General features: G+C 45.1%; 58 protein-coding genes and 16 tRNA genes (2 of these 74 only partly in view). 40 read left to right on the top strand and 34 right to left on the bottom strand.

Features of this window, described 5'->3' with window-relative positions:
- The 13 genes from flgB to AACT42_RS08530 all read left to right on the top strand — a co-directional run.
- Positions 1-346 carry the 3' portion of a flagellar basal body rod protein FlgB gene (gene flgB / locus AACT42_RS08590; protein ID WP_013856251.1) on the top strand. It extends 50 nt beyond the left edge of the window, so 346 of the gene's 396 nt are visible here — the last part of the coding sequence; the start codon falls outside the window, past its left edge; its stop codon occupies positions 344-346.
- Positions 347-350: 4 nt separating this feature from the next.
- Complete coding sequence (gene flgC / locus AACT42_RS08585; protein WP_010319383.1) at positions 351-767, top strand: flagellar basal body rod protein FlgC; 417 nt, start codon at positions 351-353, stop codon at positions 765-767.
- Positions 768-783: 16 nt separating this feature from the next.
- The gene (flgD, locus tag AACT42_RS08580; protein WP_013856252.1) at positions 784-1491 is read left to right on the top strand and encodes a flagellar hook assembly protein FlgD; all 708 of its coding nucleotides are present in this window, start codon (positions 784-786) and stop codon (positions 1489-1491) included.
- Between the two features lie 43 nt (positions 1492-1534).
- Complete coding sequence (gene flgE / locus AACT42_RS08575) at positions 1535-2839, top strand: flagellar hook protein FlgE (protein WP_026027395.1); 1305 nt, start codon at positions 1535-1537, stop codon at positions 2837-2839.
- A gap of 197 nt (positions 2840-3036) precedes the next feature.
- Entirely contained in the window at positions 3037-3786 is a 750-nt protein-coding gene (gene flgF / locus AACT42_RS08570; protein ID WP_026027903.1) for a flagellar basal-body rod protein FlgF, read from the top strand.
- Positions 3787-3807: 21 nt separating this feature from the next.
- On the top strand, positions 3808-4596 hold the full coding sequence (flgG, locus tag AACT42_RS08565; RefSeq protein WP_010319379.1) for a flagellar basal-body rod protein FlgG: 789 nt from the start codon (positions 3808-3810) through the stop codon (positions 4594-4596).
- Positions 4597-4619: 23 nt separating this feature from the next.
- Positions 4620-5399 (top strand): flagellar basal body L-ring protein FlgH, encoded by a 780-nt coding sequence (gene flgH, locus AACT42_RS08560; RefSeq protein WP_013856255.1) that lies wholly within the window; start codon positions 4620-4622, stop codon positions 5397-5399.
- Positions 5400-5446: 47 nt separating this feature from the next.
- Positions 5447-6538 carry a flagellar basal body P-ring protein FlgI gene (locus tag AACT42_RS08555; protein WP_094132029.1) on the top strand — a complete coding sequence of 364 codons (1092 nt, stop codon included), beginning with the start codon at positions 5447-5449 and terminating at the stop codon, positions 6536-6538.
- Positions 6539-6547: 9 nt separating this feature from the next.
- Complete coding sequence (flgJ, locus tag AACT42_RS08550) at positions 6548-7471, top strand: flagellar assembly peptidoglycan hydrolase FlgJ (protein ID WP_013856257.1); 924 nt, start codon at positions 6548-6550, stop codon at positions 7469-7471.
- A 142-nt stretch (positions 7472-7613) separates the two neighbouring features.
- Positions 7614-9488 (top strand): flagellar hook-associated protein FlgK, encoded by a 1875-nt coding sequence (gene flgK / locus AACT42_RS08545; RefSeq protein ID WP_094132028.1) that lies wholly within the window; start codon positions 7614-7616, stop codon positions 9486-9488.
- Between the two features lie 10 nt (positions 9489-9498).
- Complete coding sequence (flgL, locus tag AACT42_RS08540) at positions 9499-10692, top strand: flagellar hook-associated protein FlgL (protein ID WP_013856259.1); 1194 nt, start codon at positions 9499-9501, stop codon at positions 10690-10692.
- 395 nt (positions 10693-11087) lie between these two features.
- Positions 11088-12227, top strand: a complete 1140-nt coding sequence (locus AACT42_RS08535; RefSeq protein WP_017045944.1) for a flagellin — start codon at positions 11088-11090, stop codon at positions 12225-12227.
- Between the two features lie 506 nt (positions 12228-12733).
- Positions 12734-13867: a flagellin gene (locus AACT42_RS08530; RefSeq protein ID WP_094123757.1), complete on the top strand. Its 1134-nt coding sequence runs from the start codon at positions 12734-12736 to the stop codon at positions 13865-13867.
- A 172-nt stretch (positions 13868-14039) separates the two neighbouring features.
- On the opposite strand, the gene AACT42_RS08525 is transcribed toward AACT42_RS08530, so the two are convergent.
- From AACT42_RS08525 to lolB, 21 genes are all read right to left on the bottom strand, one after another.
- Positions 14040-14124 (bottom strand) — tRNA-Leu (locus AACT42_RS08525).
- Positions 14125-14176: 52 nt separating this feature from the next.
- A tRNA-Met gene (locus tag AACT42_RS08520) sits at positions 14177-14253 on the bottom strand.
- A 19-nt stretch (positions 14254-14272) separates the two neighbouring features.
- A tRNA-Leu gene (locus AACT42_RS08515) sits at positions 14273-14357 on the bottom strand.
- Between the two features lie 80 nt (positions 14358-14437).
- Positions 14438-14512 (bottom strand) — tRNA-Gln (locus AACT42_RS08510).
- 25 nt (positions 14513-14537) lie between these two features.
- A tRNA-Leu gene (locus AACT42_RS08505) sits at positions 14538-14622 on the bottom strand.
- Between the two features lie 81 nt (positions 14623-14703).
- Positions 14704-14778: transfer RNA gene (locus tag AACT42_RS08500), tRNA-Gln, on the bottom strand.
- Positions 14779-14803: 25 nt separating this feature from the next.
- Positions 14804-14888: transfer RNA gene (locus tag AACT42_RS08495), tRNA-Leu, on the bottom strand.
- 63 nt (positions 14889-14951) lie between these two features.
- Positions 14952-15026: transfer RNA gene (locus tag AACT42_RS08490), tRNA-Gln, on the bottom strand.
- 24 nt (positions 15027-15050) lie between these two features.
- Positions 15051-15135: transfer RNA gene (locus AACT42_RS08485), tRNA-Leu, on the bottom strand.
- A gap of 19 nt (positions 15136-15154) precedes the next feature.
- Positions 15155-15239, bottom strand: a tRNA-Leu gene (locus AACT42_RS08480).
- Between the two features lie 45 nt (positions 15240-15284).
- A tRNA-Met gene (locus AACT42_RS08475) sits at positions 15285-15361 on the bottom strand.
- A gap of 78 nt (positions 15362-15439) precedes the next feature.
- Positions 15440-15514: transfer RNA gene (locus AACT42_RS08470), tRNA-Gln, on the bottom strand.
- A 25-nt stretch (positions 15515-15539) separates the two neighbouring features.
- Positions 15540-15624: transfer RNA gene (locus AACT42_RS08465), tRNA-Leu, on the bottom strand.
- Between the two features lie 81 nt (positions 15625-15705).
- Positions 15706-15780 (bottom strand) — tRNA-Gln (locus tag AACT42_RS08460).
- A gap of 25 nt (positions 15781-15805) precedes the next feature.
- Positions 15806-15890: transfer RNA gene (locus AACT42_RS08455), tRNA-Leu, on the bottom strand.
- A gap of 40 nt (positions 15891-15930) precedes the next feature.
- Positions 15931-16007, bottom strand: a tRNA-Met gene (locus AACT42_RS08450).
- A gap of 282 nt (positions 16008-16289) precedes the next feature.
- Positions 16290-17381 carry a redox-regulated ATPase YchF gene (ychF, locus tag AACT42_RS08445; protein WP_013857965.1) on the bottom strand — a complete coding sequence of 364 codons (1092 nt, stop codon included), beginning with the start codon at positions 17379-17381 and terminating at the stop codon, positions 16290-16292.
- 10 nt (positions 17382-17391) lie between these two features.
- Entirely contained in the window at positions 17392-17982 is a 591-nt protein-coding gene (pth, locus tag AACT42_RS08440) for an aminoacyl-tRNA hydrolase (RefSeq protein WP_094132096.1), read from the bottom strand.
- Between the two features lie 149 nt (positions 17983-18131).
- Positions 18132-19076, bottom strand: coding sequence for a ribose-phosphate pyrophosphokinase (locus AACT42_RS08435; protein WP_010320509.1), 945 nt, complete (start codon positions 19074-19076; stop codon positions 18132-18134).
- Between the two features lie 29 nt (positions 19077-19105).
- On the bottom strand, positions 19106-19978 hold the full coding sequence (gene ispE / locus AACT42_RS08430; protein ID WP_094132095.1) for a 4-(cytidine 5'-diphospho)-2-C-methyl-D-erythritol kinase: 873 nt from the start codon (positions 19976-19978) through the stop codon (positions 19106-19108).
- Positions 19975-20607, bottom strand: a complete 633-nt coding sequence (lolB, locus tag AACT42_RS08425; RefSeq protein WP_017045762.1) for a lipoprotein insertase outer membrane protein LolB — start codon at positions 20605-20607, stop codon at positions 19975-19977. The genes ispE and lolB overlap by 4 nt, the downstream gene beginning before the upstream one ends.
- Positions 20608-20768: 161 nt before the next feature.
- On the opposite strand from lolB, the gene hemA reads away from it, so the two are divergent.
- From hemA to ybaK, 8 genes are all read left to right on the top strand, one after another.
- Positions 20769-22028, top strand: coding sequence for a glutamyl-tRNA reductase (gene hemA / locus AACT42_RS08420; RefSeq protein ID WP_047687796.1), 1260 nt, complete (start codon positions 20769-20771; stop codon positions 22026-22028).
- A 30-nt stretch (positions 22029-22058) separates the two neighbouring features.
- On the top strand, positions 22059-23147 hold the full coding sequence (gene prfA / locus AACT42_RS08415) for a peptide chain release factor 1 (protein ID WP_013856266.1): 1089 nt from the start codon (positions 22059-22061) through the stop codon (positions 23145-23147).
- 4 nt (positions 23148-23151) lie between these two features.
- On the top strand, positions 23152-24033 hold the full coding sequence (gene prmC / locus AACT42_RS08410) for a peptide chain release factor N(5)-glutamine methyltransferase (protein ID WP_094132094.1): 882 nt from the start codon (positions 23152-23154) through the stop codon (positions 24031-24033).
- Positions 24018-24401, top strand: coding sequence for a SirB2 family protein (locus tag AACT42_RS08405; protein WP_013856268.1), 384 nt, complete (start codon positions 24018-24020; stop codon positions 24399-24401). The genes prmC and AACT42_RS08405 overlap by 16 nt, the downstream gene beginning before the upstream one ends.
- Positions 24402-24419: 18 nt before the next feature.
- Positions 24420-25229 (top strand): SirB1 family protein, encoded by an 810-nt coding sequence (locus tag AACT42_RS08400; protein WP_017047863.1) that lies wholly within the window; start codon positions 24420-24422, stop codon positions 25227-25229.
- A 22-nt stretch (positions 25230-25251) separates the two neighbouring features.
- The gene (gene kdsA / locus AACT42_RS08395) at positions 25252-26103 is read left to right on the top strand and encodes a 3-deoxy-8-phosphooctulonate synthase (RefSeq protein ID WP_094132093.1); all 852 of its coding nucleotides are present in this window, start codon (positions 25252-25254) and stop codon (positions 26101-26103) included.
- 360 nt (positions 26104-26463) lie between these two features.
- Complete coding sequence (gene ushA / locus AACT42_RS08390; RefSeq protein ID WP_094132092.1) at positions 26464-28125, top strand: bifunctional UDP-sugar hydrolase/5'-nucleotidase UshA; 1662 nt, start codon at positions 26464-26466, stop codon at positions 28123-28125.
- Positions 28126-28231: 106 nt separating this feature from the next.
- Positions 28232-28708: a Cys-tRNA(Pro) deacylase gene (gene ybaK / locus AACT42_RS08385; RefSeq protein WP_026027304.1), complete on the top strand. Its 477-nt coding sequence runs from the start codon at positions 28232-28234 to the stop codon at positions 28706-28708.
- Between the two features lie 45 nt (positions 28709-28753).
- On the opposite strand, the gene AACT42_RS08380 is transcribed toward ybaK, so the two are convergent.
- Entirely contained in the window at positions 28754-30013 is a 1260-nt protein-coding gene (locus tag AACT42_RS08380) for a uracil-xanthine permease family protein (RefSeq protein WP_010320498.1), read from the bottom strand.
- 189 nt (positions 30014-30202) lie between these two features.
- Between AACT42_RS08380 and AACT42_RS08375 the strand changes: the two genes are divergently transcribed.
- The gene (locus tag AACT42_RS08375; RefSeq protein ID WP_026029006.1) at positions 30203-31348 is read left to right on the top strand and encodes a DUF2066 domain-containing protein; all 1146 of its coding nucleotides are present in this window, start codon (positions 30203-30205) and stop codon (positions 31346-31348) included.
- 101 nt (positions 31349-31449) lie between these two features.
- On the opposite strand, the gene AACT42_RS08370 is transcribed toward AACT42_RS08375, so the two are convergent.
- Genes AACT42_RS08370 through AACT42_RS08355 form a run of 4 tightly spaced genes read right to left on the bottom strand, consistent with a single transcriptional unit; the run spans position 31450 to position 34284 of the window.
- Positions 31450-31875 (bottom strand): DUF2069 domain-containing protein, encoded by a 426-nt coding sequence (locus tag AACT42_RS08370; protein ID WP_026028353.1) that lies wholly within the window; start codon positions 31873-31875, stop codon positions 31450-31452.
- Positions 31876-31883: 8 nt separating this feature from the next.
- Positions 31884-32456 (bottom strand): NAD(P)H:quinone oxidoreductase, encoded by a 573-nt coding sequence (gene wrbA, locus AACT42_RS08365; protein ID WP_013856276.1) that lies wholly within the window; start codon positions 32454-32456, stop codon positions 31884-31886.
- A complete protein-coding gene (gene arsC, locus AACT42_RS08360) occupies positions 32453-32803 on the bottom strand; it encodes an arsenate reductase (glutaredoxin) (RefSeq protein ID WP_017042768.1) in 351 nt (116 codons plus the stop codon). The genes wrbA and arsC overlap by 4 nt, the downstream gene beginning before the upstream one ends.
- Before the next feature lie 23 nt (positions 32804-32826).
- Positions 32827-34284: a beta-barrel assembly-enhancing protease gene (locus tag AACT42_RS08355; protein ID WP_094127681.1), complete on the bottom strand. Its 1458-nt coding sequence runs from the start codon at positions 34282-34284 to the stop codon at positions 32827-32829.
- A gap of 194 nt (positions 34285-34478) precedes the next feature.
- Between AACT42_RS08355 and AACT42_RS08350 the strand changes: the two genes are divergently transcribed.
- From AACT42_RS08350 to tnpA, 4 genes are all read left to right on the top strand, one after another.
- Positions 34479-34706, top strand: a complete 228-nt coding sequence (locus AACT42_RS08350) for a sulfurtransferase TusA family protein (RefSeq protein WP_017042766.1) — start codon at positions 34479-34481, stop codon at positions 34704-34706.
- The gene (locus AACT42_RS08345) at positions 34707-35783 is read left to right on the top strand and encodes an AI-2E family transporter (RefSeq protein ID WP_017042765.1); all 1077 of its coding nucleotides are present in this window, start codon (positions 34707-34709) and stop codon (positions 35781-35783) included.
- 214 nt (positions 35784-35997) lie between these two features.
- A complete protein-coding gene (locus AACT42_RS08340) occupies positions 35998-37869 on the top strand; it encodes a methyl-accepting chemotaxis protein (protein ID WP_017048845.1) in 1872 nt (623 codons plus the stop codon).
- 184 nt (positions 37870-38053) lie between these two features.
- Positions 38054-38437: an IS200/IS605 family transposase gene (gene tnpA / locus AACT42_RS08335; protein WP_094183107.1), complete on the top strand. Its 384-nt coding sequence runs from the start codon at positions 38054-38056 to the stop codon at positions 38435-38437.
- 50 nt (positions 38438-38487) lie between these two features.
- On the opposite strand, the gene bcp is transcribed toward tnpA, so the two are convergent.
- Both bcp and AACT42_RS08325 read right to left on the bottom strand, forming a co-directional pair.
- A complete protein-coding gene (gene bcp, locus AACT42_RS08330) occupies positions 38488-38955 on the bottom strand; it encodes a thioredoxin-dependent thiol peroxidase (RefSeq protein ID WP_013856283.1) in 468 nt (155 codons plus the stop codon).
- Positions 38956-38968: 13 nt separating this feature from the next.
- Positions 38969-39511 (bottom strand): glycine cleavage system protein R, encoded by a 543-nt coding sequence (locus AACT42_RS08325; protein WP_017042763.1) that lies wholly within the window; start codon positions 39509-39511, stop codon positions 38969-38971.
- A gap of 282 nt (positions 39512-39793) precedes the next feature.
- Here AACT42_RS08325 and dapA point away from each other — a divergent pair, with 282 nt between their 5' ends.
- Together dapA and bamC are read left to right on the top strand one after the other, a co-directional pair.
- Positions 39794-40672: a 4-hydroxy-tetrahydrodipicolinate synthase gene (dapA, locus tag AACT42_RS08320; RefSeq protein ID WP_094131614.1), complete on the top strand. Its 879-nt coding sequence runs from the start codon at positions 39794-39796 to the stop codon at positions 40670-40672.
- Between the two features lie 51 nt (positions 40673-40723).
- Positions 40724-41743: an outer membrane protein assembly factor BamC gene (gene bamC / locus AACT42_RS08315; protein WP_094131613.1), complete on the top strand. Its 1020-nt coding sequence runs from the start codon at positions 40724-40726 to the stop codon at positions 41741-41743.
- A 43-nt stretch (positions 41744-41786) separates the two neighbouring features.
- Here bamC and AACT42_RS08310 read toward each other — a convergent pair whose 3' ends face one another.
- From AACT42_RS08310 to AACT42_RS08295, 4 genes are read right to left on the bottom strand one after another with little or no spacing between them, the layout of a single operon-like run.
- Positions 41787-41966 (bottom strand): DUF2897 family protein, encoded by a 180-nt coding sequence (locus AACT42_RS08310; RefSeq protein ID WP_170906945.1) that lies wholly within the window; start codon positions 41964-41966, stop codon positions 41787-41789.
- A gap of 1 nt (position 41967) precedes the next feature.
- Positions 41968-42651 (bottom strand): M15 family metallopeptidase, encoded by a 684-nt coding sequence (locus AACT42_RS08305; RefSeq protein WP_094131612.1) that lies wholly within the window; start codon positions 42649-42651, stop codon positions 41968-41970.
- Positions 42652-42654: 3 nt separating this feature from the next.
- The gene (dapE, locus tag AACT42_RS08300; protein ID WP_094131611.1) at positions 42655-43788 is read right to left on the bottom strand and encodes a succinyl-diaminopimelate desuccinylase; all 1134 of its coding nucleotides are present in this window, start codon (positions 43786-43788) and stop codon (positions 42655-42657) included.
- A 16-nt stretch (positions 43789-43804) separates the two neighbouring features.
- Positions 43805-44152 carry an ArsC family reductase gene (locus AACT42_RS08295; protein ID WP_094131610.1) on the bottom strand — a complete coding sequence of 116 codons (348 nt, stop codon included), beginning with the start codon at positions 44150-44152 and terminating at the stop codon, positions 43805-43807.
- A gap of 203 nt (positions 44153-44355) precedes the next feature.
- On the opposite strand from AACT42_RS08295, the gene AACT42_RS08290 reads away from it, so the two are divergent.
- A complete protein-coding gene (locus tag AACT42_RS08290; RefSeq protein WP_010318729.1) occupies positions 44356-44643 on the top strand; it encodes a winged helix-turn-helix domain-containing protein in 288 nt (95 codons plus the stop codon).
- 21 nt (positions 44644-44664) lie between these two features.
- Here AACT42_RS08290 and AACT42_RS08285 read toward each other — a convergent pair whose 3' ends face one another.
- Together AACT42_RS08285 and AACT42_RS08280 are read right to left on the bottom strand one after the other, a co-directional pair.
- Complete coding sequence (locus AACT42_RS08285; protein WP_094131609.1) at positions 44665-45018, bottom strand: DUF4156 domain-containing protein; 354 nt, start codon at positions 45016-45018, stop codon at positions 44665-44667.
- Between the two features lie 4 nt (positions 45019-45022).
- Positions 45023-45364, bottom strand: a complete 342-nt coding sequence (locus AACT42_RS08280) for a DUF2956 domain-containing protein (protein ID WP_017048864.1) — start codon at positions 45362-45364, stop codon at positions 45023-45025.
- A 179-nt stretch (positions 45365-45543) separates the two neighbouring features.
- Here AACT42_RS08280 and AACT42_RS08275 point away from each other — a divergent pair, with 179 nt between their 5' ends.
- The 11 genes from AACT42_RS08275 to AACT42_RS08225 all read left to right on the top strand — a co-directional run.
- Positions 45544-46011 carry a DUF2919 domain-containing protein gene (locus AACT42_RS08275; protein ID WP_088732761.1) on the top strand — a complete coding sequence of 156 codons (468 nt, stop codon included), beginning with the start codon at positions 45544-45546 and terminating at the stop codon, positions 46009-46011.
- A 66-nt stretch (positions 46012-46077) separates the two neighbouring features.
- A complete protein-coding gene (locus tag AACT42_RS08270) occupies positions 46078-46980 on the top strand; it encodes a Dyp-type peroxidase (protein ID WP_094131608.1) in 903 nt (300 codons plus the stop codon).
- A gap of 125 nt (positions 46981-47105) precedes the next feature.
- Positions 47106-48239 carry a flagellin gene (locus AACT42_RS08265; RefSeq protein ID WP_094131607.1) on the top strand — a complete coding sequence of 378 codons (1134 nt, stop codon included), beginning with the start codon at positions 47106-47108 and terminating at the stop codon, positions 48237-48239.
- 243 nt (positions 48240-48482) lie between these two features.
- Positions 48483-49616 carry a flagellin gene (locus AACT42_RS08260; protein ID WP_019281599.1) on the top strand — a complete coding sequence of 378 codons (1134 nt, stop codon included), beginning with the start codon at positions 48483-48485 and terminating at the stop codon, positions 49614-49616.
- A gap of 285 nt (positions 49617-49901) precedes the next feature.
- Positions 49902-51032, top strand: coding sequence for a flagellin (locus AACT42_RS08255; RefSeq protein ID WP_026028066.1), 1131 nt, complete (start codon positions 49902-49904; stop codon positions 51030-51032).
- A gap of 74 nt (positions 51033-51106) precedes the next feature.
- A complete protein-coding gene (gene flaG / locus AACT42_RS08250; protein ID WP_013856302.1) occupies positions 51107-51535 on the top strand; it encodes a flagellar protein FlaG in 429 nt (142 codons plus the stop codon).
- 22 nt (positions 51536-51557) lie between these two features.
- Complete coding sequence (gene fliD, locus AACT42_RS08245) at positions 51558-53558, top strand: flagellar filament capping protein FliD (protein ID WP_094131606.1); 2001 nt, start codon at positions 51558-51560, stop codon at positions 53556-53558.
- A 1-nt stretch (position 53559) separates the two neighbouring features.
- Positions 53560-53865, top strand: coding sequence for a flagellar protein FliT (locus tag AACT42_RS08240; RefSeq protein ID WP_013856304.1), 306 nt, complete (start codon positions 53560-53562; stop codon positions 53863-53865).
- A gap of 10 nt (positions 53866-53875) precedes the next feature.
- Entirely contained in the window at positions 53876-54286 is a 411-nt protein-coding gene (fliS, locus tag AACT42_RS08235; RefSeq protein ID WP_010318718.1) for a flagellar export chaperone FliS, read from the top strand.
- A gap of 248 nt (positions 54287-54534) precedes the next feature.
- Positions 54535-56001 carry a sigma-54 dependent transcriptional regulator gene (locus AACT42_RS08230; RefSeq protein WP_017045739.1) on the top strand — a complete coding sequence of 489 codons (1467 nt, stop codon included), beginning with the start codon at positions 54535-54537 and terminating at the stop codon, positions 55999-56001.
- Between the two features lie 129 nt (positions 56002-56130).
- Positions 56131-56443: the 5' end (the start) of a sensor histidine kinase gene (locus tag AACT42_RS08225; protein WP_013856306.1), read on the top strand. Its footprint extends 746 nt past the window's final position; only the first 313 of its 1059 coding nucleotides appear in the window; its start codon is at positions 56131-56133; its stop codon lies off the right edge, out of view.

Below are 56443 nucleotides of genomic sequence, written 5' to 3'. Positions count from 1 at the left end.
TGTACGTGAGCGCAATGCTGAGGTGATTTCCACCAATATTGCACAGGCGAACACACCGGGCTTTAAAGCAAAAGGAATGGACTTTCAAAAAGCATTGCAGGCGGCAAGTTCAGGGGCAAGCATTGGTCTTAGCCGTACGGATGGTCGGCATATATCTGCCTCCACGAAAGTAACTGGCGAGAGTCTCTATCGAATTCCGACTCAACCTGATACGGGTGATGGCAACACGGTGGACGTAGATTTAGAGCGTAACTTGTTTATGCAAAACCAGATCAGACACCAAGCTTCACTGGACTTCTTAGGAAGTAAATTCAAGAACTTAACGAAAGCAATCAAAGGGGAATAAGTAGATGAGCTTATTTAATGTGTTCAATGTGACTGGTTCTGCAATGAGTGCTGAATCTGTTCGTCTAAATACGACCTCAAGTAACTTAGCCAATGCGGATAGTGTGAGTAGTTCGGCCAAAGATACTTACAAAGCGCGTCACGCGGTGTTTGGTGCAGAGTTAAGTAAAGCGCGTTATAACCGTGATCATAATGTACCTGTAAAAGTATTAGGTATTGTTGAAAGCGATAAACCGCTTAACGCAGAATATAACCCAGATCACCCACTTGCTAACGATGAAGGCTATATTTACAAGCCTAATGTCAATGTGATGGAAGAGATGGCTAACATGATTTCGGCTTCTCGTTCTTATCAAACGAACGTGCAGGTGGCTGATGCAAGTAAACAAATGCTGCTGCGCACGCTGCAGATGGGTCAATAGGATAAGGAGGTAGCGTATGGCCGGAATAAATAACATTGGTCAAAGCGGCTTGTCTTATATTGACCAGCTGAAAAGTCTTCAAGACCAAAAGAAAACAGAAGAGACAACGGGGAAGCAAGATCTTAAACAAGAAGACTTCCTATCGTTACTCACCAAACAACTGGCTCAGCAAGATCCTTTTAAACCGGTCAGTAATGACCAGATGATTGCCCAAATGGCGTCATTTGCCACAGTTGATGGTATCGGCAAAATGAACACTCAGTTTGAGAGTCTCAACTCGTCGATGACATCCAACCAAGCTCTACAGGCTTCATCACTGGTTGGCCGTGATGTGTTAGTACCGGGAGCGGCAGGGATCAAAAAAGAGGGTGCTGGGATGGCTGCGATGGTCAAACTTCCTCAAAGTTTAGAGAACTTGTTTGTCCGAATAGAGAATGAAGCTGGACAATTGGTTCGTACCTTTGATGTCGGGGCTAAATCAGCCGGTGATAATCGCGTTGAATGGGACGGTAACGATCAAAACGGTAATCCATTGCCGGGCGGCAAATACCAAGTGAAAGCTTCGGGTTTGCTCGATGGAGAAAGCAAGGAGTTTGCGGTATCGACTTACGCAAACGTCAATAGCGTTCTGCTGGGTAAAGGTGATGGTAACGTACTGCTCAATCTGGCTGGATTTACATCGCCAGTTAAACTTGCTGAAGTACTAGAAGTTGGCAAAGCGTAACTCTTTATAGAGTAGATATGCTAGCTAGATAGGAGATTTTGGAATGTCGTATATATCATTAAGCGGTTTATCCGCAGCTCAGTTAGATCTGAACACCACCAGTAACAACATTGCTAACGCGAATACCTTTGGTTTTAAAGAGTCGCGTGCTGAGTTTGGTGATGTTTACTCAACCTCATTGTTTACCAACTCCAAAACGACTCCTGGTCAAGGTGTTCAGGCGAACAAAGTGGCACAACAATTCCACGAAGGTTCCAGTATTTATACTAATAACCCGATGGACTTGCGCGTTGCGGGAACGGGGTTCTTTGCGGTTGCGAAAGATAAGCTGACGCCTCAACAAAATGAGTTGACCAGAAATGGTGCTTTCCACCTCGATAAAAATGATTACATGGTAACGTCAAATGACGAGTTTTTGCTTGGCTATGATGTTAACCCTGATACTGGTGATGTTCTTTCGTATGAGCCAAAACCTATCAATATTCCTGCTCAGTTTGGTAAACCTAAACAGACAGCCAATGTTGAACTTGGCGCGAACTTGCCAGCTAATGGTAAGTTAAAAGACCCAACCTTATTTGATATTACTGATCCTGAGACGTACAACCGTACCACCTCATCTACGATCTACGATTCGATGGGTCAGCCTTATAAGTTGACATCCTATTACCTCAAAGATCAGACGCAAGCTAACACATGGCAAACCTATTACACCGTGACGGATAAAACTGGTGAGAAACCAATCAATGTAGTTGGTGGTGATGCTACTACGCCGACGGGTCATATTGGGCATACCATGAAGTTTAATAATGATGGTACGCTAGCCAGCATGAATAATGGTCAGCAAATTGTAACCGAGCCTTTAGGTTTGGGGGCAAACCCAGTTGAACTCAACGGTGCGGATGCTAACCAAACATTGTCGTTCAGTCTCGATTCGGCTACGCAATTTGCCGCTCCATTTGAGTTGACTAAATTTGTACAAGATGGCGCAACCACGGGCTTTTTGACGAAGATCGATTTCGATGAAAATGGCAGTGTGCTAGCCACTTACTCAAATGGTCAAAATACCATTCTAGGACGTGTGGGGCTTGTCCGCGTAGCCAATGAACAGGGCTTAGATAAAAAAGGCGGTACGCAGTGGGATTCGACTCAATTCTCAGGTGATAAAATTTGGGGTGAATCAAACAAAGGCTCATTTGGTACCATCAGCAATGGTGTTATTGAACAATCCAACATTGATATGACTCAAGAGCTGGTGGATCTTATCTCTGCTCAGCGTAACTTCCAAGCGAACTCGCGTGCGCTTGAAGTTCACAACCAGCTACAACAAAACATACTACAGATCCGTTAATTCCTTTAACGTCATCAATTGCAATACCAAGTTAGCGGCAATGTTAGCTTGGTATTGTTGCCATCTGTTTGCGGCAATCTTCGTTATATCCTCCCTATTTTTTGTGAAATTACATTTAACCTATTGATTTTTAGTTTAAATATAAGTTGGCACGTCAATTGCTTTTAATGATCGAACGATGATTATTGGAGCAGATTATGGATCGTGCACTGTTTCTCGCCATGAGTGGCGCAAAGCAAAACATGCAAGCCATGCAATTAAGAGCGAACAATTTAGCAAACGTCAGTACCACGGGGTTCCGTGCTGATTTGGCGCAAGCTCGCTCAATGCAAGCTTATGGCGAAGGGTTACCGAGCCGCGTGTTTAGCATGACAGAACGTCCGGGACATAATTTTGCGCAAGGCAGTGTCATTACCACAGGGCGCGATCTCGATATCACCATTCAAGGTGACGGTTGGATTTCCATGATGGATAAAACCGGCAAAGAGGGGTTAACCCGTAGTGGCAACCTAAGCATTGACCAAAATGGCATGCTCATAAATGGTAGCGGCCATCTAGTGCTAGATGGAACGGGCGCGCCAATCACTCTACCTATTCCATTGAGTAAAGTAGAAATCGGTAATGACGGTACTATTTCCGTTCGTCCGCAAGGCGCTCCAGCCGATGCGATGGAAGTGGTAGGCCGAATTAAACTGGTTCGCCCCAATAATCAATCCCTATACAAAGATACGAATGGTTTATTCCGTGCTAAAGATCCTAATGCAGCATTCGAAGCAGATGCTAGCGTAAAGCTATTAAAAGGTGCGCTGGAAGGCAGTAATGTCAATGCGGTGGGTGAGATGACTAGCTTGATTGAGCTACAACGTCAATTTGAAATGCAAGTCAAAATGATGAGCACCGCAGAAGAGATGGACAAATCGTCCGACTCATTACTTCGTATGAGCTGATAAGCGTTAAAGGAGATTACTATGCAACCTGCATTATGGGTAAGTAAAACCGGGCTTGATGCCCAACAAACCAATATTGCCACTATCTCAAACAACCTAGCGAACGCCTCGACTATTGGTTTTAAAAAGGGTCGTGCGGTATTTGAAGATCTGTTTTATCAAAATATTAATCAACCGGGCGGTCAATCTTCGCAAAATACCAAACTGCCAAGCGGTTTGATGCTTGGTGCGGGTTCTAAAGTCGTGGCAACACAAAAAGTGCATACCCACGGCAACGTACAAACCACGACCAATAGCCTCGATATGATGATTGAAGGTGACGGCTTTTTCCAAATCCTGATGCCAGATGGCAATATCGCTTATAGCCGAAATGGTCAATTTACCCTCAACGACGAAGGGGCAATTGTGACGTCCGGTGCTGGATATAATTTAGAGCCGGAAATTGTTATTCCACCTGATGCAATCTCTATTACTGTCGGTAATGATGGTGAAGTGTCCGTTAGGCTTCGTGGTCAGCAAAATAACCAAGTGGTTGGACAAATTACCACGGTTGATTTTATCAACCCAGGCGGTCTAGAGCCGATTGGTCAAAACTTATATCTACCGACCGGTGCTAGTGGTGATCCACAAGAAGGGGTGCCAGGGCTTGACGGCCTCGGTGATGTTCGTCAATCCATGCTTGAAACCTCTAACGTGAACGTCACAGAAGAGTTGGTCAACATGATTGAAGCGCAACGCGTTTACGAAATGAACTCAAAAGTCATCTCAGCAGTCGATAAGATGATGAGTTTTGTGAACCAACAACTCTAATCATTAACTAAGAGAATGCTGCGATGAAACGTCTATTGAGTCTTGTATTTGTTACTGCTTTGTCTGGTTGCTCGTTAATGCCGCCACCGGTCGATACTCCTGAAGTGGTTCAAGGTACAACCGTGGTGGACGCGGTTGAAGGGGATAAGTCTGCAGAAGAAGGTTCTGGTTTACTGGACTCAATGCGTAAGCGTTCCGATCCCGTAGCCGGTGATCCTGCTTGGGCTCCCATTCATCCAAAACAGAAACCGGAACATTATGCCGCGGAAACTGGTTCACTGTTTAATTTGGCACAAATGAACAGTCTTTATGATGATTCAAAACCGCGTGGCATTGGCGATATTATTACCGTCAATCTTGATGAAAGTACTAAAGCGGCCAAGAGTGCTGATGCGGATCTATCCAAATCCAATGATGCGTCTATGGATCCACTCGCTGTCGGCGGTAAAGATCTCACTGTGGGTGATTACAATTTCTCTTATGCGTTGAAAAATGACAACAAGTTCAATGGCAGTTCTGCAGCCAACCAAAGTAACAGTATTTCTGGTTCGATCACGGTTGAAGTGATTGAAGTACTCGCCAACGGCAACTTAGTCATCCGTGGTGAAAAATGGCTCACACTGAACACTGGCGATGAATACATTCGCTTAAGCGGTACCATTCGTCCCGATGATATCGACTTTGACAACACCATTGCTTCTACTCGTATTTCTAATGCACGCATCCAATATTCAGGCACAGGCACCAATCAAGATATGCAAGAACCTGGATTCTTGGCACGATTCTTTAATGTCTCTCTGTAACGCCGGAGTTCTGGCGTAAAGAAACGTAGAAATTAAGGTACTAGACCATGAAAAAATTCACCCTGCTTGTTTTAAGTCTGTTGCTCATCGCAACCCACGCGCAAGCGGCCCGCATTAAAGATATCTCTCAAGTTGCGGGCGTGCGGAGTAACCAATTAGTGGGTTATGGTCTAGTCACTGGGCTACCGGGAACGGGTGAATCGACACCGTTCACCGACCAAAGTTTTAACGCCATGTTGCAAAATTTCGGCATTCAATTGCCGCCGGGCACTAAACCGAAAACAAAGAACGTTGCCGCCGTGATTGTCACGGCCGAATTGCCGGCGTTTTCCAAGCAAGGTCAAAATGTCGATGTCACCGTTTCTTCGATCGGCTCTGCTAAAAGTTTACGTGGCGGCACTCTAATGCAAACCTTCCTTAAGGGGTTGGATGGTCAAATTTACGCCGTGGCCCAAGGTAATTTAGTGGTCAGTGGTTTTAGTGCCACCGGTGCTGATGGTTCTAAAATTGTCGGCAATAACCCAACGGTTGGTCTGATTTCAGGCGGTGCTATGGTGGAACGCGAAGTACCAACACCTTTTAGCCGTGGCGATTTTATTACCTTCAATTTGCTTGAATCTGACTTCACCACGGCGCAACGTATGGCAGATGCAGTGAATAACTTCTTAGGCCCAGAGATGGCGACCGCGGTTGATGCAACGTCAGTACGTATCCGTGCACCGCGAGATGTAGGGCAGCGCGTCGCGTTTCTTTCTGCAATCGAAAATGTTGAGTTTGATCCAGCGGATGGCTCAGCCAAAATTATCGTTAATTCTCGAACTGGTACCATTGTTGTCGGCCAGCATGTGCGCTTAAAACCTGCTGCGGTGACACACGGTGGTATGACTGTTGCTATTAAAGAGAATTTGAATGTCAGTCAGCCCAATGCGTTAGCGGGTGGTCAGACAGCTGTGGTGCCTAATAGCCAAATAGAAGTGTCTGAAGCACAAGGTAAAATGTTTAAATTTGAACCGGGTTTGACCTTGGATGATTTAGTGCGCGCGGTCAACGAAGTGGGAGCAGCCCCTTCAGATTTGATGGCGATTCTGCAAGCATTGAAACAAGCAGGCGCGATTGAAGGCCAACTGATCATTATCTAGGAGAGGAAGATGATTAATAATCCCAATGATATTGGCTTTATTCATGATATTGCTAGCTTAGATAAGCTACGTCAGCAAGCGAAAACCGGCGATAAAGAAGGCGAGTCAGCGGCGCTCAAGGCCGCAGCCAAACAGTTTGAAGCGATTTTTACCTCAATGTTGTTCAAATCGATGCGCGACGCCAATGCCGATTTTAAATCTGAGATGTTCAACAGCCAAAACGAAGATTTCTATCGACAAATGCTTGATGAACAAATGTCGAGCGAGCTCAGTGCCTCCGGTTCTTTAGGGCTTGCCGATATGATTGTGGCGCAGCTCAGTCAGGCTAACGGCACCTCGAAAAACGATCCAGCAATAACCGACCCGACGCAAGATGGTTTCCAAGAAGCCATGCGCCGTATAGAACGCAGTAACAACCGCCGCCTCTCAACGCAAGAGACGATCGAACCTAGCAAGGTCGAATCGAGTCGATTTGATTCGCCGCAAGCGTTTGTGGCTTCAATGAAACCTTATGCTGAAAAAGCAGCGCGGGCATTAGGTGTTGACTCTTCACTGCTACTTGCTCAAGCGGCATTAGAAACCGGATGGGGACAAAAAGTTGTTCAAAATGCTCGTGGTAGCAGTAATAACTTATTCAACATCAAAGCGGATAAAAGTTGGTTAGGTGAGAAAGTGGCGACGCAAACTCTTGAATATCATGATAATACACCCGTGATGGAAAAAGCGGCGTTCCGCTCTTATGGAAATTATCAAGACAGTTTTAATGACTATGTTCGTTTTCTCAATGACAATCCGCGCTACACCGTGGCGCTGAACCATAATGGCAGCGATGAGTCTTTCATTCGTGGCCTGCACGCTGCTGGTTACGCGACGGACCCGTACTATGCTGAAAAAGTGCTGAGAGTAAAATCTCAAATTGAAGCAATGGAATAACCCCTCTAAAGCCAGCCTTGCTGGCTTTTATCTTTCCTTTATTTTGTCTAATCTCCTCTTTGAAACTCCTTTGGCATACATATTGCAATTACTAACTTAGATATTCAGTAACCACTGATTTGATTAGGTTTTCGGGGGCAGTATGGCGTCGGATCTTCTGAATCTAGGTACCCAAAGTGTACTTACCGCTCAGAGACAACTCAGCACCACAGGTCATAACATTTCTAATGTTAATACAGAAGGTTACAGCCGTCAGTCTGTGATCCAAGGGACCAATACGCCTCGCCAATACGGTGGTGAAACCTACGGTATGGGCGTACATGTGGAAAAAGTTCGCCGCTCATGGGATCAATTTGCCGTTAATGAATTAAACCTATCTACCACCAGCTTTTCCTTTAAGCGTGACGACGAAGAAAATTTAGACATGCTCTCAAAGTTATTGTCGTCAGTGGCCTCGAAAAAAATCCCTGAAAACTTAAACGAATGGTTTGATGCGATCAAAACCCTCGCCGACAGCCCGAATGATGTAGGTGCGCGTAAAGTTGTACTTGAGAAAGCGGATCTGATCACTCAAAACATGAATGATTTTCACGAGAACATTCGCCGCCAATCTGATGCGACCAACAAAGGGCTAGATGTTGCCGTTGAGCGTATTAACCAATTGGCGCTTGAGCTGCGAGATTTACAACGCTTAATGATGCGTACTCCTGGTCCTCACAATGACTTAATGGACCAGCATGAAAAATTGGTGGCTGAGTTGTCTGAATACACCAAGGTCACCGTGACGCCACGTAAAAATGCTGAAGGGTTTAACATCCATATCGGGAGCGGGCACACGCTCGTCTCAGGTACAGAAGCCAGCCAAATGAAGATGGTTGATGGTTATCCTGATGTGAGTCAGCGCCGCTTGGCCATGATTGAAGGCAAAGGGATCAAGACCATTACCACTGAGGATATTGGTGGTAAGTTAAGTGCGCTGTTTACGATGCGAGATAAGCACATTCCTTACCTAATGGATGAACTTGGCCGCATGGCAACATCTTTCTCTTATGAAGTTAACAAGTTGCAATCACAAGGCTTGGACTTACGTGGCAATGTGGGAAGAGCGTTGTTTACGGATGTGAACTCTGAAGTCAATGCCCGCTCGCGAGCGATCATCGCTGGCAATTCAAAAGCCGATATGGCGGTCTATATCGAAGATACTTCAGCGTTGAAAAGTGGTGAATACTCCCTACAGTACAACGGCAGCAATTATACCGTATTAAAGCCAACGGGCGAGCGGGTTAACGTTCCGGTCGTTGGCAGCAGTTTATTTTTAGATGGAATGCGAGTTGAGATTCGCAACGCCCCTCAAGCCGGGGAGCGCATATTGCTGCGTCCAACGCGTAATGGTGCCGCTATTATGAAAATGGCGACCAACGATCCGACAGCCATTGCCGCACAAAGTTATGAAGCCTCCACTACTTTTGCCCAAGGGCAGGCAAAATTTAATATTTTATCGGCAGGTGGGCTGCGTGAATTTGAAGTGGTGATCTCACCAACGGGCGATCAATTTGCGGTCACGGATACCAAAGGCAACGTGCTGCTAGAACCACAGGCCTACCCACCATCGAATTCGATTACTGTGCTTGGTACAACGTTCGAGTTGACAGCAGGTGCGCTACCTAATGATAAATTTACGGCAAACCTTGTCCCCTCAGAAGGTGACAACGGCAATTTGCGTAAGATGCAGCACATTCAAACAGAGAAAAAACTCAATGGCGGTGAAACGACCGTGCTCGGGGTTTATCACGATCTCAATACTGATTTTGGTTTGCAGCTGGCCACCGCGTCACGCTTAAGTGACGTGGCCAGGCTTGAAAAAGAGTCAGCGCAGGAGCGCATTGCGTCCATTTCCGGAGTCAACCTTGATGAGGAAGCCGCGAACATGATGAAGTTCCAACAAGCTTATATGGCTTCCTCACGCATCATGCAGGTGGCTAATGATACTTTCAACACGATTTTGCAGCTGAGATAGGAGGCGATAAATGTTAACCAGAATATCGAGCTTCCATAACTATCAATCGGTGCAAAACGATATGCGCCGTCAAGAATCAAAGATCCATCATAACCAAGCGCAGCTAGCGTCAGGTAAAAAGTTGCTTTCGGCCAGCGATAGTCCATTAGCCACTCATTACATCCAAAAAGTAGGGCAGCAAGAAGAGCAATTACGCCAATATCTTGATGCAATAGTGCTGGTTCGAAACCGCTTAGAACATCAAGAAGTAATCATTGCCAATGCGGAAAGCTCGACCGATGAGGCAAAGCGTACTGTCATGGAAATGATTAACGGCTCATTCTCTCCAGAAGATAGAGAAGCGAAAGCGCGTGAGCTGCAAGAGATGTTCAACAACTTAATTGAACTAGCAAATACGCAAGATGAGTCCGGTAACTACATGTTTGCCGGAACCAAGCCGAAGAATCAGCCATTTTTTAGAGATAATGCCAGTAACGTGACTTATTCCGGCGATGATTATCAGCGCAAAATGCGTATCTCCAACAGCTTAGAGATCCCGTTCAATAATCCGGGCAATAAAGTGTTTATGGAGATTGATAACCCGTTTGGTAACTACGAACCAAACTATCAATTAAACGAAGGTTCAGAGTTACTGCTCGAGCGTGCAACCAATTTAGACTCGAATGATACATCACGCTATACCGTGACGTTTGTTGATATGGCTAACGGCAAATATGGTTACCAATTAGAGAAAGATGGCAGCGTGGTACAGGCCGATGAGTTTGATCCACAAAAAGGCATTCGATATCAAGATCTGACGGTGCACGTAAAAGGGCAAATCTCGAAAGGTGATGTGTTAAGCCTAGAGCCGCGTTCAACCTTTACCTTATTTGATAGCTATAAAGACGCGATTGAGCTCTCGCAAGGCTCCGTATCGGATGCGTCGACGACAGCGAAACTGCATCAAATTACGGAAGAGTTTCATGCCGCCTTTATTCATCTCAATAAAGTGCGTACTGATGTCGGTGCACGCTTGAGCACTTTAGATATTCAACAAGAACAGCATGAAGATTTCAAAATCAGTTTAGCGAAATCAAAAAGTAACTTTGAAGATCTCGATTACGCAGAAGCGGTGATTGAATTTAATGAGAATTCACGTGCGTTGCAGGCTTCACAACTGGCTTTTGGTAAAACGAAAGATTTGACCCTTTTCAACTATATCTAATCTTCAATGCCTTATGTGCTAAGCCATATGCGCGAAGAGTGGAATGTGTTGAAAAATTGGCCTGGAAATTGCTCATCTATTATCGAGAGATAAAGAGGCAATAGAGCGGCAAACGAAAGTGGCAACTCTGTTGCTAACGAGAAAAAACTGGATGCTCACTCACAAAGATAGAATGAATGAATTTCTTCTAAGTGATTAAAAAACAAAGAATATTAATTTTAATATCAGATGTTTTAAAAGTTGGCATACTAATTGAATTGTCTATATCAGAGTTGATACAACAAGTTTTTAAATCGGCAAATAGCGGATTTAGCAAGTTCACGGTCAGTGCTTCCAAATGAGAGTAAAGCTGGCCGCTTCGCAAAAAGCTTGCGAACTCACTAGGAGAGCAAACTATGACCATTACAGTAAATACTAACGTCTCAGCAATGACTGCTCAGCGTTACCTTAATAAAGCGACGGGTGAATTAAATACCTCGATGGAACGGTTATCATCAGGTAATAAAATCAACAGCGCTAAAGATGATGCGGCAGGCTTACAAATTTCAAACCGCTTAACCGCTCAGTCTCGTGGCCTAGATGTGGCAATGCGTAATGCCAACGACGGTATTTCGATTGCTCAGACCGCGGAAGGGGCAATGAATGAGTCGACCAGTATCTTGCAACGTATGCGTGATCTTGCTCTTCAATCAGCAAACGGCACCAACTCGGCGTCAGAGCGACAAGCTTTGGATGAAGAGTCGACCGCATTGCAAGATGAGTTAAACCGTATTGCAGAAACGACCTCATTCGGTGGACGTAAACTGCTCAACGGTTCGTTTGGTGAAGCATCATTCCAGATTGGTGCGAGCTCAGGTGAGGCGATCATTATGGGGCTTACCAGCATACGTGCTGATGACTTCCGTATGGGCGGCCAATCGTTCCTTGCAGAGCAAGGAAAGGACAAGGATTGGGGAGTGCCAGCGGGCGCACGTGATTTGAAATTTGAATTCACCACCCAGGCAGGTGAGCTTGTTACTCTCGATGTGTTAGCCAAAGATGGCGATGATATTGAAGAGCTAGCGACTTACATTAATGGTCAAACCGACAAGCTTAAAGCATCGGTGGATCAAGACGGTAAACTGCAAATTTTTGCCGCAGAACCGAATTTACAAGGTGACCTTGCCATCTCTGGTGGTTTGGCAACCGAACTTGGCCTAAACGGCGGACCGGGCGTTAAGACGACGGTTCAAGATATTGATATCACCTCAGTTGGTGGTTCTCAAAATGCAGTGGGCGTTCTGGATGCTGCGTTGAGATATGTGGATTCACAACGGGCAGAGCTCGGTGCGAAGCAAAACCGTTTAAGCCATAGCATCAACAACTTGGCCAATATCCAAGAGAATGTTGAAGCATCCAACAGTCGAATTAAAGATACAGATTTTGCGAAAGAAACCACGCAAATGACGAAAGCACAGATTCTGCAACAAGCGGGTACCTCGATTCTCGCTCAAGCAAAACAGTTGCCAAATTCTGCAATGTCACTATTGCAGTAATGTTAGGACCCTTCATCCAACAGCTCAGACGTGGGTTAGGTGAAGGAATCCTTGGCAAAGTATGATTATGGCCGAATATAAAGCTCTCTCAAGATGTACCCTGCTTTATAGTCATAGATAATCATGCGCCCCGGTCAGTCGGTAATGTGTTCATTTCTCTGATCTCCACATTGGCTCTGGCTACCAACTAGCCCCGGTTCTCTCAAAGGAAAAGGGGCTTTTCTTTATCTATAACTTCTTGCTCTCATCAATGCTCCTCAATCGCCCGTGAAGCCGACCAATCACGTCAAATCTTTAATGCTATTTTTGTATTTCAGCCAGTTTTGCAGCGTTTATCCCACTTTTAATCGATATTGGTTATTTTTTACGAAATCGTCGTTTTCCCGTTAAAGGATTCCTAACCGCAGTCGCTAATAATAGTACTTTGAGAGAACTACTTGGTTTTCCGAGACGTCGGAAACCGTTTGTCTATGACGCTAAGTCGGAAAATCAATAGGAGAACCACTATGGCGGTTAATGTAAACACTAACGTTTCAGCTATGACAGCACAACGCTACCTAAACAGTGCTAGCAATGCGCAACAGTTATCAATGGAACGTTTATCATCAGGCTTCAAAATTAATAACGCAAAAGATGACGCAGCAGGTTTGCAAATCTCTAACCGTTTGAATGTTCAAAGCAGAGGCTTAGATGTTGCCGTGCGCAACGCAAATGATGGAATTTCAATTGCGCAGACAGCTGAAGGTGCAATGAACGAAACTACCAACATTTTGCAACGTATGCGTGACTTATCTCTACAATCGTCAAATGGTTCGAACTCGAAAGCCGACCGCGTAGCGATTCAAGAAGAGATCACCGCGCTGAATGACGAACTCAACCGTATTGCTGAAACTACATCGTTTGGTGGCAATAAGTTGCTCAATGGTACTTTTGAGACGAAATCATTCCAAATCGGTGCGGATAACGGTGAAGCGGTCATGCTAAGCCTAAATAATATGCGCAGCGACAACGCAATGATGGGCGGTAAGAGTTACCAAGCGGCAAATGGACAAGATAAAGATTGGACCGTTAAAGCGGGTGCTAATGACCTTACCATTACGTTGACTGACAAACGTACTGGCGAGCAAACCATCAACCTAAGTGCAAAAGAGGGCGATGACATCGAAGAGTTGGCCACTTACATCAATGGCCAAACCGACATGTTAAAAGCTTCTGTTGACGATGAAGGCAAATTGCAAATCTTTACTGATAGCAACCGTATTGATGGCGTAGCAACCTTTGGTGGCAGCTTAGCGGGTGAACTGAGTTTCCAAGCGGCAAAAGATGTGACAGTCGATACCATTGATGTCACCTCTGTGGGTGGTTCGCAAGAATCAGTTGCCATTGTTGATGCGGCACTGCAATTTGTAGACAGCCATCGTGCTCAACTGGGTGCATTCCAAAACCGTTTCAACCATGCGATTAACAACTTAGATAACATCAACGAAAACGTAAATGCTTCTAAGAGCCGAATCAAAGACACTGATTTTGCGAAAGAAACCACTGCCTTGACTAAATCGCAGATCCTTTCTCAAGCATCAAGCTCAGTGTTGGCACAAGCTAAACAAGCGCCTAATGCTGCTCTTGGTTTACTTGGTTAAGTCGTTAACTTTTAAATTAAAAATCCAGCTTCGGCTGGATTTTTTTATGCCTCACTTTTCACGTGATCAAAGAATGGATCGGAAAAATGAATCAACGGTTAAAACGGGAGGAAAGGATATATTGTTATGAGGCTAATAAAACAAAACCCAGCCTAAGCTGGGTTTTAATTGATGGTGCGGAAGGAGAGACTTGAACTCTCACACCTTGCGGCGCCAGAACCTAAATCTGGTGCGTCTACCAATTTCGCCACTTCCGCAACTTGTACTGTAGATAGATTGAACATTGGTTATTCAAACTATCGTTGTAAATGGTGGCTACGACGGGATTCGAACCTGTGACCCCATCATTATGAGTGATGTGCTCTAACCAACTGAGCTACGTAGCCATTTGACAATCTTAAATCATGGTGCGGAAAGAGAGACTTGAACTCTCACACCTTGCGGCGCCAGAACCTAAATCTGGTGCGTCTACCAATTTCGCCATTTCCGCAGCGTATTCTTTAAATAAACCGAATGTCATTGATTCAGCTTATCTTTTTACGGTCAGCTTATCGCTAACCCTATAAATAATGGCAGGGCTACCTGGATTCGAACCAGGGGATGGCGGCATCAAAAGCCGCTGCCTTACCGCTTGGCGATAGCCCTACAAGATGATTGCTCATCTAAATAATGGTGCGGAAGGAGAGACTTGAACTCTCACACCTTACGGCGCCAGAACCTAAATCTGGTGCGTCTACCAATTTCGCCACTTCCGCAACTTATGCTGTAGATAAAATGAGGATTGGTTACTCAATTTATCGTTGTTATGGGTAGCTTATCGCTAGCCATATGAAATATGGCAGGGCTACCTGGATTCGAACCAGGGAATGGCGGCATCAAAAGCCGCTGCCTTACCGCTTGGCGATAGCCCTACAAGATGATTGCTCATCTAAATAATGGTGCGGAAGGAGAGACTTGAACTCTCACACCTTACGGCGCCAGAACCTAAATCTGGTGCGTCTACCAATTTCGCCACTTCCGCAATTTAATCTTTCGATTCAACGAATCTTTTTCACAATAAGCGCTTGGCTTATCGTGTCAATAATGGCAGGGCTACCTGGATTCGAACCAGGGAATGGCGGCATCAAAAGCCGCTGCCTTACCGCTTGGCGATAGCCCTACAGGATGATTGCTCATCTAAATATGGTGCGGAAAGAGAGACTTGAACTCTCACACCTTGCGGCGCCAGAACCTAAATCTGGTGCGTCTACCAATTTCGCCATTTCCGCAAATTTTTAGTTATCGAGATGGTGCGGAAGGAGAGACTTGAACTCTCACACCTTACGGCGCCAGAACCTAAATCTGGTGCGTCTACCAATTTCGCCACTTCCGCAGCTCGATATCTATGTGTTGCCGACTTTCGCTAACAACTAAATTATGGTGGCTACGACGGGATTTGAACCTGTGACCCCATCATTATGAGTGATGTGCTCTAACCAGCTGAGCTACGTAGCCATCTTTTTGAGCGAGACAATATAATACAATCCACACTCATGTGCCAATGGTTTTTTAAACACTGACCCATTTGAATAATGGCAGGGCTACCTGGATTCGAACCAGGGGATGGCGGCATCAAAAGCCGCTGCCTTACCGCTTGGCGATAGCCCTACAAGATGATTGCTCATCTAAATAATGGTGCGGAAGGAGAGACTTGAACTCTCACACCTTGCGGCGCCAGAACCTAAATCTGGTGCGTCTACCAATTTCGCCACTTCCGCAACTTAACCTGTAGATTCAGTGAATATTGGTATTCATTGAATCGTTGTTATGACCAGTTTATTCGCTAGTCATCTCAATATTGGCAGGGCTACCTGGATTCGAACCAGGGGATGGCGGCATCAAAAGCCGCTGCCTTACCGCTTGGCGATAGCCCTACAAGATGATTGCTCATCTAAATAATGGTGCGGAAAGAGAGACTTGAACTCTCACACCTTGCGGCGCCAGAACCTAAATCTGGTGCGTCTACCAATTTCGCCATTTCCGCAACTTTCCTAAATATTTTTATAAGAAAAACACTTAGGAAATGGTGGCTACGACGGGATTCGAACCTGTGACCCCATCATTATGAGTGATGTGCTCTAACCAACTGAGCTACGTAGCCATTTTTATTCTCTCTTTAAGTTTGCCTTAATGTCGAGAACGGAGCGCATTATGCGGATATGGCTCTAGAGCGTCAATAGTTTTTTTGAATAAATTCTTTGAAACCAACCGTTCGAACTTTTTTTGAACAAAGAGACGTGTTTGTGATCAAAAACGGTTAATAAATCATTAAGCTTATTGATTTTTCCTTGCTTGTCGCTAAGGTTGATTTTGAGAAAAAAACAAAAAAGCCAACAGAATCTGTCGGCTTTAATGGTGTATTAATGGCTGATTAACGAGTTATTTACACGTTGAAGCGGAAGTGGATAACATCGCCATCTTTTACGATGTATTCTTTACCTTCCAAGCGCCATTTGCCCGCTTCTTTGGCTCCATTTTCGCCGCGATATTGAATGAAATCATCATAACCCACAACTTCAGCGCGAATGAAACCACGTTCAAAGTCGGTATGGATTTTACCCGCCGCTTGCGGAGCCGTCGCACCGACCGGAATCGTCCATGCACGCACTTCTTTTACGCCTGCAGTGAAGTAGGTTTGTAGTGTTAGTAGTTCGTAACCGGTACGAATCACGCGGTTTAGACCGGGTTCTTCAATGCCTAAATCGGCTAAAAACTCGGCGCGATCTTCTTCTTCAAGTTCAGATAGTTCAGCTTCAATGGCTGCGCAAACAGCAACCACAGAATTGTTCTCTTTTTCTGCAAACTCTCTGACAGCATCAAGGTACGGGTTATTTTCAAAGCCATCTTCGCTCACGTTGGCGATATACATGGTTGGTTTCAACGTTAAGAAGTTGAGATAATCTACGGCGGCTAGCTCTTCTTTTGAGAGTTCAACCGTGCGAGCCATACCACCTTCCGTTAATACAGGGAGTAGCTTCTCTAATACGGTGATTTCAAATTTAGCGTCTTTATCGCCACCTTTGGCACGTTTTGCTTGACGTTGAATGGCGCGTTCACAGCTATCAAGGTCGGCAAGGGCAAGCTCTAGATTGATTACTTCAATATCTTCAATTGGCGATACTTTGCCTGCTACGTGAACGATATTTTCGTTCTCGAAGCAGCGAACAACGTGACCAATCGCATCTGTTTCACGGATATTTGCAAGGAATTTGTTGCCTAAACCTTCACCTTTTGACGCGCCAGCCACTAGGCCTGCGATATCGACAAATTCCATTGTCGTCGGAAGGATACGTTGAGGGTTTACAATTTCTGCTAACGCATCGAGACGAAGGTCTGGAACAGGAACCACACCCGTGTTTGGTTCGATAGTGCAAAACGGGAAGTTTGCTGCTTCGATGCCCGCTTTAGTTAGTGCATTAAATAATGTCGATTTACCCACATTTGGTAAACCCACGATGCCACATTTAAAACCCATGACTGTAACCTTATTCAGCTTTGAACGTATGTAAGCGATTTTGTGCTTTAGTTAGACCATCTTTTAGTAAAATGTCGAAGCAACGAACCGATTCGTCAACTGCGGCATCTAGGCACTCTTGCTCTTTGGCGGGTGCTTTACCTAAAACATAGCCTGCTACTTTATCTTTGTGCCCCGGATGGCCGATACCAATCCGTAGGCGGTAGAATTCTTTGTTATTGCCGAGTTTGCTGATGGTGTCTTTAAGGCCATTATGCCCGCCATGACCACCGCCTATTTTGAACTTAGCTACCCCGGGAGGTAAGTCTAGTTCATCATGTGCCACCATGATCTCTTCTGGTTTTATCTGGTAAAACTTGGCGATGGCCGCCACGGCTTTACCGGATAAATTCATAAAAGTTGTTGGGATCAATAAACGCAGATCTTCACCATTAACCACGATACGTCCGGTGAAACCGAAGAATTTGGCTTCGTTTTTCAAGGTGACGTTATGAACTCGGGCTAATTCTTCTACTACCCAAGCGCCAGCATTGTGCCTCGTTTTGGCGTATTCAGGGCCAGGATTCGCTAGCCCGACAAGAAGTTTGATTGGTTGGCTCAAGGTTAGGATCTCTTTGCAATATCAAAAGCGCGGTATGATAGCACACAAAAGGGAAAGGGTGCGAGGCGCTAAAATAACAAAGGAAAAAGCACCTCATTTTTCAATGAAGTGCTTTAAAAGCATTTAAAAATCAGTAAATAAACTGAGTTTTAATTAAACATGGCAGAAATAGACTCTTCGTTGCTAATGCGACGAATCGCTTCAGCAAGCATGCTAGACAAGGTTAACTGTGTCACTTTACCGGTTGCCGCCATCTCCTTAGATAGGGTGATCGAGTCTGTGACGATAACTTGGTCTAGTACTGAGTTTTTGATATTTTTCGCTGCGTTACCTGAGAATACCGCGTGCGTTGCGTAAGCAAACACACGTTTTGCACCACGTTCTTTCAATGCTTCAGCGGCTTTACACAAAGTGCCGCCAGTGTCGATCATGTCATCCACGATCACACAATCGCGCCCATCAACATCGCCAATCAGGTTCATAACTTCAGACACGTTGGCGCGTGGACGACGTTTATCAACGATTGCGATGTCGATATCACCTAATGCTTTTGCAGTCGCACGAGCACGAACCACGCCACCAAGGTCAGGTGAAACCACAACAGGATCTTCTAACCCACGCGCTTTCATATCTTCAAGCAACACTGGCGTACCAAAGATGTTATCTACTGGGACGTCAAAGAAGCCTTGGATTTGTTCTGCGTGAAGGTCGATGGTCAAAACGCGGTCAACACCAACGTTTGAAAGGAAATCTGCAACAACTTTTGCAGTAATCGGTACACGAGCAGAGCGCACTCGGCGGTCTTGACGGGCATAACCAAAATATGGGATGACAGCAGTAATACGGCCTGCTGAAGCACGGCGCATTGCATCAATCATCACTACTAATTCCATTAAGTTGTCATTAGTAGGAGCACAAGTAGATTGAATAATAAATACATCGCTACCACGAACATTTTCGTTGATTTGCACTGCAACTTCACCGTCGGAGAAACGAGAAACAGTAGCATCACCAAGAGAGATGTATAGACGTTCAGCAATACGTTGGGCTAGTTCAGGTGTGGCGTTACCAGCAAATAGCTTCATATCAGGCACGGTGGAAACCTCAGGGTTGCGTCCAGTTTTTAAATAGGTCGGGTGTTGGCGAATTGGTATTCAGCCAGAGTCTTTTTCAGTGGCGAAATGTTACACCCTAAGGCGACAAACGCGAAGACTGTGTCAGGGAGCTTGGCAAGGACAGCTTCCGCTTCTACTTTGCTAGAAAATTCGGCAAAAACGCAAGATCCCGTCCCAGTCAATCTTGACGGCGCGTATTGTAGCAGCCATGAAAGTTGCTTATCAACCTCTGGGTACAGCATTCGGACAATTTTTTCGCAATCGTTTTCGTAAGGGTGTTCGAGAAGCGTTGCTAGCGCTCGTTTTGGCGTGTTCCTTATCAATTGGGGATGAGTGAAAATATCTTTCGTTGCAATGCTCACATTAGGCCGAACCACCAAATACCATTTTTGCTTTGGTTCGGTTTGGGTCAGTTTTTCACCTACGCCTTCAGCAAATGCGGCAAAGCCATGGACAAAAACGGGAACATCCGCCCCGAGTGTTAAACCGAGCGTAGCGAGTTCTTGCTGTGATAGATTGGTTTGCCATAAGTAGTTCAGTGCAACAAGCACGGTTGCAGCATTGGAAGAGCCGCCACCGATGCCACCGCCCATTGGCAAAACTTTATTTAATTCAATGCTCGCGCCATAGCGGCATCCACTTGCCTTTTGTAAGGCGATGGCCGCTTTCCAAATCAAGTTGTCTTGTAGCGCAACGCCAGTAATGTCTGGTGTGAGAGTTATTTCGCCAGACTGATTGGCGGTAATGGTTAACTCATCACCAAAATCGAGAAATTGAAACAGTGTCTGTAATTCATGATATCCGTCGGTTCTTTTCCCGGTGATGTACAGAAACAGGTTGAGCTTAGCGGGTGATGGCCAGTGGGTTGGGGTGCAAATCATGGCGTTAGGGTCCACTTTGAAATGACGAGGTTTAATGAAACTTGATCTTGAGTCAGCTTCAGTTTGGCCGGAAGTGGCACTGAAGTGGAAGAAGCGGATGTTGAGACGAAGGGATAAGCTTGGTAGTTCAAATATTCCAAGTGCCAGCGGCTAAGCCCTAGCTGTTTATCTAACGATGCCAACAAATTATTTTGATTCAATTGAAAACCATCCGCCTCGGTTGGCAGCCCAAGCAGCCAATCTTGTAGCTGCTCAATGGGGATCGATAACCCAGTTAACTCGTAAACTAAAGCATCCGCATTCTGCGCATCGATGATTTGATCATCATACGTTTTGACCTGGGCGCCCTGAGGCGAGATGGAGAGATTTAAAACGGTCTGCCCTAAAAATGTTGAGAGACGAAGCTGGCTATGGTCGGCGTTTTTTTGCCAATGAAAATTGAGGGATTGGCGCTGTTGTGGTGATATATAGCCGAGTTTTCCGCTGGCTTGGTACTCGCGGATCGTTTGCAATTGCTGTTGGTGTTGCTGCCAGCCGACGCTCTCGACCCTTGTTGAGGGTAAGTTTGTGCAACCAAAGAGTGTTAGCAGAGTGAGGAGAGTTAAAATCAGTCTATTCGCGCGTGTCATATCTGCCCATTATTTACACAGTGAAGGCCGTAAAAACGCCTCACTATATCATTGATATCACGAAGTCGGGAAAACAAATCCCTGTTGCCCTTTCATTAAAACAGGGCATCAAGTAAAATTCTGCTCCTATTTACATTTCCTGAACCGAGAAACCTCTATAGATGTCCTTGCTTGCTATTGGAATAAATCACAATACAGCGTCGGTAGAACTGCGAGAGAAAGTGGCGTTTGGTCCTGATAAATTATCAGAAGCCTTGCGACAACTTGCGTCCAGTTCCAGCGTTCAAGGTAGCGTTATTGTCTCTACCTGTAATCGCACGGAAATTTATTGTGATGTAAAATCATCGAGCAAAAGTAAGTTAATCGATTGGTTGTCTCAGTTCCATCATGTGAATCCTGAAGATCTTAAACCGAGTTTGTATGTACACGAAGAACAAGCCGCTATTCGTCATTTGATGCGAGTGGCTTGTGGTCTGGATTCACTGGTATTGGGTGAGCCGCAGATTTTAGGGCAGGTGAAGCAAGCCTATGCGGATGCTCGCGAGCATAACGCGGCTGATTCAGCGATTGAAAAACTATTTCAAAAAGCATTCTCGGTAGCTAAGCGTGTGCGCACCGAAACCGAAATAGGCGGCAGTGCGGTCTCGGTGGCTTATGCTGCTTGTACGTTGGCAAAGCAGATCTTTGAATCACTCTCTGATTCAACGGTAATGTTGGTTGGGGCGGGTGAAACCATCGAACTGGTTGCGAAGCATTTAGCAAGTCATCAATGTAAACGTATGATAGTCGCCAACCGAACCCGCGAGCGAGCGATGGGGCTTGCACAGCAGTTTGATGCTGAAGTGATTGCACTCAATGAGATCCCTGACTATCTCGCCCACGCGGATATCGTCATCAGTTCAACCGCCAGCCCACTGCCGATTATTGGCAAAGGGATGGTAGAAAGTGCGATTAAAGTGCGTCGCCATCAACCCATGTTATTGATTGATATTGCCGTGCCTCGTGATATTGAATCGCAGGTCGGGGATTTAAACGATGCCTATCTGTATACGGTTGATGATCTTCAGTCGATTGTAGACAGCAATATGGAACAGCGTAAAGTTGAAGCCATTCAAGCTGAAGCGATTGTCAGTGAAGAGAGCGCAGCCTTTATGAGCTGGATGCGCTCCTTGCAAGCGGTAGACAGCATCCGAGAATACCGTCAATCGGCCAACGAAATTCGTCAAGAATTGCTCAGCAAAAGCTTGCAGGCACTGGCTGCAGGGGGCGATCCTGAAAAAGTGTTACTTGAGTTAAGTAACAAACTCACCAATCGATTGATCCACACACCAACCCGAGCATTGCAAAGCGCTGCCGAGTTAGGTGAACCGGCTAAATTGGCCGTGATTAGACAAAGTTTGGGTCTTGACGACCCTCGATAATATCCGTCACTCCGAATTAAAGAAGAAACTATGAAAGCGTCGATTTTAGTTAAGCTTGAATCCCTTGTTGAGCGTTACGAAGAGGTTCAGCGCCTGCTTGGCGAGCCTACCGTAATTAGTGATCAAAACAAATTCCGTACTTTGTCAAAAGAGTACTCTCAGCTTGAGGAAGTCACTAAATGCTTCCAAGCTTACCAACAAGCGCAAGAGGATTTGGTTGCCGCGGAAGAGATGACCAAAGAAGAAGACGCCGAGATGCGTGAGATGGCTCAAGAGGAAATCAAAATAGCCAAAGCGACGATCGAACGTCTCACTGATGAATTGCAAATTCTGCTGCTACCAAAAGATCCGAACGATGATCGCAACTGCTTCTTAGAAATTCGTGCAGGGGCGGGCGGTGATGAGGCGGGTATTTTTGCTGGCGATCTGTTCCGTATGTACAGCCGTTATGCTGAGAAGATGAGCTGGCGTATCGAAATTATGTCCGCTAGCTATGCTGAGCATGGCGGCTATAAAGAAGTGATTGCTAAAGTAAGTGGTGATGGCGCTTACGGTGTGCTTAAGTTTGAATCAGGCGGTCACCGCGTGCAGCGTGTTCCGGCCACGGAATCTCAAGGTCGTGTGCATACTTCCGCTTGTACCGTCGCGATCATGCCCGAAATTCCTGAAGCAGAAATTCCAGAAATTAAAGCTAGCGATCTGAAAATTGATACTTTCCGCTCATCGGGCGCGGGTGGTCAGCACGTAAACACCACCGACTCTGCGATCCGTATTACCCACTTACCAACAGGCACGGTAGTAGAGTGTCAGGACGAGCGTTCACAGCACAAAAACAAAGCCAAAGCGATGGCCGTATTGGCCGCTCGTATTGCACAAGCGGAAGAAGCGAAGCGCGCAGCCGAAGTGTCCGATACTCGTCGTAACCTACTGGGTTCTGGTGATCGTAGCGACCGTATTCGTACTTACAACTACCCGCAAGGTCGCGTTTCCGATCATCGTATTAACTTAACCATCTATCGCCTTAATGAAGTTATGGAAGGGGATCTGCAAAGCTTGATTGATCCAATCATTCAAGAATATCAAGCAGACCAACTTGCCGCTCTTGCCGATCAACACTGATCCCATGACGTTATCTCGTATTGATGATGTGTTGAAAGCCGCGATTGCTCAACTCCAAGAAGGCGGCAGTGATTCGCCTTCTGTGGATGCAGCGGTGCTGCTTTGCCATGTACTGGATAAACCACGTTCTTATCTGCTGACTTGGCCTGAAAAGACCTTAAGCGAAACGCAGTCGCGGCAATTTTGCTCGCTGATTACGCGTCGAGTGACGGGGGAGCCTGTGGCCTATTTGGTCGGGGAACGTGAGTTTTGGTCGCTGCCACTGAAAGTTTCGCCTTCGACATTAATTCCTCGGCCGGATACTGAACGTTTGGTTGAAATTGCGTTAGAAAAAAGCCAGCAGACGCAAGGGGATATTTTGGACTTAGGCACAGGAACTGGCGCGATAGCATTAGCGTTAGCGTCTGAGCTACCTGAACGTCATGTGGTTGGTATTGACTTACGCCCAGAAGCGCAAGCCTTAGCGTTGGAAAACGCGCAGCGTTTAACTATTACCAATGTCACATTTTTACAAGGCAGTTGGTTTGAACCTTTAAAGCTCGGTACAAAGTTTGCTTTAATTGTCTCCAATCCACCGTATATTGAAGAGAATGATCCCCATCTCACGCAAGGGGATGTACGTTTTGAGCCTTTAAGTGCGCTGGTGGCCAAAGATAAAGGCTTGGCTGACATTAAACACATTGCAGAGAATGCGCGTCACTATTTGCAGCAACAAGGCTGGCTGCTGTTTGAACATGGTTATGATCAAGGGGCGGCAGTCAGAGCGTTATTTGAGTCACTCGGCTATCACCATGTAGTGACAGAAAAGGATTATGCGGGTAATGACCGAGTGACACTGGGTCAATATTCGCACTCAGAAGAGAGAGCATCATGTACGAAGGATTAAAACATTTTCATCTACTGACCATTGCGATCAGTGCACTATTGTTGTCGGTACGTTATGCCTTGATGATGATGGATTCCAAATGGCTGCAACACCCTTTTTTGAAACGTTTTCCTCATATTAACGATTCGCTGTTGTTGTTATCGGGTATCGCGTTGATTGTGATGTCTGGTTTTATCCCATTTACCCCAGCCGCACCTTGGTTAACTGAGAAGCTGACTTGTGTGATGGCGTACATTGCACTGGGCTTCTTTGCGCTCAAACTGGGTAGGAATAAGCTGTTGCGTACCTTTGCTTTTTTGGGCGCATTAGGTTGGCTTGCTATGGCGGGAAAAATCGCCATCGTAAAAACGGCTATGTTTTTAGGCTAACAGCATCCGAGCGGCATTATGTTTGAATGGTTCGATGAAGATTTTGATGCAATGGAATTGGTGGAAGGGGCGCTGATCTTAAACAAGGCCGTCAATCCTGAAACTGAGGATGAATGGGCACGCCAAGAGTTGGCCCGTTTGCTTACACAAGCAAAACACGAGTTAGCTGATGAACAGGATGAAAAACAGCGTTTTGAAGCGTTGTTGCATCTGTTTTACCAACAATGGGGTTTTCGCGGTGACAGAGAGGCTTATTTTGATTCACGTAATGCCTTCATCGATAAAGTATTGCAGCACCGCAAAGGTATTCCCGTCAGTTTAGGTGCGCTGTTGCTCTATTTTGCGCGCAAGCTAGGCTTTCCTTTACAAGGTATTACCTTTCCCACACAGTTTTTATTGCAGTTGCATTGGTGCGATGAATCACCGATTTATATTAACCCTTTTACTGGTGAAACCGTCTCATTACATATACTACAAGCGTGGTTAGTTGGGCATAAAGGGGTCTTGTCTAAGCTGAAATCGAGTCATTTGGAAGTGACAGATAATCCGACGGTGATCGGTCGTTGGCTGGCACTACTAAAGAGCGCACTATTAAGAGAAGAGCGTTATACCTTAGCGCTGCGTTGTACTGATTTAGCGCTGACTTTTGTTCCTGATGATCCGTATGAGATCCGCGATCGCGGCTTTATCTATCAGCAACTGGATTGTCACCAAATTGCCTTATCCGATTATCAATACTTTATTGATCATTGTCCGAATGATCCGGCGGCTGAGTTATTAAAAAATCAAGTTAATGCATTAAGCTTTGAAGCTATTACGCTGCATTAACCGCTAAATGAGAGAGAATAAAATGGAACAAAAAATCGTCCACGTGGGTGATATTCCCGTTGCTAACGACAAACCGTTTACTCTGTTTGCTGGAATGAACGTCCTTGAATCCCGTGATTTAGCGATGCAAATCTGTGAGCATTACGTGAAAGTGACCGATAAACTCGGTATCCCTTATGTGTTTAAAGCTTCTTTTGATAAAGCCAACCGCAGCTCTGTTCACTCTTATCGTGGCCCCGGCTTGGAAGAGGGAATGAAAATTTTCCAAGAGCTAAAAGATACCTTTGGCGTCAAAATCATCACTGACGTGCACACAGAAGCTCAAGCTCAGCCTGTGTCTGAGGTGGTTGATGTGATTCAACTGCCAGCGTTTCTTGCTCGTCAAACTGACCTTGTCGAAGCGATGGCGAAAACAGGTGCAGTGATCAACGTGAAAAAACCACAATTTATGAGCCCTGGTCAAGTGGGCAATATCGTGGAAAAATTTGCAGAGTGCGGCAACGACAAAGTGATTTTGTGTGAACGTGGTGCTTGCCATGGCTATGATAATCTGGTCGTTGATATGTTGGGTTTTGGTGTGATGAAAAAAGTATCAAACGGCAGCCCAATTATTTTTGATGTGACCCATTCACTGCAAATGCGCGACCCTTCTGGCGCAGCTTCTGGTGGGCGTCGTGAACAGACAGTTGAGTTAGCAAAATCAGGTCTTGCTGCCGGGATTGCGGGCCTTTTTATTGAAGCGCATCCAAACCCAGATAAAGCGCGTTGCGATGGTCCATCGGCACTGCCTTTGGATAAACTTGAACCTTTCCTTGCACAAATGAAAGCGTTAGATGATTTGATCAAGAGCTTTGCTCATATCGATATCCGCTGATTTTTTGTTGGATCTACCACTTATAATTTGGCCACCGCAAGGTGGTCAAATTTTATCGAATGTTTCCCAAACTTGTTTATCTTGTCTAAGTGCTCACTTTTCCTTATTTTTTCGTGTTTAGGAAAGAAAACGATTGCCTGTGATCCATTAAAATTTCACGTGTAACCTGTGGCAACCGTTACATTTTTGAATTGATTTTATAGTGATCAATTCTACATAAATATGAAATCAATCTGTCACCTTTGAGATGTTAATTTAAACTGGGTCAAGTTTATCGGTATGGCTTGATTTTGTGTTTGCAACGTTGACCATGACCTCCCCCTCACAAGCAGTGGATTTTTCAAGTTCAAAGGTATGATAATGAAACAACGTCTTATTCTAAAAACAGCGCTCAGCGCGGCTATTCTTACAGCCCTTATGGGTTGCGCAACTCAACCCACTCATGAGTGGAAAGAAGATACGACTTATAAACTCACCGTGTTACACACTAATGACCACCACGGTCGTTTCTGGCAAAACAAATATGGCGAGTATGGTATGGCGGCACGTAAAACGCTGATCGATGATCTTCGCTCTGATATTGAAGCAGAAGGCGGCAGCGTACTGCTTCTTTCTGGTGGCGATATTAATACCGGAGTTCCTGAATCTGATCTGCAAGATGCAGAGCCTGATTTTAAAGGCATGAGCAAGATTGGTTATGATGCGATGGCGTTAGGTAACCATGAATTCGATAACCCGCTCGAAGTGCTGTTTAAGCAAAAAGAGTGGGCGAATTTCCCAATGCTGTCGGCCAACATTTACGATAAAGCGACCGGAAAACGTCTATTCCAAGCCTACCAAATGTTTGATAAACAGGGCGTCAAAATAGCGGTTATCGGTTTAACGACTGAAGATACCGCTAAAATCGGCAACCCTGAATATATTGGTGGTATTGAGTTTAGAGATCCAAAAGAAGAAGCGAAAAAACTGATCGCAGAAATTGAGAAAACGGAAAAGCCGGACCTTATTTTTGCCGTTACCCACATGGGCCATTATGAAAATGGCCAACGTGGTGTGAATGCACCGGGTGATGTTGCGCTTGCACGATACTTGGATGAAGGTTCTCTCGATATGATCGTCGGCGGCCACTCGCAAGAGCCTGTCTGCATGGAAGGCCCTAATGTGGTGAAGAAAAACTTCCATCCGGGAGATGAATGTAAGCCTGATATGCAAAACGGTACTTACATAGTGCAAGCGCATGAATGGGGTAAGTATGTTGGCCGTGCGGATTACGAATTCCGTAATGGTGAACTGAACATGGTGAGCTACAACCTGATCCCCGTAAACCTGAAGAAAAAAGTGAAAGTGAATGGCGAGAGTAAGCGCGTACTGATTCAAGATCAAATCGCTGAAGATCCAGAAATGCTTAGCTTCTTGCGTCCATATCAAGAACAAGGCCAAGCGAAACTGAATGTGGTCATTGCACAAAGTAATGGCAAGTTAGAAGGGGATCGCAACGTTGTGCGTTTCCAACAAACCAATTTAGGTCGTTTGATTGCACTTTCTCATATGGAACGCGCAAAAGCCGACTTTGCGGTGATGAATTCTGGCGGCGTGCGTGATTCGATTGATGCAGGAAAAATCACTTATAAAGATGTGCTCAAAGTACAACCTTTTGCCAATATTCTCACTTATACCGATATGACCGGGGCTGAAGTGTTGGATTACCTCAATGAAGTGGCGACCAAACCTGTTGATTCTGGCGCTTATGTACAATTCGCGGGGATTTCGATGACAGTGGCCAATGGTAAGGTATCGAACGTCTTTATTGGTGATAAGCAGCTCCGTTTGGACGAAACGTATCGCTTCACCGTGCCTAGCTACAATGCAGCAGGTGGTGATGGTTATCCAAAAATCTCCGATCATCCAGGTTATGTGAATACGGGGTTTGTGGACGCGGAAGTATTAAAAGATTACCTCGAAGCACACAGTCCAATTGATGTGAACCAATATGCACCAGCAGGCGAAATTGTCTATAAGTGATAGCTCGATAAAGAGTTTGACTCATTGTGAGCAATCATTTTAACTAAAGGCGGTGCTTAGGCATCGCTTTTTTATTGGCACTAACGGTTACTTTGAGATAAGCACGATGACACCTGCGATTGATTTGGCGAAAAAGAAAAAAATTCCTCACACTCTCCATCAATATCAACATGATCCTAATCACAGCAGTTATGGTTTAGAAGCGGCTGAGGTTTTGGGACAAGATCCGAAAAAAGTGTTTAAAACACTGCTGTTTTGCTTAAATGGCGAGCCGAAAAATCTCGCTGTCGCGATTATTCCTGTTGATCAAAAATTAAACTTAAAGCGTGCGGCCAAAGCGGCTAAGTCGAAAAAAGCGGAAATGGCTAATCCAGACATAGCGCAAAAAACCACAGGTTATGTGGTCGGCGGCATTAGCCCACTTGGGCAGAAAAAAGCACTACCGACCTTCATTCATCTCAGCGCAGAAGATCAATCGACCATCTGTGTCAGTGCAGGTAAGCGCGGTTTAGAGATTGAATTGGCACCGAGCGATCTTGCGTTATTAACGCGAGGTGAGTTTGTTGAATTGTGTCAAGAATAGAGAATGAAAATCCGGCCTCGATTGAGGCCGGATTGACTGGCAAAATTAGTTCTTCAGTTTGATCTCTTCTTCCATCTGGGCGTTATCCACCACATGGTTTTCTCCTAAGTCATTAGGAAGGATCAAGTTTAGAATAATGGCTACGATACCGCATAAGCTGACACCTTGTAGGCTAAACTCTCCGATACCAAAGGCCATGCCGCCGATACCAAACACTAATGTCACTGCCACAATCACTAAGTTACGAGACTTGTGAAGATCGACATGATTTTTAATCAGTGTGTTTAGGCCAACCGTTGCAATTGAACCGAACAGCAAAATCATAATGCCGCCCATTACGGGAATTGGAATGGTTTGTAGTAGCGCGCCCAGCTTACCAACCAATGCTAATACAATCGCGGTGATCGCAGCCCAAGTCATGATTACTGGATTAAAGGCTTTCGTCAGCATTACGGCACCCGTCACTTCGCTGTACGTAGTGTTTGGTGGCGCACCCAGCATCGAGGCTGCGATGGTGGCAACACCGTCACCCGCAATGGTGCGATGTAGCCCAGGTTTCTTGATGTAATCTTTTCCAGTGACGTTTGAGATCGCGAGCATATCGCCCACGTGTTCGACTGCCGGAGCAATTGCAACCGGGATCATGAACAAGATCGCGTTGATGTTGAATTCAGGGAAAGTGAAGTTCGGCATTGACAGCCAAGCCGCTTGCGTAACAGGAGTAAAATCCACTACACCAAAATAGAGGCCCAAAAGATAGCCTGCAAAAATACCGCCGCAGATCGGCAACAGTTTGAGAAAACCTTTGGCAAAAACGCTAATCGTGATGGTGGTTAACAGTGAAACGCAAGAGATCCACATCGCTACATCTGAGCTAATCAGTTGTACCGAACCATCTCCAGTTTTACCTAGCGCCATGTTTACAGCAACAGGCGCAAGGCCTAAGCCAATCACCATGATCACCGGGCCAACCACGACAGGAGGTAAAATTTTGTGGATGATTTCTACGCCACGGACTTTGATGATCGCTCCCAGTAGTATGTAGACAAAACCAGCGGCCACTAAACCGCCCATCGTCGAGGCAACGCCCCAAGTTTGGATGCCAAACATAATCGGTGCAATAAAGGCAAAAGAAGAAGCAAGAAAGATGGGGACAGAGCGGCGAGTAATAAGTTGGAATAAAAGGGTACCGACACCGGCGCCAAATAGTGCAACGTTAGGATCAAGCCCAGTTAACAGTGGGACAAGAACCAGCGCACCAAATGCGACGAAGAGCATCTGTGCGCCTTGGATGGCATTTTTCATCATGATTTCCCTGAAGCAAAATAAAAATTCGCGGGATTCTATCACTTTTGCAAACGATTGCCATTGAAACTAGATCAAATAAAGTCACAAATGTTGATGAAATTATCACCGAACTCTGCCGTGGATTCCTTGCCGCGGACCGGATAGTTGCTTATCATCGACGTTCACAAAACAGATCATAGGAACAGTATGCGCTATTTAGCTATGTTGGTGATGAGCTTACTCACTCTCCCTGCTTATGCCTTAACCAAGGTCGACTTATACCATACCGAAGTCGTGATTGATCAACAGCAAGACAATGCCGACGCGAATGCTCGTATCAAAGGGATGAGCGAAGTGATTGTTCGAGCTTCGGGTGATAGGAATGCGGTGAACAATGAGGTGATTAAAAAAGCCTTAAGGCAGAATTCGCAATATTTAGCGCAAATCAGTTATGGTCAAAATGGGGCGCAATCTTCGATTGTCATGGGGTTTAGCGCACCGCATATCCGCACATTATTAACTCAAGCTCAATTACCATTTTGGCCTGAAAACCGAGCTAATGTTTTAGTCTGGTTGATTGAAGAGTCAGGTTATGACCGCAGTATCGCTTGGGAGCATTCTGACACGAGTATGTTAAAACAGCTTAAAGGCGCGACTCAAACTCGCGGTTTGCCTATCACAGTGCCTGTGGGTGATTTTGATGATATTACCGGTGTGGAAGTATCGGATTTGTGGGGCGGTTTCGTACAGCCTATCAGCATGGCTAGCCAACGTTATCCAACCGATGCTGTATTGGTGGTCAGAGTGCAAAGTAATGGTGTGCGTTGGAGTTTGTATGATCAACCCGCCGCTCAAATGGCACAAGCCACGAAAGCGCCACTGTCTGGTCAAGCGTCTGGTGACGATGCCATTGAACAAATGGTCGATCAATTGAGTGATTACTATGCAAGAAAGAGCTCGGTTATCGTGGCCAGTGAATCCTCTTCTTCGCTGCTTGCTCGTTTTAGCCCGATTGATGATGCAATGGATTTCTTTACCTTGGAGAATAAGTTGAAGCGCTTAAGCTCTGTTGCTTCTTTGGACATTCTCAAGATTCAAGGTGAGGAAATCACTTTCGAAGTGCATTTGTTGGCTTCAGAGTCCGAGTTTGAGCAAGAAGTGCTGCGCATGGGCAAAGTCGCTAAAATTGATGACCCACAGCCAGAGAGTGTGCCAACACAGCTTACCCCAGCAGCAGAGGTTGATGATTCTGCTGTGGAGTCAGGCTCTTTGCAAGTCACACCTGAACCGTCATTATCTCAGGCCATCACTGAACCAGTGAAGCGAGTGCTCTCTTTTGAGTGGCAAGCGTAAAGTACTCAGTCACCTCTTGAACAAATGCTGAGATAATCAAAAAGAGCCCATCAGGGCTCTTTTTGTATGAGAAGAATAGGCAATCCTGTCATGGATTGACTCTATGGTTGATTATCGTGGGTAAAATTGGCTTTCTCTTGTTTTTCTACTTCAGATAGACGCTTGAGTTTCAGTCCGAGCTCTTTACCGCGATGGCGAGCATACAATGTATTACCGACAAAAGCGGCAAATGTCAGTAGCAGTTCTACTACTGCTAACCAGCGCTCCCCTCCATCAACATAAATCAGCGTTAACGCGTGTAGAAAGTAGAGCATTAAAACAAAGTTGGCCCAGGCGTGAGTGTAGGGTTTTCCGGCCAAAATTCCCGGTAATGGTAAAAGCAGTGGGATAACCCATGCAATGGCCAATGCAACATGATTAAGATGAGGGTGAGGAGAGAGCGAGAATTGCCATAAAACCACCCATATAATTAGGGATAAGTTACTCAGTAAAGCTAGCCATCGGTACTGCTTGGTGTTTGGCATCATTTCTGCCGTCATAATCTGTCCTTTAATCGGCTGGCTAGCATTGCCAGCCGTTTTCCTAAATTTTTAGCCAGTTCACTTTCGTGCGTAGTGAGTTGTGGCGAGTGTGTTGCGACATGGCTTGCACCATATGGCGTGCCTCCAGAGGTTGTGGTATGCAGTGTAGGCTCTGAATAAGGGATGCCAACGATTAGCATGCCATGATGCATCAGTGGCAGCATCATACTCTGTTGCGTACTCTCTTGGCCGCCATGCAAAGAGGATGAAGAAGTAAACACGCAAGCGGGTTTATCAATTAATGCGCCGCTAATCCATAGAGGGGTCGTTTGGTCCCAAAAGTGCTTCAGTGGCGCGGCCATATTGCCAAACCAGACTGGGCTGCCAAAAGCCAAACCATCACATTGCTTTAACTCATCCAGAGTCAGGTAGGGATCGGTCGTTTGCTCTGCATGATTGTCTAGCGCCGGAACGGTGCGCAAGAGCGCTGTCGCGCCTTGTGCTTCAATTCCGCGTGCGATTTGTCGTGCCAGTGCTTGCGTTGAACCGTGCCTACTGTAATAAAGTACGACGACTTTAATACTCATAAAATCTCAAGTACTTGCTCTGGTGGACGACCGTGGCGCGCTTTACCATTGGCGACAACAATGGGACGCTCAATCAACTTAGGGTGCGCGGCCATGGCTGAAAATAGCTGATCATCAGTAAGTGCATCATCACTTAGGCCAAGTTCTTTATAGAGATCTTCTTTGGTGCGCATCATATCACGAACCTGTTGTAGCCCGAGTTGAGCGTACAAGGTTTTCAACTGTTCGATGGTTGGGGCTTGGTCTAAATATTTGATGATCTGTGGCTTTAACTGGCGGTCTTCTAGCAGTGCCAGAGTTTCACGACTTTTTGAGCATTTAGGGTTGTGATAAATCACGACTGACATAACTTCTCCTCGTTGTATTGTGATTATTGGAGTGATAAGAATCGGTCTCGTTGCACCATCAATTGGTCAATGCGTGCATCGTAGCGAGCTTGTTCTAAGCTGCCAAGTTCGGCGAGTTGACTTGCTTGAGTGTAATATTGAATCGCTTTATTCCAATTAGCTTTGAGCGCTAAAAGCTCCGCTCGCGCGGCGAGATCTTCTTGGCTATTGCCAATGCCGATATTCGCTTCTGATAGCAAATGCCAGCCGTTGGTATCATTAGGGTTGTCATGGGTGTAGCGCTGCAATACCCGAATGGCATCAGACAATTTATCTTGTTTTAACAAGCTGTTGGCGTAGTTAATTGTTAAGGTTGGATTGTTCGGTTTCTGTTTAAGCGCCTTTTCGAGCAAGGTTTGGGCTTTGGCCGCTTGATTTAGAGCGATATCGAGATCGGCCATCGCATCAAGATAGAAATTGTTTGTTGGGTCTTGTGCAACCAGCTTTGATAAAATCGCCTCTGATTTATCAAATTGCTTGCTATCGAGATAAACCAAGGCTTTGCCATATTGGAAGGCTGGCGCGAGAGCCGCACCCTCTTTTTTCTCCGCACGCTTAAACCAATCAAGAGCGGCTTCATTATCAATCCCAGCATAGCGAGCAACAATTCGCGAGCGTGCTAAATGGTAATCCAACGAAGGTTGAAGGCGCATAGGCGGGTAGTGTTGGGCACGCTCACGGCTGTCGGTAATACGATCTTCTGGCAGCGGATGGGTTAGTAACATCGGTGGCGGTTTACTAGCGTAACGATATTCATCAGCGAGGCGGCCAAAAAACCTTGGCATGGCTTGGGCATCAAACCCCGCTTTGGCTAGCGTTGCAATACCAAATCGGTCAGCCTCTTTTTCATTACTGCGCGTATAGTTTATTTGGCTTTGCATACTGCCTGCGGTGGTGGCGGTAATGGCGGCAATGCCCACTTCAGGTGCCGCAATGGCCAATAACAAAGAGCCTGCCAATGCGGCGATTGTTGCTGGTGAGCGTCTGGCTTGATCTTCCATACTGCGTGCTAAATGGCGCTGCGTGACGTGGGCAATTTCGTGCGAAAGAACCGAAGCGAGTTCGCTTTCTGTTTGTGCATGCAAAAACAACCCAGAGTGCAACGCAACATAACCGCCAAAGAAGGCAAACGCATTGATATTGCGATCGCGGATCATAAAAAAGGTGAACGGCGTTTTTACATCGTTGGCATTGGCAACCAATTTATGCCCTAGGCTATCGATGTACTCGTTGATCACCGGATCATTGACGATAGGCTGGCTGTTACGCAGCATGCGCATATAAGCATCACCATAAATAAGCTCTTGATCAATCGTCAAGGTCGAACCTGCTACTGTCCCAATGTCCGGTAGCTCTATGGTGTCGGCATAGCTCAAGGAAGGGGCGTTTATCGCCACAGTAATACAGAGGCAAAGTAAGGATCGAGCGCGTTTAAACTTCATATTTGTCAGTGATATTCCGTGATCTTCTTGTCTGTATGACATTGAATGTGTGAATTGGTTTCCAACTCAAAATAGCGGCCAAAAATTGTAGAGAGAGAAGAGTAAGCCAGCCGGTGTTTGAGTATCGATAAACACTGGCATGCCAGTCAAAACTCGATACAATGGCAGGCCTATATTAAGCATTGAGCAGAAGAATGGAACCAAATATTCTGGATTTACGCCAGCAGCGTTGTCCGATGGCTTTATTACTTGCGAAGCGTCACACTGTTCAATTGGTTTTGGGTGAGGTATTAGACATTTGGCTTAACGACGTCAGCTCAGGACAGGATATAGAAAAATATTTGTCTGCTCATGGCTTTCGTTGCCAGTGGAACACGTCACCCGGCTATTTTTGGCTAAAAGTAATTAAGGAACTCGATTAAATGTTTGAAATGGTAACTCGTTGGTATCAAAGACGCTTTTCTGATCCTCATGCCGTTAGTCTGGTTGCTATTCTGTTTTTTGGTTTTGTAACGATATATTTCTTCGGCCATTTGATTGCGCCGCTGCTTGTGGCCATTGTGCTGGCGTATTTACTTGAGTGGCCAGTAATGCAATTGCGCCGTTTTGGGCTTCCTAGGTCCGTTTCCGTAATTTTGGTGATTTTGCTGTTTGTCGGTTTGATGCTGCTGGCTATCTTTGGTTTAGTACCAACCATTTGGAAACAGGTTGGTAATTTAATCAATGACATTCCTAACATGTATGCAGGATTGCAAAGCTTCATTTTGAGTATTCCTGAACGTTACCCTGAACTCGATAACTTACAGATTGTTGAGTCGGTGATAAGCAATGCGAAGAACCAGGCTTTAGGTATGGGGGAAAGTGTCGTTAAAGGGTCACTTGCTTCTCTTGTGAGTTTGGCCACCTTGGGTGTCTATCTCATTTTAGTGCCGTTGCTGGTCTTCTTTTTATTAAAAGATAAGAATGAAATGCTGCGAATGACCAGTGGGTTATTGCCACGTAACCGTAAACTCGCGGCTAAAGTATGGCAAGAGATGAACCAACAAATCTCAAACTACATCCGTGGAAAAGTGTTAGAAATACTGATTGTTGGTAGTATCAGTTACGTCACTTTCGCCATTCTTGATTTACGCTATTCGGTGTTGCTTGCTGTGGCTGTGGGTCTATCGGTTTTGATCCCTTATATTGGCGCGGCCGCTGTGACGGTGCCAGTTGCCATCGTCGGTCTCTTCCAATGGGGCATGACTCCGCCGTTTTACACATTATTAATTGCTTATGGCATCATCCAAGCTTTGGATGGCAACGTATTGGTTCCCGTTCTATTTTCTGAAGCCGTTAATCTACATCCCGTTGCTATCATTGTCGCGGTGTTAGTCTTTGGTGGGCTATGGGGGTTTTGGGGCGTATTTTTTGCAATTCCTCTTGCCACTCTAGTAAAAGCAGTATGGCATGCTTTGCCCAGCACTGATGAACCTGTTGTTGAGGCTGAATCACCCTAAAATCACTGAATTATAAATAAAAAATAGAGAGTAAACAGAATCTCTAAGGAAGCCTAAACCGTAATCGTTTTGGGCTTTTTTTTTGCCAAATAGTAAATATTGATTAGACTGAACTAAGTGGATGTGTAAAAAAGCTATAGATTTTTTGTAACTTGGCGATAACTAACTATAACCACAACAATGATAATTAATTTGGCATCAATGAGGGATACTTATGAAGTTTAGCCAAAAAATAGTTGCAGCTTCTTCTGCACTTCTGCTTGTTACCGTCTCGCTTATTTCCATTCAGCAACTGAGCATTGTTCGCTCGGAAATAGAATCCCTAGTTACAAAAAGTCTGAGTGAAATGGAAGCTGGGGTCAAAAACACCATTGTTTCTGAAATGGAAAGTAAAAAAACCTTGGCTCAATCGACGACTGAAGTGATTGAGCTTGATCCGCTCAACCGGGATTACGTTAAAAATATTCTTGAAAAGCCGAAATTGAAAAAAAGCTTTTTAGCCATAGGGTTAGGGTATGAATCCGATGGTAAAGTGGTGGAGAATGATGACGGTTGGGAACCAAGCGGTGACTACGATCCTCGCAAGCGCCCTTGGTTTGTGGATGCTAAAGCATCGAAAAAACTTATCGTTACAGCGCCGTATGTCGATATTTCTACCAAAAATGTGATCATTTCTATTGGTACGCCTATTTACGATCAAGGTCGATTCTCTGGTGCCATGTTCTACGATATGGAATTGACGGGTTTAGCTGAATTGGTGAACTCTATTAATTTATTCGATGCGGGTTACCTCTTTATTGTTTCAGGTGATGGAGCGACGATTGCCCACCCTGATACCAAAAATAATGGTGAGAAGTTATCGACTTATTTACCACAAGTGACTCTGAAAGAGGGGGACCAACAGATTGAAATTGATGGTACCCGTTATCTCGTCAGCTTCACTCATATTCCAAGTGAGAACTGGTACATCGGTGCGATTGTTGATGAATCCATCGCCTTCAATGCGATTGGCGTATTACGCAATAGCTCTATTATCTATACGTTAATTGGGCTTGTGTTGAGTGTGATTGGCTTGACGCTACTGATTAAGGTGTTAATGCGCCCATTAGGTGTGCTCAATGAAGCGATTCAAGATGTCGCCTCAGGGCAGGGGGATTTAACCAAACGCTTGGATACCAATACGGACCAAGAGTTTGCTCAACTCGCATCAGGGTTTAATACCTTTACTGAGACGCTGCAAAAGCAGATCACGCAATCAAAAGCGATTGGTGAAGAGATCATGCGTGGCACAGAGCTCACGGTGCAAGGTGCTCATGAGTCAGCAGAAGCGATGCGCACCCAGTTACAAGAGTTAGAGCAACTAGCAACTGCAATGCACGAAATGGCAGTGACATCGACAGAAGTTGCCAATAATGCGCAAGGTGCAGCAGCAGCGGCGAAAGAAGCCGATGAAGCAACGCAAGATGGTTCCAGTGTGGTCAGTGAAACGACATTGTCGATCGACAATTTATCGGCCCGCATTGATCAAGCGGTGGAAGAGGTTAAAGGGTTAGAGTCCGCGACGGCAAATATTGAAACTATTTTGAAAGTAATTAATGACATTGCTGATCAAACTAACTTGCTTGCCTTAAACGCGGCGATTGAAGCGGCTCGAGCGGGTGAATCTGGCCGTGGTTTTGCCGTTGTTGCAGATGAAGTGCGTACACTAGCTCAGCGCACTCAGCAATCGACCACCGAAATTCGCAGTATGATTGAGCAATTACAAGCAGGGGCAAGTTCCGTCTCTTCGGCTATGAATGAAAGTAAAACGACGGCTGTTGATGCGGTGAATAAAGCGAAAACGGCAAATTCGGCATTGAACCGTATTCGTGATGCGATACAAGTGATTTCGGACATGAATATCCAAATTGCATCTGCGGCAGAAGAGCAAAGCCTTGTGGCTGAAGAGATCAACACCAATACAGTGAAGATTAAAGATTTGTCGACGCAAGTGGCACAATCTGCTGAAGAAGCCAATATCGCAATGCAGGTTCAAACGGAAAACGTTCGTGAGCAAGATGCTCTGCTCAATAAGTTCATTGTGTAATTACACATCAACTTTTGATTAGCCGTGTTACAAAAATGCCAGTATTAAGAACTGGCATTTTTTATTGTCATCCCTAAACCACCGCCTTGGGCGGTGGTGATTGAACCTTGGGGCTATTGCCCGAAGGAGTGCCCATGCTAGAAGTAAACCTCTTATTCACCACAAGTAAGAGGAAACTAAAAACATGGGCGATTATAGAAGTTCATCACATGTATATTGGCGTTGCAAATACCATATAGTTTGGACTCCGAAATACAGATTTAAGATCTTGAAAGGGAATGTAGGTAAGGAGCTTTATCGCTCAATCTATATTTTGTGCAATATGAAAGATTGTGAAGTTTTGGAATTAAATGTTCAGCCGGATCACGTTCACTTGGTTGTGATAGTTCCACCAAAAGTTTCGATATCAACGTTGATGGGAGTATTGAAAGGGCGTTCAGCAATCCGCTTGTTTAACAAGTTCCCACATATAAGAAAGAAACTGTGGGGTAATCATTTTTGGGCAAGGGGATACTTTGTTGACACAGNAACTAGCAGTGCAGGGATGCCCCCTTATAGGGGGCTATAAACCAAAGCCGCCTTCTAAGAAGGCGGATTTTTACTTCAGTCGAGCTTTGATTATTGGGCGTTTAGATAATCAAGTACCACTTCATGGTGATCTTTGGTTTTGAATTTATCAAAAACCTGTTCAATGATACCTTGCTCGTTAATTAAAAAGCTAATCCGGTGTAGACCATCATAAACTTTGCCCATGAACTTCTTCTCACCCCATACGCCGAACTGCTCAGCAACCACGTGGTCTTCATCGGATAATAAAGTAAAGTTTAAGTGATCACGTTCAATGAACTTTCCTAAACGCTTCACGGGATCGGTGCTGACTCCGAGTACCACTACGTTGTGAGCATCGAGTTCTGCTTTTACATCTCGAAGGCCTTGAGCCTGAACAGTACAACCTGGTGTCATGGCTTTAGGATAAAAGTAGAACAACACCTTTTTCCCTGAGAAATCAGCAAGGGAAACGGTATTTCCATCTTGATCTAAAAGTGAAAAAGCAGGTGCTGGCGTGCCTGCAGTAAGCGTTTTCATTATTCTTCCTTTTTTATTGACTGTTTTTTATAAAGTTAAGAGAACCTTGTACATCCAGTGTCTTGCATAAACTGTCAAATTCTTCTTGTAGTTGCATTAAGTTACACCCTGAATCGACACTGGCGGTAATGGCAATATGAAATTGGTCGTGATCAAGGCGTAACTTTGATTTATGAATCGTCTGCGCACTCAGTGAAGCCATACCAATATTACGATTGGCAAAAAATTGAGTGAATTTCTCTGTTAGGCCAATTTTGTCTTCAGACTCAACAAACACTTCAACCGTATAGGCATTATCTTGATAATCATGAGGTGATGTACGTTTCATGATGGTGATGAGATCATGTTGTTGGCCTAATAAAGGTAAGGTTGTCTCTACTCGGGTGATGTGGTTTGTATTGCCAGAGACCAGCATGATGAGCGTGAACTCTTTGCCAAACAAAGCAATTCGGCTATCGATGATATTGCAGCCTGATTGCGTAACTAAACGTACCACTTCATTACAGATACCAGGGCGGTCTGTCCCTACAGCAGTGATCACTAGATGCTGAGTCATAATATCGCTTCACTTTTATCGTTTTGGGCATGTTATCACAGTTAAATTATAGAGGAACGGTGGTGGAATAGCTTTTTAAGAACTCCGTCTTGAAAATAACGTGTTGTTGACATCGACATATTCAGATCCGCTATAAAGTTTGCCCTTAATTGATGTTGTTTGTTAAACCTCTAACATCTGATAAATATTCATCCAAATGGGCTGATTAAGCGAATTTAATCCCTTGTGTTTTTCAATCGCCTTACAGTACCATGCAGAAAGTAACAAATTAGGGAGATGGACATGTTTTCAGGAAGTATCGTAGCGCTCATTACACCGTTTAATCATGATGGTGAGGTTGATTTTGTTAGTTTGAAGAAGCTGGTGGACTTTCACGTGACAGCCGGAACTGACGCCATTGTTGCCGTCGGAACAACGGGTGAATCTGCCACGCTAACCGTTGAAGAGCATGTCAAAGTTGTCGCAAAAACCGTCGAGTTTGCCGAAGGACGTATTCCTGTGATTGCGGGAACGGGTGCGAATGCTACTCATGAGGCGGTAACGTTTAGCCGTTTATTAAATAACACAGGTATTGCTGGCTGTTTAAGTGTGACTCCTTATTACAATAAACCAACCCAAGAAGGTTTATTTCAACACTACAAAGCAATTTCTCAAGAGACTGATATCCCTCAGATTCTCTATAATGTACCAGGCCGTACAGCGGTGGATTTGCGTCCTGAAACGGTCGCTCGCCTTGCTGAAATTAAAACGATTGTCGCTTTGAAAGATGCAACAGGTGATTTGGGCCGAGTGGCTCTGCATCGTGAGCTTTGTGGAAAAGACTTTATTTTATTAAGTGGCGATGACGCGACGGGTTTGGAGTTCGTTAAATTAGGTGGACAAGGTGTTATTTCGGTGACGAATAATATTGCCGCTAAAGATATGGCGCAGATGATGCACTTAGCATTAGAAGGCCGATTCGACGAGGCTGAGCTTATTAATCAACGTTTAATGCCTTTGCATAAAGGTCTGTTTGTTGAGTCGAGCCCGATCCCAGTGAAATGGGCTGCTCACAAAATGGGATTGATTACAAATGGTGATCTACGTCTACCTTTGACTGAACTGTCTGAACCTGTACGTTCAACGGTTGCCCAAGCCATGACCGAAGCTTGTATCTTCTAAATCGATTCAATATTGTGCCGAGGCTTTTTCCTCGGCAGTCTAGGAGTTTGAATGAAATTTACTCATCAGCTAGTTATCAGTTCACTAGCTGTTTTTGTTTTAAGCGCATGTGCTGGTAACGCTTCTCAGCGTCGCCAAGCAAAAGATGATTTTGCTTATTTAGAAACCCCGGCTCTAAAAGAGTGGCAACTTCCTGAAGGAGCCACTCCGCAGTTTTACCCTAATTACCAGATCCCTGAAGGTGACTTCCAAGGTGGCATTGGCCGTACTGTGGATATTCGTCCTCCTCAACAAGTCTTAGAATTGATCCCTGGTGCGCGTGCCGAGCGCCAAAATGGCGAAGTGACATTATGGATGATCAAGCAAGATGAAGCCGACAAGGTGTGGCAAACTGCGTTAGCCATGCTTAAAGAGCGAAATATTGGTATCGCTGCACAAAGTGAAAACCAGATTGATACTGATTGGGTGACTTGGGTTTCCGAAGATGAAGAAGTTGAGATTGGTAGCCGCTACCAAATCTCACGGGTGATGGCGAATAATCGTTTTGGCTTTAAGATTTCATTGACTGGTTGGCGTGAAGGTGGCAAAGAGATACCAGTGAGTGCCACCAATAAAGAGCGTTATAATGCGTTCATGACCAATTTGGTCACGGCTCGTTACGATACCGATCTACGTCAAGAAGCAGCACGTAAAGCTCAACAGTTGGTTAAACAGATCCCCATTACGATGGGCAGTGACCGTAGTGGTTTCCCTGTAATTATTGCTCGTACCCCTTACGATGTTCTGTGGCAACGTTTGCCTAATCTTATGCCGCAGTTCGGTTTTACGCTCGAAGAGCGCAACCAATCTCAAGGTACAATAAAAGCGAAATACTCCGCGCCAGATGACGCCTTTTGGCAAGACATTGGCGTGAAACCTATCTCGCTGAAAAGTGGAACTTACACCTTCTTATTAGGTGATCTAGGTAACCGTACCTCGATCAACGTGACTAATTCAGCTGGCAAACCGGTGGAAGAGGAGCTATTGAAAGATATGGTGCCTGTACTGTCGGCGATTGCCGAGCGTCAGTAATTGTGATGACGAATCCATGAAAAATAAAGGGACGAAAGTCCCTTTATTTTTGCTCTGAATCTGAGTCTTCGTGCTTATCAAGTTCGTTGAGTTTATCCAGATCACTCTTCTTTCCTTTCAAGCCAAATTTCATGTTAGCCGTGTATTTCAGCGCGGCAATATTACCGATAAACACCGCTAAGATTACAATAGTGATAACCCAAGGGTTGGTAATGAATTCCATATCAGGACTCCGGTTGGCTGATGTTAACAATGTACTGAGTGTAGATCCGATCTAAGTTCTCTTGTACCGTCGACATACCTAGGAGCGGCATGTTTTCAAGCTGTGTCGCCAATACGCTTGGCGTCAACAGGTCAAGACAGTCTTTAGCCGCTGTTTTGTGGCTAATATGCCAAGGTTCAAACGCAACACCGCCTTTCTTTCCTTGGTAGGGGAAGAAAAAACCAAACTTAGGTAAATGCTCCTTCATCCATTGGTAAAAAGGAGCTTGGTGGCCTGAGAGATATTCCCACGGTTCAAGCTTGAGCATGACACCTGTCGGTAATGCTTTGCGATCAAAAACATCAAAGTCACACCCCCAATGGTGGCGGCTGCTACCGGGCAGCGCTGACCAGCGCAAAATCGTGAATATCTTTTGTTCTTCGCTTAACTGAGCAGGGTTTACCGGTTGACTGTTATTATCAAGTAATTCGGCTTGCCCTGACATTTTCCGATTCCAGATGTTCAACTGGCGTTCAAAATCACGAAACCCACTGGCGATATGGAAATCAAACCCAGCGTCGTCAGCTGCTTGCTTTAGATCGAGCAAATCTTGGTTCACCCCGGGGTGAACCAAGAAAGATTTCTGCCCAATCAGCACTGATGTTAAATGGGAGTCGGTTTGTCCGGTCAACTGCTCTGGAGTCATGGGTTACACCAATAAATTCTCTAGGGTTTTTTGGTACATATCCGTTAGTTTCTCTAAATCGGCAATCTTAACGCACTCGTTAACTTTATGAATTGTCGCGTTAACAGGACCAAGTTCGACCACTTGTGAGCCCATCTGGGCAATAAAGCGTCCATCAGATGTGCCCCCTGTCGTCAATAGCTCTGGGGATTTGTGGTTCACCTCATCGACGGCTTTAACGACGGCAGTCAGTAATGAGCCCGTATCGGTCAAGAAAGGTTGGCCGCTTAACGTCCAGCGCAATTCATAATCCAATCCATGGGCATCTAAGATAGAATGCACGCGGCGCTTGATCTCTTCATCGGTTAACTCGGTACTGAAACGGAAGTTAAACTGCACGTCAAACTCACCAGGGATGACGTTTGATGCTCCCGTGCCAGCTTGCAAGTTTGGAATTTGGAAGCTGGTCGGTGGGAAATAAGCGTTCCCTTCATCCCATTTTATTGCCGCAAGTTCGGCTAACGCAGGCAAGGCTTGGTGAATCGGGTTATTAGCAAGGTGAGGATAAGCAACGTGTCCTTGAATCCCTTTTATCTGTAGATCGCCTGTAATTGAGCCTCGACGGCCATTTTTTATCACATCACCCACACTTAATGTGCTCGATGGCTCACCGACGATACACATATCAATTGGCTCATTACGCGCCATTAACGTATCGACTACGCGAGTGGTGCCATTGATGAATGGCCCTTCTTCATCTGAAGTGATCAAAAAGGCAATCGAACCTTGATGGTTAGGGTGCTGTTCAATAAAGCGCTCGACAGCGACAACCATGCAAGCAAGAGAGCCTTTCATATCTGCCGCCCCGCGCCCATGCAAATAACCATCAATTACAGTCGGTTCAAACGGCGCTGTATGCCACTGCGCTAAAGGACCCGCGGGAACCACATCCGTATGGCCAGCAAAGGCAAAAAGAGGCGATTGGGTGCCGCGGCGAGCCCAAAAATTAGTGGTATCTTCAAAGACCATTGTTTCCACTTCAAACCCTAGTGCTTGTAAGCGTTTAATCATGAGGTCTTGGCAACCTGCATCCTCAGGAGTTACTGATTGGCGACTAATGAGATCTTTTGCGAGCGCCAGTACAGGGCTGTCTGTCATCCTTGAAATCCTTGTATTAAGAGAAAATAGCAGTGTATTGCTGAGCATTAAAACCGAGATGGTAATGGGTATCGACCAATAAAATAGGTCGTTTGATCATAGCTGGTTGTTCAACCAACAAAGCCACAACACTGTGAGCATCTAACGACTCTTTTTGTGAGGGCGTGAGCTGACGAAATGTTGTACCGCGTTTATTGAGTACATTTTCCCAACCAAGCGCTTGGCAAAACTGAGCCACGAGCTCGGCATCAATACCTTGTTTGCGGTAGTCATGAAATTGGTAATCCACCCCCGCAGCTTCCAACCATTTCCGTGCTTTTTTAATGGTGTCGCAGTTGGGAATGCCATACATGGTGATCGTCATAAAAATCCTTGTTGAGGCGTATTATTTTTTTAATGGTCAAATCCTATCAGGAAGCGCTGTGGCTTACAAAATAGAGATGCTTTTATTTCGTTGTTTAAAAAAGATGTGTTTCAGTTGCTTACGATTGGAAAGTTATTGATCGAACGCAACACTCTAAATGTGAAAACAGAAATAATGAAGCGGCACAGTAATAGGAGGTGTCAATGGAACTGAGTCCTGTTTTTGCAAGGCGACTGTATTTAGCTTTGTTAGTAGAAAGCCTTGAAAGACCAAACGTGCCCAAACTCATCGAAAAAACGGGGTGGCCTCGCCGTACGATTCAGGATGTCCTGAAAGCACTGCCAGGAATAGGGATTGAACTGATGTTTGTTCAAGATGGAAGGCGTCACAATGATGGTTACTATCAACTCTCTGATTGGGGGCCATTTGATAGTCAATGGGTATTAGATCGTCGCTGTGATATTGCGACTAGCCTTGGATTTAGTGCATAAGCCAGCATTTGCTGGCTTTTTTTATGGTGTTTTCATTTTCACATTGGGTAAGCAACGATAAACAGTACCGAAAATCGTGACAGAGGTTTTGAAATAATTGGAGTAGTCGAGCGTTACTGTATCGCCTCCCAGTTGATGAGCGTGAGTTTTTAGCTCGTTTACCGCCCTTCGAATCAATCTGTCATTGGGAATGAGCCAAGAGCTGAACCAGTAACCTTCACTGCCTGTCACATCCCCTAACCAGTCACACTGACCAGCATCAAATCCGGCATCAGTACGAATCTGAATGCGATCTGCATCGTTTGGGAGTGGGCTGTGTGATGAGCTACAGCCTATCATTAGCGCTGCCAGCAATAATATAGACAGTCTTTTCATCAGTTTAACCTTTCAGAACTAGATAAGAGATAAAACCAAGCCAGCTCACGATCAGCAGTGCCCAAGGTAACCATGAGGTCGATACCAAGCTGGATGAAGTTTCAATCTGCGCGGGTTCTTCTTCTCTATTTTGTGCGGTTCTCTTTAGCTGCAATGCTCTTTTTTTTGCTTTATCTGCCTGTCGGCTTTTCTCTTTTTGCTGCTTTTTATACAAGGCTATGCCTTTCTCAATGCCTTGAGCGATCAGCTTGGTTTGTTCTTTCGTTTGCCCTTGCTTTTGAGTGGCTAAGGCGACTTTCATCGCTTGTTGCTGAGTTTGTTCTGAGGGAATAATCGTTTTATTCATAACGTTTACAAGCGGCTATAGACAGGCGCTTACCCTATCACGTATCGTCATCCTTCACTATTGAGATTGATCACTATGCGTGATGTTCAAGTTAGAAACTGGTCAAGAGCAAAAGATCTGGCTAGCTATTTGAAATCGATTCGCTAAAGTAAAAACGTTTTTTTAAAAGAGCGAAGGTATTGATGCGTTATGCGTTAGAGCGATACGACCAACATGGTTTTCTTAAAGCCCCTAAACTTATCTGGCTTGGTTGGTTATTTTTGGCAAAAGCTTGGATTGTTTTCGTGGTGGCAGGAGCAAGCCGAGATAATGGCACGACGATTTTAACCATTGTTTACCCAGACCATTCGATGCTTTATTTGGGGTTGATTATGGGGTTGCCAAGTATCATTCTGATGTGGCTTATCAGCTTACGTGCTCCTGAACGATCGTGGCTAAACCGCATCGTCAGCATGGGAAAACCGCTGACGTTACTTATGGTTATCTTGCAATTTATACAAACGCTTTATCATATCTATTTAGAGCACGGCGTTTTTAATTGGGCCAATGCAAGCACGCTGTTGGTGCTGTTATGGTTTGGCCTATATCTACTGAAGAGTAAAAGTGTGCGTGATTGTTTTTCTATCCCGCTCATAGACAAGGCGTGATCCCAATCAAGGTCGCCCCAAAAAACTGAATTACACTGAGCAAAAATAAGTAAGTGAGGATATTTTATGACACAACCTCAAACCGCGATTCTGCCTGAAGCAGGTCCGTTTGCACTGTTTAGCCTTTTAAAAGTAAAGCAAAATCCGGCGCATGTTTTAGCGCAATTAAAAGCATTGCCCGCTTTAGTCAATGAGATAAATCAACATCAACCCGGCGCTGAATTAACCGTGTCGGTCGCGTTTACTCGCACCTTTTGGCAGCGTTTAAACCAAAACATACCACAAGAGCTGATTGATTTTCCTGAGCTTGGTAAAGGCGAAACCATAGCACCAAGTACCGAGGTGGATGTGTTGATTCACTGCCATTCTCAGCGTCATGACTTGCTGTTTTATGTGTTGCGTAAATGGATGGAACCCGTGGCAGAGTTGGTTGAAATGGTGGATGAAACCTACTCATTTCGTTACTTAGATGCGCGAGATATGACGGACTTTATCGATGGCACTGAAAACCCTAAAGCCGAAAAACGTCAAGAAGTTGCACTGATTGCTGATGGTGAATTTGCTGGCGGCAGCTATGTGATGTTGCAGCGTTTTGTGCATAACCTTCCAGCTTGGAATCGCTTAAATGTGGCGGCGCAAGAAAAAGTGATTGGGCGCACTAAGCCTGATTCGATTGAGCTTGATAATGTACCTGCAGCGTCTCACGTTGGCCGTGTTGATATCAAAGAAGAGGGGAAAGGGCTAAAAATTGTTCGTCATAGCTTACCTTACGGTACGGTGAGTGGTGAGCACGGTTTACTATTCATTGCTTATTGCCATACGCTGCATAACTTTAAAGTGATGTTGGAAAGTATGTATGGTGTGGCGGATGGTAAAACAGACCAACTGCTGCGCTTTACCAAGGCCGTAACGGGGGCGTACTTTTTTGCCCCTTCAGCTGAGATGCTGCAACATCTTGAACTAAAGTAAGTCTCAATATTGTCCTACCATCTGACCGAGCCTTGTGCTCGGTTTTTCTTTTTTAAGCATTTTATGTAAAGAAAAGCGTCTACTGTCCGATAAAGAGATCATTCATTCTATGGCATGGGTCTGTTATGGCAATTACCGTTAATACCAATGTTTCCGCTTTGATTGCGCAGCGCCACTTAGGCTCAGCAAGCGAAATGTTGAATCAATCTTTGGAGCGTCTTGCTTCCGGGAAGCGTATTAATCGTGCCAAAGATGATGCTGCGGGTTTACAAATTTCGAATCGCCTTGAGTCGCAAATGAGGGGCTTAGATGTCGCTGTACGCAATGCTAATGATGGCATTTCAATCATGCAGACTGCTGAAGGTGCAATGCAAGAGACCACCAGCCTGCTTCAGCGTATGCGAGATCTCTCTTTGCAGTCGGCGAATGGCGCGAATAGTAAAGCGGATAGGCAAGCTTTACAGGAAGAAATGAGCGCCTTGAACGATGAATTAAACCGAATTGCTGAAACCACCTCTTTTGGTGGTCGTAAGTTACTGAATGGTTCGTTTGGTCAATCCTCATTTCAGATAGGTGCGAGCTCTGGCGAAGCAGTGCAAGTTTCGTTAAAAAATATGCGTTCAGACAGTTTGGATATGGGGGGCTTTAACTATGTTGCGGCAGGCATGGCGGATAGCCAGTGGCGGGTGACACAAGATAATCGGCAGCTCACCATGAGTTATACCGATGCCAAGGGAAAACAGCACAACATTCAAATCCAAGCAAAAGTAGGGGACGATATTGAAGAGTTGGCAACCTACATCAATGGGCAAACCGATAAAGTATCGGCGTCAGTCAACGACAAAGGACAGCTACAGCTGTTCATGGCGGGTAAAGAAACCTCTGGGACTATTGATTTTAAAGGTAGCTTAGCCAATCAGTTGCAAATGAATGTGACGGGATATGAAGCAGTAGACACTCTTGATATTACCGAAGTCGGTGGTGCGCAGCGGGCGGTTGCCGTCATTGATACCGCAATGCAGTACGTTGATAGCCATCGCTCTGAGTTAGGCGCGTTGCAAAACCGTTTTAACCACGCTATCAACAATCTCGACAACGTACATGAAAACCTCGCTTCTTCAAACAGTCGAATTAAAGATACTGACTATGCGAAAGAGACCACCCAAATGGTAAAACAGCAAATCCTACAACAAGTCAGTACCTCTATTCTTGCGCAAGCGAAAAAACAGCCAAACCTAGCATTGGCCTTACTTCGCTAGCGATAAAAATCAACAATTATCGACCTTTATCAACAACTCTTTAGCGAAATTATTACTTTTTTGATGGGTTTTTGACCTCTTGTCCTGTTTTTTACACTAAACACATTTTTTTTAAAAAAATTGAAAAAAAATCCTCAAGCTTTGGAAAATACCGCCGTTATAAAAAGTAACTTTGAGAGAACTATTTGGTTTTCCGAGACGTCGGAAACCGGAAACATCGGAAAATCAATTGGAGTAATCACCATGGCAGTTAATGTAAATACCAACGTATCAGCGATGACAGCACAGCGTTACCTAAACAGCGCTAGCAATGCACAACAAACATCAATGGAACGCCTATCTTCTGGCTTTAAAATCAACAGCGCAAAAGATGATGCGGCAGGCCTACAAATCTCTAACCGTTTGAATGTTCAGAGCCGCGGTCTTGACGTAGCAGTACGTAATGCGAATGACGGTATTTCTATTGCACAAACCGCTGAGGGTGCGATGAATGAAACGACCAACATTTTGCAACGTATGCGTGACTTGTCATTACAATCAGCTAACGGCTCAAACTCAAAAGCAGACCGTGTAGCGATTCAAGAAGAAGTCACCGCTCTGAATGACGAGTTAAACCGTATCGCAGAAACCACATCATTTGGTGGTAACAAATTACTTAACGGTACTTTTGAAACTAAGTCATTCCAAATCGGTGCGGATAACGGTGAAGCCGTCATGCTTAGCCTAAACAACATGCGTAGTGACAATGCTATGATGGGCGGCACAAGCTACCAAGCGGCGAACGGCAAAGATAAAGATTGGTCAGTTCAAGCCGGCAGCAACGATCTACAAATCACACTGAAAGATACTTCAGGTACAGATCAGACTATCAATATCTCAGCTAAAGAAGGCGATGATATTGAAGAGTTGGCGACTTACATCAACGGCCAAACTGATATGGTGAAAGCATCAGTTGATGATGAAGGAAAACTACAAGTCTTCGCTGGCAGTAATAAAGTAGAAGGCCCTGTAACATTCGCAGGCGGTCTTGCTGGTGAGCTCGGCATGCAAGCTGGTCAAGCTGTTACCGTAGATGTCATTGATGTGACCTCTGTGGGTGGCGCTCAAGAATCGGTTGCCATTGTTGATGCTGCACTGCAATTTGTAGATAGCCACCGTGCACAATTAGGTGCATTCCAAAATCGCTTTAGCCATGCAATCAGCAACTTAGATAACATTAACGAAAACGTGAGTGCTTCTAAGAGCCGTATTAAAGATACTGACTTTGCCAAAGAAACAACAGCGCTTACTAAGTCGCAAATTCTTTCTCAAGCATCAAGCTCAGTGCTGGCTCAAGCAAAACAAGCGCCACAAGCGGCACTTAGCTTACTTGGCTAAAAGAGCCCAATAGCTCAAGAGTTACCCTTAATGAAAATCCAGCCTCGGCTGGATTTTTTTGCTTAGCGGCAAAGTGGAAAAAGTGTTAGTTGATGCAGCATTATCTTTCTTACTTTTTGACGCTAATCACATTTCTCATGCTCGCTGCATAAATTTTAAAAAAAGGCTTATTTTTTTCTAAAGGATATAAATCTTTCGCCGTTAAAGGATACGAGAGAAATGAGGTGTACCGACGTGAGGTGAGAGACACGGAAGTACATCAACACAATGCCTAAGGAGATCAATATGGCAATTAATGTAAGCACTAACGTGTCTGCAATGACCGCACAGCGTTATTTAAATAACGCCGCTGATGGTACGCAGAAATCGATGGAGCGTCTGTCATCGGGCTATAAAATCAATAGCGCGCGTGATGATGCAGCGGGTCTACAAATCTCAAACCGTTTAACGTCACAAAGCCGTGGCTTAGATATGGCGGTAAGAAACGCAAATGATGGTATCTCCATTGCACAAACCGCAGAGGGTGCAATGAATGAAACCACCAATATCTTGCAACGTATGCGAGATCTTTCTTTGCAATCAGCAAACGGTTCTAACTCAAGTTCAGAACGCCAAGCGATCCAAGAGGAAGTCTCAGCACTCAATGATGAATTAAACCGTATTGCTGAAACAACCTCGTTTGGTGGTAATAAACTGCTAAATGGTTCGTTTGGTAATAAATCTTTCCAAATTGGTGCCGATTCTGGTGAAGCTGTGATGCTTTCCATGAGCGACATGCGTTCTGACACAAAAGCGATGGGCGGTAAGAGCTATGTCGCGACAAATGGCAAAGCGCCTGACTGGTCAGTCACCAATGCGACGGATCTGACTCTGAGCTATACTGATAAACAAGGAGAAGCTCGCGAAGTCACCATTAACGCTAAAGCGGGTGATGACTTAGAAGAGGTCGCTACTTACATTAATGGTCAAAATGGTGACATCAAAGCTTCAGTCGGTGATGAAGGTAAACTGCAACTGTTTGCCGCCAATCAAAAAGTCTCAAGCGATGTCACTATTGGTGGTGGACTGGGTACTGAAATTGGTTTTGCTGCAGGTAAAGACGTAACCGTCAAAGACATCAATGTCACAACGGTTGGCGGCTCTCAGGAAGCTGTAGCTTTGATTGATGGTGCACTAAAGGCCGTTGATAGCCAACGCGCCTCGTTAGGTGCATTCCAGAACCGTTTCGGTCATGCCATCAGTAACCTTGATAACATCAACGAGAACGTCAACGCTTCTCGTAGTCGAATTAAGGATACTGATTATGCCCGTGAAACAACCCAAATGACGAAGTCGCAGATTTTGCAGCAAGCGAGTACGTCAGTTTTGGCACAGGCGAAGCAGTCACCATCTGCAGCTCTTAGTCTATTGGGTTAACCGATAGGCGAATGGAGCTTTGTGGGGAAAGCAGTGTTTTCACTGCCAACCTATGAGGTGGAAGGGAGATTGTTATGGAAATACCATCCTACACATCGAACATCCAGCCTTACGGCTCGCAAAGTGGCATTAAATTTGCTTCAGAAAACGATGGCGCGACACGCGCTTCCTCGAAACAAAATGAGGTGAATCGTACTGAACAGTTAAGAAATAGGCAAAACCAAAGCGTTGAAGCGGCAATCGAGCTTGCACAGCAACGAGAGCAGATCAACAAATCGGAAAGAGCCAAGATGGTAGAGCAGATGAATGAATTTATCTCATCTATCAACAAAGACTTAGCGTTTAGAGTCGATGAAGAATCAGGACGGGATGTTGTGACGATTTATGAAGCCAGTACTGGTGACATTATTCGTCAGATCCCGAACGAGGAAATGCTAGAGGTTTTGCGACGCCTTGCCAGACAAAAAGACCACAGTACAGGTTTATTGGTTGCTAAGGTGTAATCGTAGTTTTTGAGGTGATTTAATGAGCTTAGGCCCGATGGGTATGAATACTGGCATGGATATCAATTCCTTGGTCAGCAAAATTGTCAATGCAGAGCGCGTTCCTAAGCAGCAACGCATTGATAATGAGCTTGGCCAAATTGATGCCAGTATCAGTGCCTACGGCCGGCTCAAAGAGTCGCTGGATACGATGAAAAATCTTATGACGAATTTTCGTCAGGAGAAGGCTTTCGCTTTGCGAAAAGTCGATACTACTGATGAAAATGTCGTCTCCGCGACAGCCACCACTGACGCAATAGCAGGTAAATATGCTATCGATGTGTTGCAGCTTGCACAGAGCCATAAAGTTGCCTCGGATGTTTTAGATAAAGAGGCAAAGTTTGGTCCTGGTAAGCTGCAGATTTCACTTGGTGATCAGAAGTTTGATGTTGATGTCCAAGCCAATTCAAAATTGATTGATATCGTTCGCGGTATCAACAGCACTAAAACCAATCCTGGAGTTCGTGCTTCGGTAATCAATGATGTTGAAGGGCCACGTTTGATTGTGGCCTCTAATCTATCTGGAAAAGATCATGACATTAAAATTAATGCTCAGTCTGATGCCGGAAATCCGCTCAAAAATCTAGAATACAAAACGCTGGAAGAACGCGTTAAAGATTTAGAAAACGCACGCGCTGCGGCGCAACAAATCATTGCACCACTCACGCCATCTCAACAAGCTATCGCTGCAAAAGTCGCCGAGAAAATAGGTGCGGCGGCACGCGAAGTTGACCAAAGTATGGCGAGTGGTGTTCAAGAAGTCGCCGGGCAAGTAGCTGCCGACGGTAAAGTCGCTAATGCTGCCGGTGAATTAACCGACGCCGCCGTCAAAGCTGCTGCCGCCGCCGGTGTTGCTGCCAATAAATATCTGAAACCGCAAGATCGTATTCCTGGGTGGACTGAAACCGCCTCTGGCACCTTGCTCGATTCCTACTATGAACCTGAGCCAGAGCTTGATGCAACTGCGTTAGAAAAAGCGCCAGATGTGCCCGGTTGGACCAATACTGCTTCTGGTACTTTGGTTGACTCCTATGTCACCCCCAAAGAAGCGCAAGCCAAGCTTGAACAGCAATTAGCAGCTGAAAAAGCCGCGGTTGCGGCGGCGGTGCGTAGTGGTGAACTGACGCCAGAGCAAGCCAAGCAGAAAGAGCGTGAAAAGCTTGACCCGCAAGAGCGTGAGTATTTAGATAAAGTGGACAAAGCAGATGCTGAACTTAGAGCGGCACAAGCATCGTTTGACGCCTATCAAGGTATGACTCAAGTACAAGCAGGCCAAGATTCCGTGGTGGTTTTGGACGGTGTGGCGACCCTTTCTAGCAACAACAACGTGATTGAAGATGCGATTGAAGGGGTTGATTTGACCCTTAAAGGGCAAACGGCCAAAGGCAAACCACCGGCTGAAATTGGCATCGAATATGACCGCAAAACCGTGCGCGATGATATTGAACAATTTGTCGCGGCGTATAATCAGTTTTATCAGGTCTCTAAAGAACTTGGAGGCGTTGACCCTCGGACTGGCCAAGCTGGGCCACTGGCGGGTGACAGTATTGTGCGCAGTGCAGACTCCCGCCTACGTAGTGTTTTTTCGACTAGAATTGAGCAGGCCCCAGAAGAGATCAAAAGTCTGATTGAGTTTGGTATTACCACCACACGCCAAGGGACACTTGAAATTAACTACGACATGCTAGATCGCCAACTCAATAACAACTTTAATAAGCTAGGTGAGTTCTTTGGTGGAAACCAAGGATTTGCCAAACGGGTTGAAGATGCTATTCAGAGCATGACGGGGGTGACAGGGTCGATTCGTACACGCGAAAAAAGCTTAGTAGAACGCAACTACCGTGTAGTGGACGACCAAGCGGCACTTGATCGCCGCATGGACAGTTTGGAGAAGCGAACGCATTCTAAGTTTTCAGCAATGCAAGACGCGACCAGTAAAATGCAGAACCAATTAGCTGGTATGATGAATGCGTTAGGCGGCTGATATGGAGCAGCAACTCGACCTTTTAAGTGATCTAGATCACCAAATAAGAGCAATGCTTGTCATTGATGAAATTAATACTGAAGAAATCAATCATCTTGTCGATAAAAGGGAACGGATATTGCAAAACTTACTGACGCATGCGTCAGAAAACCCACAGTTTGCAATGTCGAGCCAATGGCGAGAGGCTATTGATGAAACTAAACATCTTGTTGAACTGATGCAGTCAAAAACGGTCGAGATCGGTAGAACGCTCCAAAAATACCGACACGGTAATAAATCCGTTCAGCAATACAAAAAGTTTTTATAAGAGGAAGACTATGCGCGGTTCTTTACAGGCATACAAAAAGGTATCAGTGGATAGCCAGCTCAGTGCGGCCTCGCCGCATAAAGTCGTACAAATGTTGATGGCGGGTGCAATTGAACGCCTTATTCAAGCAAAAGCAGCAATGCTACAGGGCAATATCCCAAGTAAGGGTGAGCGCCTTGGTAAAGCATTGGATATCATTATTAGCTTACGCAGTTGCTTATCGATGAGTGATGGCGGGGATATTGCAAAAAATTTAGATCAGCTTTATGAATTTATGATCACTCAGATCACCGAAGCGAATCATCAAAATGACCCGCAACCACTGGATGATGTGATCGACATCATTCGAGAAATTAAATCAGCATGGGATCAAATCCCTCCTGAATACCACAATCTAACGGCAAGCGAAGTGGGCATATAAGTTATTTATAAAACTTTAGGCACTTATTTTTTAAAGTTTTAACTGATGTCACACCAGCTCATTGCTTGGTTGCCTTATTTTTTTTATTCCATAGAATAGAAGCCATTACTAGCCCAATGGCTTTTTTTGTTGCTGAATTCCACAAATTGTCTATCGTTTAATCAAGTGATTATAGAAAAACAAAACTGAATAACGATTTTCAGAAGTGCGGCCACAATTTCTCTGATTTAAGGCAAATATTCTCACCTATGCAAGGTTTAGCAAAACTGCTTGTGATAGAAGACGATCCGCAGATCCGTCTCAATCTAAGTAACATTTTAGAATTTGTTGGAGAGCACTGCGAGGCGATCGAGTCATCCCAAATCAAGGATATTGATTGTTCAAGATTGTGGGGGGGCTGCATTATTGGATCGCTAAAAAGTGAGCAGTTAACTGATGAGATAGCTCAGTGGTTGACTAAGGCCAACTATATTCCACTTCTAATGGCAAACAAGCAGCCATATTCATTGGAAGAATTTACTCAATACGTCGGTGAACTTGAGTCACCCCTTAATTACCCTCAACTGAGTGACGCATTACGACATTGCAAAGAATTTTTAGGACGTAAAGGCGTGCAAGTTCCCTCTACATCGCGTAAGAATACCTTATTTCGTAGCCTTGTAGGCCAAAGTCATGGTATCCAAGAAGTTCGTCATTTGATTGAGCAAGTCTCAGGCACAGAAGCTAATGTGCTGATCTTAGGTGAATCTGGAACGGGCAAAGAAGTGGTTGCGCGTAACATCCATTATCATTCTGCACGCCGCAACGGCCCGTTTGTGCCGATTAACTGTGGTGCGATTCCGGCTGATTTACTTGAAAGTGAATTATTTGGTCATGAAAAAGGGGCGTTTACCGGAGCGATAACCGCGCGTAAAGGTCGTTTTGAGCTTGCCGAAGGCGGTACTTTATTTCTCGATGAGATCGGTGATATGCCGATGTCGATGCAGGTAAAGTTGTTGCGTGTGTTGCAAGAACGCTGCTTTGAACGTGTGGGCGGTAATACCACCATTAAAGTGAATGTGCGTGTGGTGTCAGCGACTCACCGCAATTTAGAAAACATGATTGATGATGAATCATTTCGTGAAGATCTTTACTATCGACTCAATGTTTTCCCAATTGAAATGCCAGCGCTAAAAGATCGCAAAGACGACATCCCATTGCTGTTACAAGAACTCATGACACGTATGGAAGCGGAAGGTGGACAGCCATTTTGTTTTACCCCGCGAGCCGTCAATTCGTTAATGGAACATAATTGGCCGGGCAATGTTCGTGAGCTAGCGAATTTAGTTGAGCGGATGATCATTCTCTATCCAAATAGTCTCGTTGACGTCAATCATTTACCAACTAAATACCGCTATAGTGATATTCCAGAATTCCAACCAGAGCACAGCTCCTATGGCTCAGTTGAAGACCAAGAACGTGATGTGCTGGCGGGTATTTTCTCTGAAAACTTCAGTTTTGAAGACGTCGAAGAGATGCACGAAAATCTCAACGCACCGCAGTCATTGCCTCCTGAAGGCGTGAATTTGAAAGAGCTATTGGCGGACTTGGAAGTCAATATGATCAACCAAGCCCTTGAAGCTCAAGGCGGAGTGGTAGCGCGTGCCGCTGATATGCTGGGTATGCGCCGTACCACCTTGGTTGAAAAAATGCGTAAATACAATATGCAACGGTGATTTAATAACAGCATGGGTAAAGTTTAGTCAATATATTGGCAATGGATTAATTCTTTGATTTTAAAGAAAAATAGCCTGGCATGTATTTTGCGTGTTAGGCTATTGTTGTTTTATAGGTAGAATTTCGACATGCAGTCTCCTGACACACCCATTAATCAATCTCACTTAGATTCTGTAGAGGATCAAGTTGAGCGCTATAAACAGGTTCTTGATGTGATGCCTGCTGGCGTCATTTTGCTCGATACTCAAGGCGTAGTCAGAGAAGCTAACCCTGAAGCTCAGCGGTTATTGCAAGTCCCATTGGCGGGTGAAAAATGGTATTCCGTCATTCAAAGTGCTTTTGCGCCGAGAGAAGATGATGGGCATGAAATCTCGCTGCGCAATGGTCGTAAAGTTAGATTAGCCATTTCAGCATCAGCAACAGGCCAATTGATATTAATCA

It is taken from the genome of Vibrio sp. V15_P4S5T153, assembly GCF_963874485.1.
In the GTDB taxonomy this organism is placed as follows: Bacteria; Pseudomonadota; Gammaproteobacteria; order Enterobacterales; family Vibrionaceae; genus Vibrio; species Vibrio anguillarum.
The sequence above is the reverse complement of the archived record's forward strand: the minus strand, read 5'-3'. Positions and strand labels throughout refer to the sequence as shown.

Bases quoted from the DNA above. Each gene is read 5' to 3' on its own strand.
- flgF (WP_026027903.1), top strand. From the start codon at position 3,037: ATGGATCGTGCACTGTTTCTCGCCATGAGTGGCGCAAAGCAAAACATG.
- AACT42_RS08405 (WP_013856268.1), top strand. From the start codon at position 24,018: ATGTACGAAGGATTAAAACATTTTCATCTACTGACCATTGCGATCAGT.
- dapA (WP_094131614.1), top strand. From the start codon at position 39,794: ATGTTTTCAGGAAGTATCGTAGCGCTCATTACACCGTTTAATCATGAT.
- AACT42_RS08375 (WP_026029006.1), top strand. From the start codon at position 30,203: ATGCGCTATTTAGCTATGTTGGTGATGAGCTTACTCACTCTCCCTGCT.
- AACT42_RS08305 (WP_094131612.1), bottom strand. From the start codon at position 42,651: ATGACTCCAGAGCAGTTGACCGGACAAACCGACTCCCATTTAACATCA.
- AACT42_RS08230 (WP_017045739.1), top strand. From the start codon at position 54,535: ATGCAAGGTTTAGCAAAACTGCTTGTGATAGAAGACGATCCGCAGATC.
- AACT42_RS08370 (WP_026028353.1), bottom strand. From the start codon at position 31,875: ATGATGCCAAACACCAAGCAGTACCGATGGCTAGCTTTACTGAGTAAC.
- AACT42_RS08345 (WP_017042765.1), top strand. From the start codon at position 34,707: ATGTTTGAAATGGTAACTCGTTGGTATCAAAGACGCTTTTCTGATCCT.
- AACT42_RS08270 (WP_094131608.1), top strand. From the start codon at position 46,078: ATGACACAACCTCAAACCGCGATTCTGCCTGAAGCAGGTCCGTTTGCA.
- AACT42_RS08380 (WP_010320498.1), bottom strand. From the start codon at position 30,013: ATGAAAAATGCCATCCAAGGCGCACAGATGCTCTTCGTCGCATTTGGT.
- AACT42_RS08530 (WP_094123757.1), top strand. From the start codon at position 12,734: ATGGCGGTTAATGTAAACACTAACGTTTCAGCTATGACAGCACAACGC.
- AACT42_RS08240 (WP_013856304.1), top strand. From the start codon at position 53,560: ATGGAGCAGCAACTCGACCTTTTAAGTGATCTAGATCACCAAATAAGA.
- AACT42_RS08355 (WP_094127681.1), bottom strand. From the start codon at position 34,284: ATGAAGTTTAAACGCGCTCGATCCTTACTTTGCCTCTGTATTACTGTG.
- flgD (WP_013856252.1), top strand. From the start codon at position 784: ATGGCCGGAATAAATAACATTGGTCAAAGCGGCTTGTCTTATATTGAC.
- AACT42_RS08280 (WP_017048864.1), bottom strand. From the start codon at position 45,364: ATGAATAAAACGATTATTCCCTCAGAACAAACTCAGCAACAAGCGATG.
- flaG (WP_013856302.1), top strand. From the start codon at position 51,107: ATGGAAATACCATCCTACACATCGAACATCCAGCCTTACGGCTCGCAA.
- AACT42_RS08255 (WP_026028066.1), top strand. From the start codon at position 49,902: ATGGCAATTAATGTAAGCACTAACGTGTCTGCAATGACCGCACAGCGT.
- arsC (WP_017042768.1), bottom strand. From the start codon at position 32,803: ATGTCAGTCGTGATTTATCACAACCCTAAATGCTCAAAAAGTCGTGAA.
- fliD (WP_094131606.1), top strand. From the start codon at position 51,558: ATGAGCTTAGGCCCGATGGGTATGAATACTGGCATGGATATCAATTCC.
- ybaK (WP_026027304.1), top strand. From the start codon at position 28,232: ATGACACCTGCGATTGATTTGGCGAAAAAGAAAAAAATTCCTCACACT.
- hemA (WP_047687796.1), top strand. From the start codon at position 20,769: ATGTCCTTGCTTGCTATTGGAATAAATCACAATACAGCGTCGGTAGAA.
- AACT42_RS08265 (WP_094131607.1), top strand. From the start codon at position 47,106: ATGGCAATTACCGTTAATACCAATGTTTCCGCTTTGATTGCGCAGCGC.
- kdsA (WP_094132093.1), top strand. From the start codon at position 25,252: ATGGAACAAAAAATCGTCCACGTGGGTGATATTCCCGTTGCTAACGAC.
- ushA (WP_094132092.1), top strand. From the start codon at position 26,464: ATGAAACAACGTCTTATTCTAAAAACAGCGCTCAGCGCGGCTATTCTT.
- AACT42_RS08325 (WP_017042763.1), bottom strand. From the start codon at position 39,511: ATGACTCAGCATCTAGTGATCACTGCTGTAGGGACAGACCGCCCTGGT.
- AACT42_RS08340 (WP_017048845.1), top strand. From the start codon at position 35,998: ATGAAGTTTAGCCAAAAAATAGTTGCAGCTTCTTCTGCACTTCTGCTT.
- ispE (WP_094132095.1), bottom strand. From the start codon at position 19,978: ATGATTTGCACCCCAACCCACTGGCCATCACCCGCTAAGCTCAACCTG.
- ychF (WP_013857965.1), bottom strand. From the start codon at position 17,381: ATGGGTTTTAAATGTGGCATCGTGGGTTTACCAAATGTGGGTAAATCG.
- flgK (WP_094132028.1), top strand. From the start codon at position 7,614: ATGGCGTCGGATCTTCTGAATCTAGGTACCCAAAGTGTACTTACCGCT.
- fliS (WP_010318718.1), top strand. From the start codon at position 53,876: ATGCGCGGTTCTTTACAGGCATACAAAAAGGTATCAGTGGATAGCCAG.
- prfA (WP_013856266.1), top strand. From the start codon at position 22,059: ATGAAAGCGTCGATTTTAGTTAAGCTTGAATCCCTTGTTGAGCGTTAC.
- flgH (WP_013856255.1), top strand. From the start codon at position 4,620: ATGAAACGTCTATTGAGTCTTGTATTTGTTACTGCTTTGTCTGGTTGC.
- AACT42_RS08400 (WP_017047863.1), top strand. From the start codon at position 24,420: ATGTTTGAATGGTTCGATGAAGATTTTGATGCAATGGAATTGGTGGAA.
- bamC (WP_094131613.1), top strand. From the start codon at position 40,724: ATGAAATTTACTCATCAGCTAGTTATCAGTTCACTAGCTGTTTTTGTT.
- AACT42_RS08535 (WP_017045944.1), top strand. From the start codon at position 11,088: ATGACCATTACAGTAAATACTAACGTCTCAGCAATGACTGCTCAGCGT.
- flgG (WP_010319379.1), top strand. From the start codon at position 3,808: ATGCAACCTGCATTATGGGTAAGTAAAACCGGGCTTGATGCCCAACAA.
- AACT42_RS08290 (WP_010318729.1), top strand. From the start codon at position 44,356: ATGGAACTGAGTCCTGTTTTTGCAAGGCGACTGTATTTAGCTTTGTTA.
- AACT42_RS08555 (WP_094132029.1), top strand. From the start codon at position 5,447: ATGAAAAAATTCACCCTGCTTGTTTTAAGTCTGTTGCTCATCGCAACC.
- flgL (WP_013856259.1), top strand. From the start codon at position 9,499: ATGTTAACCAGAATATCGAGCTTCCATAACTATCAATCGGTGCAAAAC.
- bcp (WP_013856283.1), bottom strand. From the start codon at position 38,955: ATGAAAACGCTTACTGCAGGCACGCCAGCACCTGCTTTTTCACTTTTA.
- AACT42_RS08310 (WP_170906945.1), bottom strand. From the start codon at position 41,966: ATGGAATTCATTACCAACCCTTGGGTTATCACTATTGTAATCTTAGCG.
- prmC (WP_094132094.1), top strand. From the start codon at position 23,152: ATGACGTTATCTCGTATTGATGATGTGTTGAAAGCCGCGATTGCTCAA.
- flgJ (WP_013856257.1), top strand. From the start codon at position 6,548: ATGATTAATAATCCCAATGATATTGGCTTTATTCATGATATTGCTAGC.
- dapE (WP_094131611.1), bottom strand. From the start codon at position 43,788: ATGACAGACAGCCCTGTACTGGCGCTCGCAAAAGATCTCATTAGTCGC.
- flgC (WP_010319383.1), top strand. From the start codon at position 351: ATGAGCTTATTTAATGTGTTCAATGTGACTGGTTCTGCAATGAGTGCT.
- AACT42_RS08260 (WP_019281599.1), top strand. From the start codon at position 48,483: ATGGCAGTTAATGTAAATACCAACGTATCAGCGATGACAGCACAGCGT.
- AACT42_RS08350 (WP_017042766.1), top strand. From the start codon at position 34,479: ATGGAACCAAATATTCTGGATTTACGCCAGCAGCGTTGTCCGATGGCT.
- flgE (WP_026027395.1), top strand. From the start codon at position 1,535: ATGTCGTATATATCATTAAGCGGTTTATCCGCAGCTCAGTTAGATCTG.
- wrbA (WP_013856276.1), bottom strand. From the start codon at position 32,456: ATGAGTATTAAAGTCGTCGTACTTTATTACAGTAGGCACGGTTCAACG.
- AACT42_RS08295 (WP_094131610.1), bottom strand. From the start codon at position 44,152: ATGACGATCACCATGTATGGCATTCCCAACTGCGACACCATTAAAAAA.
- AACT42_RS08285 (WP_094131609.1), bottom strand. From the start codon at position 45,018: ATGAAAAGACTGTCTATATTATTGCTGGCAGCGCTAATGATAGGCTGT.
- lolB (WP_017045762.1), bottom strand. From the start codon at position 20,607: ATGACACGCGCGAATAGACTGATTTTAACTCTCCTCACTCTGCTAACA.